Raw genomic sequence first — 50744 nt, 5'->3', positions numbered from 1 at the left:
TACCGGGTCCCCCTGGAAGCGCTACGAGCTGGCGCCCCCCGGCAGCGCCTCCACCAACGGTGGCATCGCCGCCGTCTCCCGCATCCCCGGCAGCATGGAACTCTGGTTCACCGGCGCCAACGGCACCGTCCAGGCCGCGTACTGGTACGACGGGTCCCCCTGGAAGCGCTACGAGCTCGCGCCCCCCGGCAGCGCCTCCACCAACGGTGGCATCGCCGCCGTCTCCCGCATCCCCGGCAGCATGGAGGTCTGGTTCACCGGCGCCAACGGCTCCATCCAGGACCGGTTCTGGTACGAGGGCAACGCCTGGCAGGGCTTCGAGCTCGCGCCCTCCGGCAGCGCCTCCACCAGCGGCGGGATCGCCGCCGTGTCGCGCATCCCCGGCAGCATGGAGGTCTGGTTCACCGGCGGCGACGGCTCCGTCCAGGACCGGTTCTGGTACGACACGTCGAGCAAGAACTTCGACCAGAATGTCACCACCGACATCGCCATCGGGGGCTCCGCGCACGTCGTGATGCGGCAGGACGGCTTCTTCTCGTTCAGCACGCACGCCCACGACAGCGGTTTCGACAACATCGACTACACGATCACCGCCGCCGTGATGACGCCGGACGGAACCGTGTTCACCTTCCAGCACTCCGGCCACACCGAGGGGACCGTCGCCGGTCTGCCCTTCGGCACCCCGGACCGCAACGACGACTTCACGTTCACCGGCAACAACCCGAAGATCACCGAGAAGTGGGACGGCATCCTCAACGGCACCTTCAAGGCCGACCTGGACGCGACGGACACCCTCGCGGCCGGCGTCACGGGAGCGCTCGGCGACCTCGTGAAGGCGATCGTGTCCGCGGCGGGGAAGGCCGCGGCGGAGGCGGTCATCAAGCTGGTCTCCTGACCCGGTCGTGACCCCGGCGGCCCGGCTCCTCCCCAGGAGCCGGGCCGCCGGGCCGCGGCGGGTTCGGTGGAGGCGGCGCCCCTACCCGCTCGCAAAAACCGTTTGGCGGACCACCGCGGCCGCTGCTACCTTTCCGGAGGCCGTGCGAGAGAACGAGGAGGTGGTACCCGTGAACGAATTCACGTTGGTGCTCTCCTCCGGGATCACGGTCGGGCGATAGGTCGTCCGGGAGCGCCGTTCAGCAGCACTCCCGAAAGGCACGACCATGCAGTTCACTTCCGAGCAGCGCCTCGACGACGGCATCATCGAGCGCGAGTTCACCCTCGGCGAGATCCCCGGCACCCTCTGGACGCCCGCAGCCGCCGGGTCCGCCGACTCCGCCGCACCGACCCCGCTGATCCTGATGTCCCACAACGGCGGTCTGCACCGGCGGGAGCCGCGGCTGATCGCCCGGGCCCGTCAGTCCGCCGCGTGCGGCTACGCGGTGGCCGCCATCGACGCCCCCGGGCACGGCGACCGGCCCCGTTCCGCCGCCGACGACCAGGCCCGCGCCGAACTCCGCCGGGCCATGACGGCGGGCGAGCCGGTCGACGAGATCTTCGAGTCCTTCATCGGCCCGCTGGTCGAGAAGACCGTCCCGGAGTGGCAGACCACCCTGGACGCCCTCCTCACCCTGCCCGGGATCACCGGCCCGGTCGGGTACGGCGGGTGGACCGCCGTCGGCATCCGGCTGGCAGCGGTCGACCCGCGCATCACGGCCGCCGGCTTCTTCGCCGGGGGCTACGTGCCCCGCGCCCAGCGCGAGGAGGCCCGACAGGTCACCATCCCGCTGCTGTTCCTGCTCCAGTGGGACGACGAGGGCAACCCCCGCCAGCGGGCCCTGGACCTCTTCGACGCCTTCGGCAGCAGGGAGAAGACCCTGCACGCCAACCTGGGCGGCCACACCGGCACCCCGTGGTTCGAGGTCGAGGACGGAAACCGCTTCTTCGACCGCCACCTGAAGTAACCCCAGCCCGGCAGGCAGGCGGCACCCAACCGCCTGCCTGCTTCCCGGCCGGTCCTGTCGGCCCCAAAGCGGAACCAGCCGGTCGCCGTCGAGCAGCTGCCGCAGCACCTGGGCCTGACGTACTCGTCCTACCAGGCGTAGTCCTCCGGGGCCGGCTGGTGGCCGGGGAAGATCTCGTCGAGGCGGTCGAGGGTCTTCTGGTCGAGCGTCACCTCGAGGGCGCGCAGGGCGCCCTCGAGGTGGGCGAGGGTGCGCGGGCCGACGATCGGGGCGGTGACGGCGGGGCGGGTGAGCAGCCAGGCGAGGGCGATGTCCGCCGGGTCCTCGCCGAGTTCGGCGGCGAAGTCCTCGTAGGCCTGGATGCGTTCGCGGTTGGCGGCCAGGATCTCGCTGGCGTGGCCCATCGCGCCGCGGACGCCGGTGCCCTCGCGTTCCTTGCGCAGGACGCCGCCGAGGAGGCCGCTGCGGAGCGGGGACCACGGGAGCAGGCCGAGCCCGTAGTGCTGGAGGGCGGGGATGACCTCCAGCTCGATGGCGCGGTCCAGCAGGTTGTAGAGCGACTGCTCGCTCACCAGGCCGAGGAAGTGCCGGGCCCGGGCGGCCTCCTGGGCCTGCGCGATGTGCCAGCCGGCGAAGTTGCTGGAGCCGACGTAGACGATCTTGCCCTGGGCGACCAGGACCTCCATCGCCTGCCACGCCTCCTCCCACGGCGTGTCCCGGTCGATGTGGTGCATCTGGTAGAGGTCGATGTAGTCCGTGCCCAGGCGGCGCAGGCTGGCGTCCACCGCGCGCCGGATGGCGAGCGCCGAGAGCCGGCCCTCGTTGGGCCAGTCGCCCATCGGGGCGTAGGCCTTGGTGGCCAGCACGGTGCGCTCACGGCGCCCGCCGCCCTGGGCGAACCATCTGCCGATGATCTCCTCGGTACGGCCCTTGAGGTTGCCCTCGGGGTCGCGGCCGTACGCGTTGGCGGTGTCGAAGAAGTTGATACCCCGCTCGTGGGCGGTGTCCATGATCAGATGGGCGTCGGACTCCTCGGTGTGCGGACCGAAGTTCATGGTGCCCAGGCAGAGTCGGGAGACGGTCAGGCCGGTACGGCCGAGATGGGTGAACTCCATGCCGCTCACCCTCTGCCGCACCGGCCCCGGTGTCCAGCACATTTCGCCTGCGGCGCAAGGACTCGGCGCAAGGACTCGGCGAACCGCCGGGCACCAGTCAGACCATCACCGCCCGTGCGTGGCGAACTTCCGTACCGCCAGCGGGCCGAACACCGCCGCCAGCACCGCGCACCAGAGCAGCGCAGCGGGCACCGCGTGCTGCAGCGGCCACGCCGGTCCGACCGCCGCCGGGTTGCCGAAGAGCTCACGGCAGGCCTGCACCACGGCGCTCACCGGGTTCCAGTCGGCGATCAGCCGCAGCCAGCCCGGCATCCCGCCGGTCGGCGTGTACGCGTTGGTGACCATGGCCAAGGGGAAGACCATGACGGCGAGTTGGCCGGCCGTCTCCTCCTTGCCGACGATCAGGCCGAGGCAGGTGCCGACCCAGGTCATCACGAAGCGGAAGAGCAGCAGCAGCGCGAACGCGCCTGCCGCGTCGGCGAGTCCGCCCCTGATCCGCCAGCCGGCCGCCAGCCCGACCCCGACCATCAGAGCGAGGACGCAGACGCTGACCAGGAGGTCCGCCAGGGTCTGGCCGAGCAGAAGTCCGGTCCGGGACACCGGCATCGAGCGCAGCCGGTCGGTGACGCCGCGCCCGATGTCCCGGGCGGCGCCGACCATGGTCGGCATGATGCCGTTGACGGCCACCATCGCGAACAGTCCCGGCATCAGGAACTCGCGGTAGTTTCCGCCGGGCACCTGCATGGCGCTGCCGAGGACGTATCCGAAGACCACCACCAGCACCACCGGGACCGCCAGCGAGGCGACCACCAGTCCGGGTGAGTGGCGGTAGGCGAGCAGCACCCGAAGCGCCGAGGAGCCGGTGTCCGCGGCCAGTCGGCCGATCCCGCCGGCGGCACCGGTACGGGCATCCGGGGTCACGCCGGGGGTGAAGCCAGGGGCGGACCCAGCGCCGGACCCAGCGCCGGACCCGGCAGGCGGAGCGGTGTAGGCGGCCATCAGGCGGCCCTCCTCGGGGAGTTGTCGGCGGTGAGAGCGAGGAAGACGTCGTCGAGCGACGGCGGGCGCAGCGCGACGTCCTGCGCGACCACCCCGACCGCGTCCAGCTCCCTGACCAGCGCGGGGAGCAGGATGGTCGACCCGGGCTGCGAGACCACCGAGACGGTCCGCTCGAACGGGTCCACGGTCGCGTCCCCGCCCGCCAGCCGCGACAACACCACGACGGCGGTGGCGAGTTGCTCCGGGTCCGCGAGCGTGACCGAGAGCCGGGTGCCGATCGCCGCCTTGAGTCGGTGCGGCGGTCCGGTGGCGATGGCGGCGCCCTGGTCGACCACGACGATGTCGTCGGCCAGCCGGTCCGCCTCCTCCAGGTACTGGGTGGTGAGCAGCACGGTCGTCCCGCTCTCGGCCAACTCCCTTACGGTGGACCAGATCTCCTGGCGGCTGCGCGGGTCGAGCCCGGTGGTCGGCTCGTCCAGGAAGAGCACGGGCGGGCTGGTGACCAGGCTGGCGACCAGGTCGAGCCTGCGCCGCATGCCGCCGGAGTAGGTGCGCACCAGGCGTCCGCCGGCCTCGACGAGGTCGAAGCGCTCCAGTAGTTCGTCGGCCCGTGAGCGGGCACCCCGGGCTCCGAGGCGGTGCAGCCGCCCGAACAGCCGGAGGTTGTCCCGGCCGGTGAGGCCTTCGTCGACGGCGGCGTGCTGTCCGGCGAGTCCGATCCGGCGGCGGACGGCCTCGGCCTCGCGCACCACGTCGTACCCGGCGACCCGGGCGGTGCCCCGGTCGGGGGCGGCGAGCGTGGCGAGCACCCGGACGGCGGTGGTCTTGCCGGCGCCGTTGGGGCCGAGCAGGCCGCAGACGGTGCCTGCGGGGACGGCGAGGTCGAGGCCGCGCAGCGCCTCGGTGGCGCCGAACCGCTTCACCACGCCCACCATCTCGATGGCGGGCCGACTGCCGTCGGGTGCGGGCACGGCGCCGGAGACAGCTCCGGACATGGTGCCGGACATGGGCGTGTCGGACATGGGCGTTCCCTTCTCTAGGTACAGCGTACGTAGAAGTTCGCACGGCCGCATCGTACTACGTACGCCGTACGTATCTAAGATGGGGGCGAGGTGATCGTTCCGTGCCGTCCAAGAAGCCCCCAGCACCCGAGCCCGCCGCCGCCCCCGAGTCGGCGGCGCCCGCTCCGGTTACGCCCGGTCCAGCCATGCCCGAGTCGGCGCCCAGACCCGCCGCCCCCGAGGCTCCCGAGCTGATCTGGCTGCGCCCGGAGCGCACCGGCCGCGGCCCCAAGCCGGCCCACAGCCGCGCGTCGATCGCCGCGGCCGCCATCGCCATCGCGGACGCCGAGGGCCTGGAGGCGGTCTCCATGCGACGGGTGGCCGCCGCGCTCGGAGCGGGCACGATGTCGCTCTACAACTACGTCCCGAAGAAGGAGCACCTGCTCGACCTGATGCTCGACGCGGCCGCCGCCGAGTACGAGTTCCCCGCCGAGCCCACCGGCGACTGCCGCGAGGACCTGCGCCGGCTCGCGCACCAGCAGTTGACCGTGCTGCGCCGTCACCCCTGGCTGCCCGCCCTGGTGGTCGCCCGGCCGGGCATCGGCCCGAACGGCCTGCGCTACACCGAGCACTTCCTCGCCGTCACCGCACCCAGCGGTCTGGACGGCACCTCCCGGATGGAGGCGATGTCGCTGCTCAACGGATTCGTCTGCCAGTACGCGCAGTACGAGCAGACCGCCGCCGCCGGGGCCAAGTGGCAGGCGGAGCTGGTGGGTTACCTGCACAAGGCGGCCATGAGCGGCGACTACCCCCACCTCGCCGAGGCGTTCGCCACCTCCGTCCCCTCGGGCGATCCGGACGCGACCTTCGACCGCGCAGTGGACCGCGTCATCACGGCGGCCCTGGCCCCCTGAGGCCTCCGGGCACCGCGCCGCAGGTCGCCGCGAGGCCGACCGTCCCGGGGCCAACCATCTTGGGGCCGACCACCCCGGGCCCGACCCCCATCCCGGCCCGGCGATCGCGAGTCGGCGTGGTCGAAAAATCGTTCGTGCCGGGAGGCACGCCACCGTACCGTGATCCGGTCGACCGGTACGGGCCTCGCGCCGCGCCTCCGCACACCAGGAAGAGAACGAGCCAGCCATGCAGCAGCACAGCGGATGGGCCGACGAACGCTTCGGGGCCGTCGCCGACGCGTTCGCGCAGAACTTCGCCGACTTCCCCGAACTCGGCTCCGCCGTCACCGTGTTCGCCGACGGGCGCAAGGTCGTGGACCTGTGGGGCGGAGTCGCGGACGAGCGCACCGGTCGGCTCTGGGAGCAGGACACCGTCGTCCCGGTCTTCTCCTGCGCCAAGGGCATCGTCAGCCTCTGCGTCCTCCTGCTCGCCCAGCAGGGCCGACTCGACCTCGACGCCCCGGTGAGCCGCTACTGGCCGGAGTTCGGACAGCACGGCAAGGAGGCCATCACCTCCCGCATGGTCCTCGGCCACCGCGCGGGCGTCCCCGCCCTCGACCGGGTGCTCACCTTCGAGGAGATCGCCGCCTGGACCCCGGTGGTCCGCGCCATCGAGGAGCAGAAGCCGATCTGGGAGCCCGGCGCCACGCACGAGTACCACGGCCACGTGTTCGGCTTCCTGCTCGGCGAGGTCGTCCGCCGGATCACCGGCCTCACCCCGGGCGCGTACTTCCGCCAGGCCGTCGGCGACCCGCTGGACCTGCGGGCCTGGCTCGGCCTGCCCGCCGGCGAACTCGGCCGACTGGCCCGCCTGGTCGAGGCCGAGGGCCGCCGTCCGATGCCGGGCCCCGAGCACCTGCTGACCCGCATCGTCACGATGAACGGCGCGCTGGTCTTCCCGGGCCTGGACGAGCCGCACGGCTGGAACGACCCGGCGCTGCACATGATCGAGCTGCCCGGCGCCGGCGCGGTCGCCTCCGCGAGCGGACTGGCGGGCCTGTACGCGGCGGCCGTCACCGGCATCGACGGCCGGGAGCGGCTGCTGAGCCCGGACACCGTGACGGACGCCGTCCGCGAACTGTCCTCCGGCCCGGGCTGGCTCGGCTTCGACCTGGGCGCCCGCTGGGGTTCGGGCGTGCTGCTCGACTCGGCCGCGTTCCGCCCGCTGCTGGGCGCCCGCAGCTTCGGAAACGACGGCGCGGGCGGCCAGTTCGCCTTCGGCGACGACGAGTTCGGCATCGGCTTCGGGTACGTCGCCAACCGGATGATCGGCCATGGTGACGCGCGCGCCAACCGCCTCGTCGCGGCGGTCCGCGACTGCCTGGGCGACTGACGCCCGCTCCACGGGTCGGCGTGACTCCTGCGCCACGCGGGTGTGACGCCTGCGCGACGCCGACCCGCGGGTGCCGACCCGCGGACGCCGGCCGTGCCGGGGCCGGGACCTTTGCCCCATTGTTCGATGGCATGGACATGCCTAGGCTGGCCGCCAACAGCCGTCGAACCGAAGGGCAGTAGCACAGCCATGGACAGAAGACCCGACTCCTCCCCCGTCGCGTTCCGCTCCCTCACCTCCCCCGACCCCGCAGGGGCGCCGCGCGCCACCGGCGCCGACTGAGCACCGCGCCGACGCGCCACCCGCCCCGCCGCCGACTCCTCGGAGCGACCCCGGCAGCCGGCGCGGGAAGTCGGCCGGTCCGACTTCCCGCGCTGCACCGGGCCTGCGCGGACCACCCACACAGGCCCACGCAACCCCCAACGGGGCGCGGACCACCAGATCCACGCCCCCATTTCCCGTCCACGCCCCCTCGCACTCCACAACACCCCCCACCCCAAGAGCACCGACCACCCCACCAGCCCGTCACCCTGCGTCACCGCCCCGACCGGGCAACCCCCATCAACAAGACCGTCCGATCATCGGACGAACACCTCTGTAGGCTCACCCGCATGTCAAGAGTGACCCGTGACGACGTGGCCAGGCTGGCCGGCACCTCCACCGCCGTGGTGAGTTATGTGATCAACAACGGCCCGCGCCCCGTCGCCGCCGCGACCCGGGCGAAGGTCCTGGCCGCCGTCGAGGAGCTGGGCTACCGGCCCAACGGCGTCGCCCAGGCGATGGCCCGGCGCCGAAGCAACCTGATCGGCATGGTCGTCCCGGACGCCCGGCAGCCCTTCTTCGCCGGGCTCGCGCACATGGTGGAGCAGGCCGCCACCGAGCGCGGACGACTCCTGCTGATCGGCAACTCCGACTACGCCAACGAACGCGAGGCGCACTACATCCGCGCCTTCCTCGGCATGCAGGTCGACGGCCTGATCCTGGTCACCCAGGACCCGTCCGCCCCCGGCATCACCGGCTTCGACGCGACCGACGGCACCCGCGTCGTCCTGCTCCACCACCGCGCGGAGAGCCCCGACGGCGTCGCGGTGGTCGCCGACGACGAGGGCGGCGCCCAACAGGCCGTCCGCCACCTGCTCGACCACGGGCACGCCGAGGTGCACTGCTTCGGCGGCACCTTCGCGCTCAGCCCGAGCGACCCGGTCACCTCCCGCACCGCGGGCTGGGCCGCCGCCCTGGCCGACGCCGGCCTGCCCGCCGGCGGCCGACCCATCGAGGAGCAGCTGACCACCGCGCCGTTCGACCGGGTCCGCGCCCACGCCGTGGCACGCACCCTGCTCGCCCGCCCCGACCGGCCCACCGCCGTCTTCTGCGCGACCGACGACCAGGCGATCGGCCTGCTCCGGGCCGCCGACGACCTGGGCATCCGCGTTCCGGAGGATCTCGCGGTCGCCGCGTTCGACGACATCGCCGAGGCCGTCATCGCCGGGCCCGCGCTCACCACGGTGGGCTCCCCGCAGGACGCCATGGCGCGCACCGCGGTCGACCTGGTCCTGGGCATCGAGCCCGAGGCCGGCGCCGGCGCCCGGACCTTCCCCGCGCACCTGGTCGTCCGCCGCTCCTGCGGCTGCGGGAAGCCACGCGCGGCCGCCGCCAAGAGCTGACCCCCTCCCGTCCGCCCGGCCGTCCGCACCAGAGCACCCGAGCAGCCGAAGGCCCGGTGCCGCCGCCTCCCGAGGTGGCCGCACCGGGCCTTGCCGCAGCCACGCCTTCGCACAGCCACGCCCTCGGCCATCCGCCCGGCCGAGATCCCTCCGCCCGAAGAAACAGATGGTGCTATGTTCACTAGCACCATGTTGCTGAAGCTGGACACCACCGACACCCGCCCCCTGCACGAGCAGGTGGCGGGAGCGATCCGGCGCGCGATCGCCGAGGGCGAATGCGCTCCGGGCGACCGGCTGCCCCCGGCCCGGGACCTCTCCCGGGCACTGGGCGTCAACGCCAACACCGTCCTGCGCGGTCTGCGCACACTGCGCGACGAAGGGGTGCTGGAGTTCCGCCGCGGCCGCGGCGTGACCGTCGCCGAGGGGGCCGACCAGCGGTCCGACCTCCTCGCCCGGGTCCGCCTGCTGGTCGGCGACGCGGCACTCCAGGGCTACAGCAGGGCCGATCTCATCGAAATGATCAGGGGGATAGCGTGAACGACCGACCGGTTCCCAAGACCCGCGCCCGATGGGGCGCCGCCGCCTGGGCGGTCGGGGTGACGGTCATCCTGGCCGTGCTGCCCTGGATCGCCGCCGACCGGCTGCCCGACCCGGTCGCCACCCACTGGAGCGGCAGCTCCCCCGACGGCTCGATGCCGCTCTGGGCGGCCTCGCTCGGGCCCGCCGCGATCTGGGCGGTCCTCGTTCTCACGGTCGAGGTCATCGGCCGACGCGCGACCCAAAGCCCGGGCACCGGCACCGGCACCGCCACCCCCCTCTGGACCGCGCCCGCCCTGTTCTCCGCCGGCGCCCTCCTGACGGCCGCTCAGGTGTCCATCGTCCGCGCCAACCTGGACCGCGCCACCTGGCAGGACGCCCGACCGGTCGGCCTGGCCGTCGTGATCGGCGTGGCCGCCTCGGCCATCGCGGGCCTGCTCGCCTGGCTGATCGCCCGCCGCAGCGCCCAACCGGCGCCCGCCCCCGCCCCGGCTGCCCCGCCGGCCGACGGCCCGCACCTCGACATCCCCGAAGGCGCGCGCTTCGCCTGGCTCTCCCGCACCACGAACCCCTGGCTCGCCCTGATCGCCGCCCTCACCGGCCTCACCACCGTGGCCGCCCTCCTCGCCACCCTCGGCGGCCTGACCGGCCTCCCCTGGGGGCTGGTCCTCCCCACCGCGTTCGCGTCCGTGGCGGTGCTCTGCTGCTCCACGGTCCAGGCCGTCGTCACACCCGCCGGACTCTCCGTCGCCTTCGGACCGCTCGGCTGGCCGGTCCGCCGCTGGTCCGCCGAGGACATCGCCTCCGCCCGCGCCGAACACCGCACGCCCGCCCAGGCCGGCGGCTGGGGCTACCGGCTGAACGGCCTGGGCACGACGGTGATGCTCCGGAGCGGCGAGTGCCTGGTGATCCGCCCCCGCAAGGGCGCCGAGTTCGCCGTGAGCGTCGGCGACGCCGAACGCGGCGCGGCCCTGCTGAACTCCCTGGCCGCCCGCCGACCGAGCTGAGCCGGACGGGACCTCGAACCGACCCCTACCCCTCCCGCCCGAGCACCCACGGCAGGGTGACGCTCACCCACTGCTCCGGCTGCGAGAGGTGCGGAGCGTGACCGGCGCCGGTGTACAGGTGACGCTCCGCCTTCGGCAGCGCCAGGTCGATCAGGTCCAGCACCTCCCCGTACATCGGCGCGCTGTCGTCGCTCTGCGTCAACAGGGCCGGTTCGCCGTACTGGGTGAGCAGGTTGAGGTCGAGGTCCAGCGCGTCCGGGTCGCGCAGCTCGTCCAGGTACGTCGGCGCGTTCCGGACGTAGGTGTGCCGGATCGGCGCGGGCAGCTGCGCCCACGCCCCCGGGCCGAAGGCGAGCGACTCCACGAACAGCTCGGCGGCCGCCGCCGACTCCGCGTCCTCCAGCAGCTCCCGGACGGCGGCGATCCGGCCGGCGAAGGCGGTGCCGATCGGCCGCAGGTCCGGGTCCGCGAGCAGCATCGCCGTCCCGGGCGGCTCGTGGACGGCCAGGCCCCGGAAGAGGTCGGGGCGGGCGGCGGCGAGACGGAGCGTGACCAGCGAGCCGTAGGAGTCCCCGCAGACGAACGCCGGGGCCAGGCCCAGCCCCTCGATCAGGCCGGCCAGGTCGGCGGCGTCCTCGTACACCGAACCCTGGGTGAGCAGGTCCTCGCTGCGGCTGTGCCCGCGCCGGTCGTACGCGACCACGGTGGCCTCCTCGGCCAGTCCGGGCATCACGCGTGACCAGCTGTCGGCGTCGCTCCACGAGCCGTGCACCAGCACCACGCCTGGCCCGGCGCCCTGGGCCTCGTAGTACAGCGACACCCCGTTCACCCTGATCTCGGCCATCTCGGGGCCTCCCGACCTCGGTCGCTCCCCCGCTCTCTGCTCCCCACCGCCTTCCCATCCAGACTGACACATCCGGGCGCCCTCGGGCCTGCCGCGCCGGGCCCGCCGGACTGCCCTCGCTGGTGACTCTCCCGGGCGGCTCTCCCGGACGGGACGGTTCAGACCAGCGGCCCGAACACCCCGCGCTCCCAGTGGCCGAGCCAGGAGGCCGTGTCGGACGGTTCGGCCTGGCCCTCGGTCGACTCGTCGTAGGGCAGGACGGCCGTCGGCGCGAGGAATCCCTCCCCGGGCTCGATCCGCAGCCGCAGGACCCGCAGCGGGCGGCGCAGGATGACGAAGTACCGCAGGTCCTCGGTGTCCGGGTGGCGGTTGTCGTACCGCTCGTGGATGGTGCGGCAGACGGACTTGATGTCGGTGTCGGCGAGCAGCAGGTAGCGGGTGCCGGGGCCGAGGTTGACACAGAGTCGTCGGCGGGCGGTCTCCCGGGCGGCGTAGGGCAGTTTCTGGTGGTTGTCGACGTGCAGGCCGAGCCTGCGGCCGGTGTCGGGGGCGGTGTGGGTGGTGAGCGCCTCGGCGGGGTCGCTGGTCTCACCGAGGGTGACGGGGTACGGGTCGCCGAGGCCCGCGACGAACCCGGCCAGCGCGGCCCGGCTGTCGATGGCGACGGGCAGCCGGAACAGTTCGACCAGGCCGCTGTCCCGGTTGAAGATGCCGGGCGTGAACCGCTCGACGTAGCCGTCGGGGGCGGGCTGCCAGCGGCCGTCGGGGATCACGGCGGTGTTCTCGTACTGGGGGTCGAGGTCGGTCGTCCAGCGGACGCCCGTGACCTCGCAGCGCGCCTGGAGCGCGGTGGCGTCGCGGTGGGCGATGGCGGCGGGGTGCATGTCGGGTTCCTTCCGGGTGGAGCCTGTGCTGTCACTACTCGTTACTCGTTCTCGTCGGTGGAATCTCGACGGCGGTGCCAGCGGTCGACGGCGCGGTCCGACCAGCCGACGCCCCGCATCAGGGCGGCGGCGAGGGTCGTCCACCAGACCACCCGGGCGGCGGCCGGCTCCCCGGGGGCGACCAGGGCCGCGGCGACGAAGGCGAGCGCGAGGCTCACCGCGAACACGATCGCCGCGGCGACCAGCTCGGCGACGGTGGGGCGGTTGGTGGGCCGGCTGGGCCTCTGGACCGGATGACCTTCGCGCGCGGCGTGATCACGTCCGGCTGGACGGCGGCAGACCATGTCTCTCAACTCCTCAGGGGTACGGGCTGGTTGTCCTCGGCGAGCAGGACGCGCACCCAGACGCGTTTGCCCGCACCTCGCCGTATGACCACACCGAAGTCGAACGCCAACTCCCGGACCAGCTCGATCCCTCGCCCACCCTCGCCGAACCGGCGGGGCCGGCGCTCCTGCAACGGCAGGTCGAAACGCGGGTCCCACACCTCCAGACGGCAGTCACCACCGAACTCCTGGAGGTAGAGCCGCACTTCGCCATCGCCCCGACAGGCGTGGACGACGGCGTTGGTGACGAGCTCGGAGGTGATCAGGACGAGGTCGTCGACACGCTCGCCCTGCCACCCCCACTCGGTGAGTCGCTGGCGGACCTGGTGACGGGCGGTACGCACAGAGCGGTCGTGCTCGGTGAGGATCGCCTCCCAAGAATGGAGGACAGGCCTGCTCACAGTGGACATGGTTCGCCCCTCTTCGCATCTCGACGCCCCGTCAGGAGCGTGTCTGTGCGGTCACGTTGAGTGTGGGGCATCCAAAATCGAAACCGCAATCGCAATGGCTCAAGAAATTAATTGATCTTGAATCTGACTTGAGTCCAGGGCCCTCGTCTGGCGAGACTGGTCGTCCACACCCGAAGGGAGGGGCGCAACTTGAGCAAGGACCTGTCAGCGATCAGGCAGATCCGCCTCGGCGACGAGCTGCGAGCCTGGCGGCTGGAAAACAACAAGACGCTCATCGACATGACGGCCGGCCTGAAGGGCTGGAGCGCCGGGCGGCTCAGCAGAATCGAACGGGCCCAACAGCCGATCAACGCAGCCGACCTCGCCATGCTGCTGAACCACGCGGGCGTCACCGGCCAGGAGCGGGAGGACCTGGAGAGCCTGCTCGGGACCGGTCCCACCAAGCAGTGGTGGCGTGACCTCGACTACGCCGAGGCGATCACTCCGGCCTTCGCGGAGTACCTGGCCCTCGAAGCCGACGCCTCGCACATGCTGAACTACTTCCCCTCCGCGTTCCCTGGGTTGGCGCAGACGGAGGGCTATGCCAAGGAAATGATCGCCGCAGGCCTCGATTCCCCCAACGAGGAGCGCGTCGAGGCGGGAACGGAGGTCCGAGTCCTGCGCCAGCGTCGACTGACGCAGGACCCTGTGCTCACGTTCGAGGCCTATTTCGGCGAGGTCGCGCTGCTCGTGGCGGGCGACGAGACTGTGCTCGCGGACCAGATCAGGCACGCGATCAAGGTTGCCCAGTACCCCAACGTCACGTTGCGCATAGTGCCACTGAGTGCCGGACGGCCAGGCATTCTCTCGTCGGGAATCACCGTGATGCGGTTCCCCGACGATGCCGAAAACGGCTTCGCCTTCATCGAAGCCGTCGGCGGTATGCTCCCGCGTAGAACGGGACGCGACGTACGGCGAGCCGAGCGGGCCATCGCCCGTGTCAAGCGGTGCGCGTTGTCCCCGGAGGACACCATCGCCGCCCTTGAACGCAAGCTGGAAGAGCTGACGTGAGCCAGAAGCACGATCCGTACGACCACGACCCCACCGACGCCGACTGGACCAAGTCCCCCTTCTCCGGCGACGGCAACGGCGACTGCGTGATCATCGCCCGCTTCCCCAACGGCGACGTCTGGCTCGGCGACGACAAGAGCCCCACCCGCCCCCACCTCGCCTTCGACCAGGCCGAATGGACCGCCTTCGTCCAAGCCATCGAAGCCCGCGACCCCCGCTTCACCGCCTGACGCCGAACGGCCCTGCCCCGACAATCCCCCGGGCAGGGCCGCTTCACCACCGCGGCGCCGGGTGCGAGACGATCACCGCATGCGAATCACCGCCCAGGAGCTCAACCGCTCCACACTCGCCCGGCAGTTGCTCCTCAATCGGGAGAACCTCGACGTCGCCGAAGCAGTCCGGCGCGTGGTCGCACTGCAGGCCCAGCAGGCCGCCTCCCCCTACATCGCACTCTGGAACCGGGTCACCGACTTCGACCCGGCCGACCTCGACGACGCCTTCACCACCCGGACCGTCGTCAAGTCGACCCTGATGCGGATCACCCTGCACGCCGTCCACGCCGACGACTACCGGGCCTTCCACGAAGCCGTGCAACCATCCGTCCGCGCCTCCAGACTCGGCGACCGCTTCACCGCCTCAGGGCTGACCGCCGAGGACGCCGACGCGCTGGTCCCGGAGATCCTGGCGTTCGCCGACCAGCCCCGCACGAACGCGGAGTACGAGGCCTGGCTCGAACAACGGCTGGGCGCGCCCCCGCAACCCGGAGCATGGTGGGGGCTGCGGCAGATCGCGCCACTCCTCCACGCCCCGACCACCCCACCCTGGTCCTTCGGCCACCGCCCCGCGTACATCGCACCCCGGACCCGCCCGACCCTCGCCGACGCGGCCACCTCCGACGCGTCCCTCCAAACCCTGGCCCGGCGCTACCTCGAAGGCTTCGGACCGGCCTCGGTGGCGGACGTCGCCCAGTTCGCCCTGGTCCAACGCACGAGGGCCCGCAAGGCACTCGCCGCCCTGGCCGACGACCTCGAACACCTCGAAGGCCCGAACAGCGAGGAACTCTTCGACATCCCAGGAGCCCCCCGCCCGGCCGAGGACACCCCGGCCCCACCCCGCCTGATGGCCATGTGGGACAGCGTCCTCCTCGCCTACGCCGACCGCAGCCGCCTCATCCCACCCGAGTACCGCCCCCTCGTCATCCGCAAGAACGGCGACGTCCTCCCCACCCTCCTGGTCGACGGCCACGTCGCCGGCGTCTGGCGCCCCACCGAACAAGGCATCGAGGCAGCCGCCTTCCACGACCTCCCCGACGGCACCTGGACCCAACTCGCCACCGAGGCCCACTCCCTGACCACCCTCCTCGCCGACCGTGACCCCACCCCCTACCGCCGCTACGACCACTGGTGGACCAAACTCCCCACCACCACAACCCGCTTGCTCCCCGGGAACTGAGCGCGCGTCCCGCCGGGGGGCGCAAAACGACCGTCGGGGCGGTGCGGATCCGGCCGTTCGAGGCCGCAACAAGAGCTGTTCACGTGCGTTCCGTGACGACGGTTAGTCGTGTGAACGGTCAAAATCTGTCATCGGCCCAGCCCTTCGAAGGTGCGGGCACGCCACTGTCACATGCCATCAGCTGCCTTGCAGCATCGGACGCCGACGATGGTTGGTGTCCGCTCGAGTGCCGTCCGGAACCCCGCCGCGCGCCGCCGGGGCACCGGTGGCGGAATGTACTGCGGCGCGCGTGCGCCCCCGTTGGCCGGTGCGCGGCCGCGCTGGTTGGATGACGCCCGGTCGGCCAAGAAAATTGCATGTCCCCGTCAAGCGAGAGGAACTGCCATGAGTGACATCTACGAGCCCCCGATGCTGATCGAGCTGGGCGACTTCGCCGAGCTGACCCGAGGCTTCATCATCGGCGACGTCTTCGACGGCCACGGCTTCTACCTCATCTGAGCAGGTCGGACGATGAGTGGTCACCCGAGGACCTGGTTCGTGGTCCTGCCGGACACCGAAGCACCCTCGGCCGTGGCCGCGGTGCAGGACACGGGCGCCGCCCGTGTCCTGCACCACCCGTCGGGCCGGCCCTGGATCATCGGGGACTGGCCGACGGCGGAGCTCGTCTCCGCCCGCGCCGGCGAGGTGCACCTGGCCGTTCTCGGCCACAGCAGCGCCGACACCGCCGCCCTGCGCCGCCACGCCGAACGGCCGGACGGCGCCGACCTCACCGCGCTGGCCGACCGGTTGGACGGCAGCTTCCACCTGCTGGTCAGCGCGCACGGCACGGTCCGCGCCCAGGGCACCCTGTCCGGACTGCGCCGGCTGCATCACGCACGGGTGAACGGCCTGCCGGTCCTCGCCGACCGGGCGGACGTCCTCGCCGAGTTGACCGGGCAGACCGTGGCAACCGAGCGGCTCGCCCTGCGCCTGCTGCACCCGCTGCCCCACCCGCTGGGCCTGCTCTCCCTGTGGACCGGCGTCGAGTCCGTCCCCTACGACCACAGCGCGCTGCTCGCACCGGACGGACCCGTTCGCACCGTGCGCCGCTGGCGTCCGCCCGCACCCCGGCGTCCACCCGCCGAGGCCGCCGAGGCGGTCAGGGAGGCGCTTCGACTCGCCGTTGCGGCCCGCACCGCCCCCGGCGGACTGATCGCCAGCGACCTGTCCGGCGGCCTGGACTCCACGCCGCTGAGCTTCCTGGCGGCGCGCGGTCCGGGCGACCTCCTGACCGTGACCTTCGGCTCGGTCGACCAACTGCACGGCGACGCCCCGTGGGCGGCGGCCGCCGCCGCCGAACTGCCCGGCGCCCGACTCCTGGTGGGAGCCGAGACGCTCCCCGCGATGTTCGCCGGACTGGAGCATCCGGGCGAACAGGGCGACGAACCGTTCGCCTGGACCAGGACGCGGGCCCGCGACGAGCACGTGGCCCGCGAACTGGGCGCCCGCGGCGCCCGGCTCCGGATCAGCGGCGAGGGCGGTGACGAGGTGCTGCAGCTCATGCCCGCCTACCTGCGCGCGATCGCCCGCCGCCACCCGGTGACGGCGGCGCGGCATCTGCACGGCCACCGGGCGCGGCTGCGCTGGCGGCTGGGGCCATCGCTGCGGGCACTGGCCGACCGGCGCAGCTACCGGGAGTGGCTGGCCGACGCGGCCGAGCACCTCGCGGCCACCACCCCTCCGCACGGGACGACGCTGCTGGGCTGGGGCGTGCCGCCGCGCCTCCCCCCGTGGGCGGACTCCGAGGCGGTCCACACCGTCCGGGCCCAGCTGCTCGCCGCGGCCACCGGGGCCGAGCCGCTGGCTCCCGTGCACGCGCAGCACCAACTGCTGCACATGGTGCACCACAGCGCCGGCGCGATGCGGCAGGCCGTCGAGCTCACCGCCCGGGTCGGTACGCCCTACACCGTGCCGTTCCTGGACGACCACGTCATCGAGGCCTGCCTGGCCGCCGACCCCGCGCTGCTCGGCACCCCCTTCGCCTACAAGCCGCTGCTGACCCTGGCGATGGCCGGCGTGGTGCCCGCGCACCTGCTGCGCCGACCGGGCAAGGGCGACTTCAGCCCCGACGCGTACGAGGGCCTGGCCCGCCACCGCCGCCAACTGGCCGACCTCACCGAACAGAGCGCGCTGGCCGCGGCCGGACTGATCGACGCCGCCGCGCTGCGCCGGGCCTGCGTCGGCCTCTACCCGCCCGGCACCTCCTACGCCGCGCTGGACGCCACCCTCGGCTGCGAGCAGTGGCTCCGCGCGCGGACCACCCACCGCACGGCCCCCGCTCCCGCCCCCGCCCCCGCCGCCGCGGACGGCGGACACCGCAACACCGGCACCTCACCGACCCCTGGAGGGCACTGATGGCAGCGAAGCTGCGCGCGGACGTGACGCTGACCGAGACCGAGGCGGGGGGCGTCCTGCTCGACGAACGGGCGGGCCGCTACTTCCAGTTGAACCGCACGGGCGTCCTGATCCTGCGCACGCTCATCGACGGCCGCTCGGTGGAACAGGCCGCCGATGTCCTGGCCGAGCGCTACCCGGTCACCGCCGACCAGGCCCGCACCGACGTGGAGAGCCTGCACCGGAGCCTCACCGCCGCCGGGTTGATCACCGAATGAGCCTGCCGCACGCGGAACCCGTCGCCCGGCCGCCCTGGCGCAACCGCCCTGCCGCGCTCACCGCGATCGCACTGGCCCGGCTCCTCGAAACGCTGCCGCCGCACCGGATCCGCCGCCTCCTCCTGCACCTGCGGCGCGGCGCACGGCCCGCCACCCCGGCACAGGCCGCCGTGGCCCGGCAGACCGTGGTCGCGCTCAGCGTGCGCTGCGCCGGCCAGGGATGCCTGCAACGCTCACTGGCCGCCGCCCTGCTCTGCCGACTGCACGGCAGCTGGCCGACCTGGCGCACCGGCGTACGACTCGCCCCCTTCCGGGCACACGCCTGGATCGAAGCCGACGGCGCCCCGGTGGGCGAGCCTGCCGAGCTCGCCCACTTCCAACCCATGATCACCGTCGCACCGGTGAGCCACGCTCCCCACCGACAACCGGCCCGGTAGCCTCCCGGTCCAGAGGCGTCCGCCACATCCCTCCAAACCCGGACCGAACTCCCCACCGCCACAGCCCACTTGATTACGGCCAGCGAGCCAGCACCCCGCCCGGCCTCCGGAACACCCGGACATCCGGCACGCCGTCGCGGTAGGGCGGCTGACAGCCGACGTGCACTGGCGAACAAAGCCGGTTGGCCCGCACGCACTAGGGAACTGGCTTTGGCTGACCGGACGTTACCCGGGCATGCTGAGTATGGTGAGCGTCGCGGGAAGCCTGCTGTTTCCCGCCGCCCTGGTCGCGGGGTTCTTCCTCCTGGCCGCCGCGAGGCAACTCGTGCTGCGGGCCCAGCGGCCCGCATGGGTACTTCAGCACCTGCACCGGCGCAACGAATCGGGCGAACGCGGGGTCGGAGCCACCGCGACCGAGGAGCTTCACGCCCTCCTCTACCCCAGCAAACGGGTGCAACTGGAGCAGCGCCGCATCGAGCTGGTCCTCCGCGATGACGAGAACGATGGTGCACCCCCCAAGACCGGGATCGATCTCAAAGCCGGCACCGCTACCATCCTCCGATCTCCGACCGCCGGCCCCAGCACGCCAAGCCGCAGCAACCAGCCGAACCGCTCCAGCCAGGACTGACGCGCGGTAGCACAAGACCACCGCTGCCAGCGGTGGTGGCAGCTGGGTTGCCGCGGCACGGGCGGCCATGCCTGTTCGACTGCGAGGAACATGGATCTCGGGGTTGTGGTTGCCGTTGCGGCAACTCCTACCGTCGTGACCAGGGCCGGAGAGACCGGCCCGGCGACACACACGTGCAGGAGTCGTGATGGACTGGCCGATCTCAGAGGTGGCTCGGATGCCAGGCGTGACCGCCCGGACACTGCGCCACGACGACGAGACCGGCCTGCTCCCGCCGGCCCGGATCGGCGCCAACGGTTACCGCTACTACGAGGAGCAGCAGCTTCTGCTGTTGCAACAGATCCTCGTGCTGCGGCCGTTGGGCGTCGGGCTGCCGGAGATCGGCCGGATCCTTGCCGCGCAGGTCGACGAGGTGGCTGCCCTGCGGGACCACCACCGGCGGCTGCTCGCGGAACGGGACCGGCTCGATGCCCTGGCCGACACCGTCTCCCGCACGATCGCCGAACTGGAGCAGTCCAGGAAGAGGGCTGGCCGCCTACCAGCGCGACGCCATCGAGGCCTACGCCACCACCAGGCTCAACTGAGCCACCACGCAACCGCCATCGCGGGCCAGTCCCGCGATGGCGAGCGGCCGCTCGCGAGGTATCTCCGACAGCGCCGAGCCCGCGGCCCACCCGTACCCGATCGCTCGAAGCAGCATCTCCACCACGTCCAGCCGGGTCCGCTGCTGACTACGCGATGCGCTTCTCCAGCCGCTCCCGGCAGTTCGGCCACTCCTCAGCCGTGATCGAGAAGACCGCCAAGTCCCGCAGCCGGTCGACCTCCCCCGACACCCACGAACGGCACCAGTAGCGCAGCACGCCCTCGAACGGTGCACCCACCACACCGAGCGCGACCGTGGAACGGCTGTTGCGCGCATCCGTCCTCAAGTCCCGACGCGGCGCCACACCCCAGCACTCAAACGCGGGCCGGAACACAGCAGCTTGCACTCCGAGCTCACCCCCGTGCCCTGGGCCAATGCCACGAGCCAGGTGCAACCGACCTCGACCGCGAAGTGGTCCAGTTCGCCCTGGTCCAACGAGCCAGGGCCAAAAAGGCACTACAGGCCCTCGCCGACGACCTTGAACACCTCAAAGGCCCCAACGGCGAAAGAACTGTTCGACTTCCCAGGAACCCCGCGCCCAGCCGAGGACACCCCGGCACCACCCCGCCTGATGGCCATGTGGGACAGCACCGTCCTCGCCTGCTCCGACCGCAGCCGCATCATCCCGCCCGACTACCGCCCCTCGTCATCCGCCGAAACGGTGACGTCCTCCCCACCCTCCTGGTCGACGGCCCCGTCGAGAACTCCTCGCCGCCACCGTCCGGCACAACCGCGCCAACGAACGGCAGTTCAGGCACGAAGGCGAGGACTGCCCGTGATCCCACCCGCGTCGGCGGAACTGCTGACAGTCCCCCAGGTCATGGCCTGCCTCCAACTCGGCCGCTCTGCCGTCTACGACCTGCTCCGCACCCGGCAACTCGGCTCGATCACCCTCGGCCGCTCCCGCCGCATCCCGACTCACGCCCTCACCGCCTTCATCCGCACCCGACTCGAACAGGAGGCCGCCTGATGACCACACCCCGCGACACCCCCGCCTCCCGCCGCAGCCGCGCCAACGGGGACGGCACCGTCTACCAGCGCAAGGACGGACTTTGGGAAGCCGCCGGCCACGTCCTGGCCGTCGGCGATACCCGCAAGCGCGTCCGCGTCTACGGCAACACCTGCAAGGACGCCCTGGCCAAACTCACCGAGAAGATCGCCACCAGCAACCGCGGCGTCCCCACCCCACTCCGTGCAAGGCAGCGTCGCAGCGTTCCTCACCTACTGGCTGGAGACCGTCGCCATCCACCGGCTCCGCGAGAACACCCACACCCGCTACACCGCCTGCACCCGCCTCTACCTCATCCCCGGCCGGAAGAAGCTCGCCAAGCTCACCGCCAAGGACGTCCGCACCTGGCTCGACCAGCTCCGCACCCGCTGCCAGTGCTGCGCACGCAGCCTCGACACCACCCGCAACGTCCGCATGGGCACACCCCGACCCCGCCGCTTCGAACCCCTCACCGCCGACGAGGCACGTCAGCTCCTGGCCGCCACCCACGCCCACCGGCCTCAGGCGCTGTTCGAACTGGCCCTGCACACCGGGCTCCGCAAGGGCGAACTCCTTGGGCTGCGCTGGGAAGACCTCGACCTCGCAGGCGGCACTGCCAGCATCCGCCATACCCTCCAGCGCACCAACTCCTGCGGCCTCATCGCCCTCCCGACGAAGACCCAGAGCTCCGAGCGGCGCATCGCTCTGCCAACCCCGTGCCTGCGCTCACTCGTACGCCACCGCGACCAGCAGCGCCAGGAACGCGAGACGACGGGCGCGGGCTGGCTGGACAGCGGCTACGTCTTCACCCGGCCCAACGGTGCCCCGGTCGAAGGGGCCACGCCCACATCGGTGTAACCGCCACCGTCTACGCCCACGTCCGGCTCCGCCTCCAGCGCCAGGCCATCGACGCCCTGAGCAACGCCCTCCGCCACCCAGCAGACCCCACCACCCAGCCCGACGGCGACGATCCGCCACTTTACGCAGCGACCGTCCGCTGACGTTACCGTCAAGACGCCAAGATGCCCCGCCAGAACCCATTCTGGCGGGGCATCTTGCACGAAATGGTTAAGCCTCTAGCGAAGGGAAGAGATCACGGTCTTCCCAATTGTCATCAAATGCCTCAAGCATCAATTCGTAGGCCCTCATGGCCCGAAAATCCACCTTTTCGGCCTTGTCGAGAAGCATATCCTCGATCTCTTTCTTCAGCCATGGCCATCTGAATCTGAATCCATAGAATTGAACGATCTCGCAGGACGCATAAGCCTTACCCGAGTGGAGCGCCCAGAGAATGGCCGACTTCAGCTCCCCAAAGTCTCCGCGAGCTTCAGCATCGTTAGCTATCCGCGCCAGTATCGGGTCAATGATCAACGTCGACTGGCTCTCATCAAGAAGACGAGAGATCTCGGAGAACTGGCCAATTAGAGAACTGGCCATCCCCGACCGAGGTGCCTCTTCTGTGCCCATCTGCTTAGTTCACCTGTCTTCCGCGAGCTCCACGTCAACCTACCAACGTTCCTTGTAAGTATTCGCCCCCACGTCGAAGCCCGCGTTCCGGAACGCCTCCTCGGCCGCACTCCGAGCACTGTCACCGCCGGGTTGGTAGTGGCCCGACCGGTTATCTATCTCCTTTAGGCGGCCACTATACATCTTGAATTCACCAGCAGCCACTACATCGCCACCCTGCGCAAGATCGATATGACCATACTGACCACCGAGTCGCGTGACACGAAGCTCACCACCAGGCATTACCGCGTAGATGAACTTCCCAGTGGCACCTTGCAGCTTCTCCAGCGGCATTGGCGTCATGGGATGGACAGGGTCATTCGGCTCCAAATTGGAGAACCTGTCACACGAACTGTTGCGCACGAGAACCGGCGTGGTACCCGCGAGCACATAGTACGTGCGAGAGGCGACCCCTTCCTGACTGCGTTTTCGCAGGTGAGCGGCAATCTACCCGTCCGCCGAGGCCCCTGGAAGTGCACTGTTGTCCGCCTCTGTTGCCGTCAGCGTTGCTGTCAGTGGTCTACACCACGACGGGCCGTCAGATGCGATCGCCGGCGGTGGAGCGGTTTGGCCGGTGTCCTGTCTGGTCTGGGGCCGAGCATGATCGGGGGGCCGTAAGCTGCTGCGACTCGGTCAGGGCTTCTGGGCCTGACCGCAATTTGGCCGAGTGGCCCCCCGTTCTTGCTCGGCGCGGGTCCTGGTCCTGACAGGTGGGTAAAACCGTGGAGCCGCCGGCCCCAGCCATCGCGCTGCCCCGTCCTGGCGGTCGCGCCGGGACCGGGCGCCAGCCCGCACGCCCGGCGTCGGCCGCCGCGGGCGGGGCAGCAGCGCGCGCAGGGCGCGCGCCCTTGACCTAGTACAGCTGAATTCGGCAGTGACCCGGCAAGCGTTCCGAGCTGACGCGGCTACAGAGTGACGGAGGCAACGGCAGTGTCGTCGTGGGCCTTACCCCGGGGCCAACGCTTGCCGTCGGCATCGTCGTGTTCGGCAACACGAACCTGACGGATCAATTCGGCTGGCCCCTGTTCGCGAACGAGCATGAGGGCCTGAGACCAGTCGGCCAGCGCGAAGCGGTCGACCAAGCGGGACGCACCGTCGCTGAAGAGCGTGAAGCCCGCGAGTTCGGCGCGGGGGATGCTGCCGGCGAGGGCCTCGTGCGCGGCAGCCGGGTCGGCGGCGGCCACCCAGAACCCGCCGGTCCGGTTGCGGTGGGCGCGCATGGCTTCGACGTACGCGCGGTGGGCAGCCGTGTGCGCCGGGGTGCCGGTGGCCTCGGCGTCCATGGGCCCGCGCAGGCCCCGGCCGACCTGGGCCTCGCGGTCGTCGGTGACGGGTACCGGGGGGCGTCCGTCGGCGGGTTCGAGGACGAGGGTGGAGTCAGCCAGAACCAGGTACTCGACCTGGTCCTCGGTAAGCCGGGTGGCGATCATTGTTGCTGACGGCGTCCCGGGGTGGGTGACGTCACATGTGTCCGCGTGGAGTTCGGCAGTATTGGCGATCGCGTCGGCCAGGCACTCGACGAGGGGCCGGTCCGGTCGGTTGGTCGCCGCAGCCAGCAGGCTGACGCCAAGCCGGGAGACGTACCACGCCACCCCATGAGTGCAGCCGCTGTCCGACCCGGCAGGGGTGCCGGCGCCGTCGAGCAGGACGACGGCGTTCGGACTGGCGGCTACGAAGTCCTCGTTGGGGCGGTCGGCGTAGGCAGGCTCGGTAGCGACACAGCGGCACCCGCGGCAGCCTCACCCCGGGCACCGCCGCCCGCCGGGTCCGCTCCACCCGCCGCCGCCAGGACACACCGGACCTGCCCCGCCGCCCGATCGAGGCCCGCACGCTCGGCAGGGCGTACACCGCCGCGGACGGCAAGACGTTCCGTCCCTCGCTCTTCCTGACGCTCACGCTGCCCTCCTACGGCCGGGTCCGCGCCGACGGCACTCCGGTCGACCCGGCCGCCTACGACTACCTGCAAGCCGCCCGCGACGCCCTGCACTTCCCCAAGCTCATCGACCGCTTCATCCAGAACCTACGCCGCTTCGTCGGCTACGACGTCCAGTACTTCGCCGTGGTCGAACCGCAACGACGCCTCGCCCCGCACCTCCACCTCGCCCTGCGCGGAACCATCTCCCGCAACGACCTGCGCCGGGTCGTCGCGGCCACCTACCACCAGGTCTGGTGGCCCGCCTGCGACCGCCCTCGGTACACACCGGAGACTGCTCCCACCTGGTCGCCCGAGCACGAGAGCTACGTCGACCCCGCCACCGGCACGCCGCTGGCCACCTGGGACGAAGCCCTCGACCTCCTCGACGCCGACCCGCACACCCAACCCCTCCACGTCGCCCGCTTCGGCACCCAGCTCGACGCCCAGGGCGTGCTGATCGGTTCCCCCGAGGCCAACCGCTGCGTCCGCTACCTCACCAAGTACCTGACCAAGAGCGTCGCCGAGTGCCACACCCCCGCCAGCGACCCCGAGCAGACCCACGTCGACCGCCTCGCCGCCGTGCTCCAGCTCGAACCCTGCACGCCGGCCTGCGCCAACTGGCTCCTCTACGGCGTCCAACCGAAGAACGCCCACCCCGGCCTGCGCCCCGGCGCCTGCCGCGCCAGGGCCCACAAGCGCGAACACCTCGGCTACGGCGGCCGCCGAGTCCTCGTCTCCCGCAAGTGGTCCGGCAAGACCCTCACCGACCACCGCGCGGAGCGCCGCGCCTGGGTCCTCGACATCCTCGGCCGCAACGACACAGCCCCCGACCCGCACCGCTACCTCTGGGCCCTCGTACACCCCGGCGACCCCGACGTCGCACCCCTCGCCACCCGCCTCCTGCGCGCCGTCGCCGAACGCGTCCGCTGGCGCGCGGCCCTCGACCAAGCTCTCGAACGAGCAGGGGGCGACCGATGTCCGACGACGACCTGCTGACCATCCCCGAGGTGATGGCCCGACTGAAGCTCGGCCGCTCGGCGGTTTACGACCTGATCCGCACCAACCGGCTGCGCTCGATCACCATCGGTCGATCCCGCCGCATCCCGCACGGCTCGTACCGCGCCTTCGTGGCATCCCGACTGGAGGACGCGGCCTAATGGCCGACCAGAAGAAGAACCGCGCCAACGGCGAAGGAACCGTGTTCCAGCGCAAGGACGGCCGCTGGGAAGCCGCAGCCTTCGTGCTCGCCTCCGACGGCACCCGCCAGCGTCTCCACGTCTACGGCAAGACCCGCAACGAGGCGATGGACAAGCTCACCGCGGCCAAGGCTGCCAGCAACCGGGGCGTCCCCGTCGTCCATGCTCAAGGCACCGTCGGCAACTGGATCACCTACTGGCTCGACACGGTCGCGGTGCACCTCCTACGCGAAACCACGCACGTCCGCTACGCCGCCGTCGCCCGCCTGTACATCATCCCGGGCCTGGGTACCAAGAAGCTCTCCAAGCTCACTGCCAAGGACATCCGCACCTGGCTTGACGGCCTGCGCACCCGCTGCCAGTGCTGCGCCCGTCGCATCGACCACCAGCGGCACGAAGAGCAGCAGCGCTGCTGTGCCGCAGGCCGCTGCTGCCGCCGGCAGTTGAGCGCGCTCACCCTCACCTACATCCACACCGTCCTCAAGACCGCGTTGGAGCATGCCGTCCAGGAAGAGGAGGTCCCCCGCAACGCGGCCCGCAACGTCCGCCTCGGCACACCCCGCCCCCGACGCGTCGAACCCCTGACCGTCGACGAGGCCCGCCAGCTGCTCGACACCACCCGCAATCACCCGCTGTTCCCCGTGGTGCACCTCGCCCTCCACACCGGCCTGCGCAGGGGCGAACTCCTCGCCCTCACATGGGAAGACGTCGACCTCAACGCCGGCACGGCCGTGATCCGACGCTCACTGCAACGCACCAGTGAGAACGGGCTGGTGGTGTTCCCCACCAAGACCCACGCGTCCGAGCGTCGCATCGCCCTGCCCACCGCCTGCGTGCACGACCTGCGCGAGCACCGTGCCCGCCAGCGGGCCGAACACGGGGCGGCCGGGCTGGGCTGGAACCCACGCGGCTACATCTTCACCGCGCCGAGCAGCGCACTCCCGGTCGAGCCCAGCACCCTCAACCGGCGCTTCGCCACGATGCTTCACCAGGCCGGCGTCCGCCGGATCCGCTTCCATGACCTCCGGCACTCCACCGCGACCCTGCTCCTGGACCAAGGCGTCGAACTCGTCGTCATCAAGGAGCTGCTCGGCCACGCCCACATCGGCGTCACCGCCACCGTCTACGCCCACGTCAGACTCCGCATCCAACGCGACGCCATCGACCTCCTCGGCCACGCACTCCGCACTCCCGAGACCGAACCTGCCGACCGCGGCGATGACGACGATCCGCCCACAAGTGGGATCTTGGTCCCCACCAACTGACGTCAACTGGTGACGTCAACGCCGCCGGGCCCTCATCGACATCACTGTCGATGAGGGCCCGGCGGCGTTTCTACCCATTTAAGCGTGGGCGGGAAATCTATGCGTCCGCCCGAAGGCTTGCAATGATCGCTTCCACGCCCTCTTGCCAGGCATCCCCTCTTCCGCTATCGATCCACAGCTCATACAGCTCGGAGTTGTCTCCAAGAATCCTCCGCAGAGCAGAAATAGCCATATTCGGCATATCCTCCCCAATCTCCGGGATCACCTCATTGACGCCATTGAGCTCCAGGATCTCGGCATCGTGAGTCATTTTCGCGACAACGATGGCTGCCGCAGCAACTGCAGACTCAGCGTAGTCCTTCTCCAGGTATTCGTCGGCCGCTAGCTCCACAACGGTTTTCCAGGAAGACCTCAGAACATCAAGCGCGCTGTCGAGACCTGCTTGCCTCAAGTCGTAGCAGAGGTCCTGGGCTCCATCATTTTCAAACGCTCCGATACCGGTAGCACTCATCCCGTCCCACCACTCCACGTGTCCAAGAAATCCCTAGCCGCCTGCAAGTACTTTTCGCGCCTCGGGTTCTTCAAATTGATGGCCATCTGTCCGGCAAGTACCGGGGTGAACCATCGCTCCGACATTTCCTCCAGGCCCCTTCTGGCCGCCCGGTCGTCAGTACGATAGAGGACCACGCCGTTGAGTTCCGGATACGTCCTTGCGTGGGTGGCCAAGCGATCGGCCAAGTCCGTTGCCATGCCTGTTCGCTGCACCACTCCGCTTTCCGAAACCAGGGCGTAGATTCCACCCCTTGCATTCGGGTCGCCAATTGGCTGATGTTCTTTGCTAAGAAGCCCCGGCGTATCTTCGCCGCAATTGTGAACCAGGACCGGCGTGGCCCCTGCCAGCACATAGTACGTGTGATAGGCGGCCCCTTCCTGACTGCGTTTTCGCAGGTGAGCGGCAATCTACCGGTACGCCGAGGTGCGTGGAAGTGCGTTGTTGTCCGGCCCTGTTGCCGTCAGCGTTGCCGTCAGAGGTCTACACCACCGGGGGCTTTGGGACGGGTGGCAGTGAGGGCGGTGGAGCGGGCTTTGGCCGGTGTCCTGCCCGGGTTGGGGTCGGGCTTGGTCAGGGGGCCGTAAGCTTGCCCGCGATCTCGGGCAGGCTTTGGGCCTGCCCGCAATTTGGCCGAGTGGCCCCCTGGCCTTGCCCGACGCGGGCCCCGGCACGGGTAGGTGGGTAGAGCACGCTTCGCCGCCCGGCCCGCGCCCGAGCACCGAGGCCCGCCATGGTGCGTCAGTGCTGGGCCATCCTGCCCACGGCGAGCCCGTCGGCCCTCTCGGTCAGCACCAACCCGGAGACGCGGCTCGGATGCTGGCCGATCCGGCCTTCCCTGGCTGACCCCATCGTTGGCCTGCGGCCAGGCCATCACCGGGCCCTGCCCGGCCCTTTCTCCGCTTTTGCGCGCGCAGGTGGCCGGGCCGTCGCGCGGTGGGGCGTAGACAGGAAGCGCGGGGCGGCTCGGCCTGCGGGCGCGCGCGGCCCGCGTAGGCGGGCCGCCTTGAACTCGTAAGGAAAGTTTCGACGCACTCCACCACCGGGGCCGCGTGTTGCTGAACTGCTGAACCAGCCTGCCCGCCACCGCTGTTCACTGGACCGGCCATGTCCGCGCTGGACTGTGGCACAGCCGATGGTCGAGATGCCCGTTCCCTGCATCCCGAGGCGGCAGCCTTGCGCAAGGGCGGAGAAGCCGGGCTCAGCTACGGGCGCTCACTTCGCTGGCCACGATGATCCGGCCGCCGGCCTTGCGCACGGACCGGCTGACGCGGGCCTTCTCGTCGGGCAGGACGGAGAGCATCTCGCCGGTGGGGACGATGATGGTGTCGGCGTCGCCGTCGAGGAGCATCTGGAGCGCGTAGGTGAGTCCTCGGCGCTGGTCGGGTTCGGTGGCGCCTTCGTCGTCGTGGATCACGCCGGCGAGGTGCAGGCCCGACTCGCGGGCGATCCGTTCGCACATCGCCTGCCGGGTGACGACGGGCTCGTCCTTGGTGGTGCACAGGTAGACGACGGCGGTGGGCTGCGCGGGCTTGGTCATCTCTTCGTCCCATCTCAGTTCGGCTCGGCACGGGACCGTTGGTGACGCTGTGTCGGTCCGTTCCGTTCGTGCGGTTACTGAGATCGTCGGGCGTCGCCGTCGGGTGGCCCAGGAACGTGCGGGGTCAGTTCGCCCACCCTCCGGTGTGGATCTGATACGTGGTGTCTCTGCCGGGCTGGTCAGAGTTCGATGGCGAGGAAGTCGGCGAGTTCGACGAGCTGTGGGGAAAGGCCGCGCTTGCGTCGGGTGACGAGGGTGGTGGCGATGTCGCGGGCGTAGCGCTGGTAGCGCAGCCATTCGGGGGCAGCCTGCTTGATGCCCATCAGGATGTCGGTGGCCGGCGCGTAGTCGCGCTGTTCGGTGTGGGCGGCGGCGAGGTCGAGCAGGTGGCGGTTGCGGTTGTTGGAGGTCGAGCGGGTGGGTGCGGTGACCTGTCCGGAGAGCTGGAGGGCCTTGCCGTACTCGCGTAGGACCATGGCGTTCTCGACCTCCTTCATGGCCACCGTGTTGGGGCCGAAGGTCGTCCAGTACTCGTGGTAGTCGATCACATCCCGGCCGACCAGGACGGCGGCGGCCTTGGCCTGCCGGATCATCTCGTCCGCCTCCGGGGTGCGGTTGTTGCGCACGGCCGCTGCCGATCCCCGCAGCAGCAGCCACCCCCACGTTCCGAGGTGGCTGGCGGTGGAGTGCCGGAAGGACGGTTCGATGGCGTCCGCGGTGGCGACGGCCACGTCTTCGGCCTCGTCGAAGCGGCGCTGCCGCAGCAGCAGCCAGCACAGCGAGACCACCGCGGACGCCCCGAGGACTTGGTTGCCGCTGCGTTCGGCCAGCTCGATGGCCCGGTTCAGTGCCTGGTAGGCGAGATCGTCATGCCGAAGGTGGATCAGTGTGGAGCCCGCCAGCTGGTACGCCTGCGCCTGCACCTCCAGCGCCGCCAACCTGGCCTCGCCCTCTGCTAGTTCGGCGACCTGGGCGGCCTCGGTCAGCACGCTGGGCAGTGCTCCCAGCGTGGCCGCGTAGTCGTCGCCCTGGTAGAGGCGGTTGCCTTCGCGCACCGATGCGCGGACCCCGGTGATGGTCGGAGCGTCGTGACAGTCATCAGCGTGGGCCACCCGGCCCAGGCCCCTGGCGGGTGTGATCACCCGACGGATCGCCAGAATCCCAGCCGGGTCGACCTCCGGGGCAACCGGCGGCTCGATCGGCCCGGTCTGCATCAGATCCGTCGTCTTCACGCCCAACGCCTGGGCGAGCTGGCGCAAGGTGCCCATGCGGGCGCTCTCGCGGTCGTTGCGCTCCAGCTTCCGGATGGTCGCCACCGACACCCCGGACGCCTCCGCGAGCTGCTCCTGCGTCATGCCCCGGCGTCGGCGCAACCGCCCGATCCGGTCCCCGATGCTCTCCGCCATGGCCACCCCTGCACCTGCGTCTTCGTTCCTCGCCAACGGTACGCCGCCCGCCAGGACCTCGGCGTGAACAGCGGGCGACGGTAACCGACCGGGTGATCCCGCTTGTCGGGACCGCTGGGTTCAGCCGGGCTTCCGCGTGGTGCTCTTCTTCGGCTTGGCGCCGGTTTCCAGGGCTTCGATGCGCTCGCGCATCTCCTCGATCTGCTCCAGAGCGTCCTCCAGGACGTCGGCCAGGTGCTGGATGCGCTGGCGGGTCCTCAGCTCTTCCGGGGACGGGCCGCTGTAGGTCTCCAGCGCGCCCGGGACCGCCGGAAGCTGGCCGACGGCCACGGCCTCCACGACCGTCATGCCGCCCGTCTCGGTGGGGGCGCCGCGACGGATACGCGTGCCCTTGCCCTCGACCAACAGGAGGACGAGCGCGTGGTGGGCGGCTTGCTCGTCGATGCCGAGCATGTCGGCGACGTGCTGATCGGTGAGCTCGATCCCCTCCTGGAGCGTCCCGTCAGCGATCTTCTGCGCCAGCTGCTCGTAGGCGAGACGGGATGCCATCGTCGGGTCGTCCGCACGCTGCACGAAGACCTCCGGCGTGCCGCCGGACTCGTCGCGGGCGAGCCATCGCTCGTCGAGGAGTTTGCGGATGGCCGCGTCGACAGCAGTGATGGGTGCCCCGTAGTGCTCGGCGAGGCTTTCGCGTGAGGGCAGCGTCACCCCGGGTGCGAGGTCGCCGGCGCGGATCTGGCGCTCCAGGTCGGCGCTGATCGTCTGGTAGGCGCGCTCCAGGTCCACGGTCTGGCTGACGAAGGTGCCCTTGCCGGGCTTCGAGACCGCCCAACCCTGCTCCCGCAGCAGGGCCATGGCCTTCTGCACTGTCAGGCTCGACGCCTTGTAGGTCTTCATGAGCTGGCTCTGCGAGGGCAGCAGCTGTCCGGGCCGCAGTGCGTTGTCCCTGATCTGCTGCTTCAGGTCGTCGGCAATGCGCTCGAAGGTCAAGCGAAGGCCATCGGGCTGGGACACGGTCCACCTCGGTCGGTCGGCGGTTCGAAGGGCTGGAGCGGGGCCAACCGCGTCCGTGGCGGCCAGCCTAACGAGCCCATGGATGAGGTGGAAACTATTCGGATCGGGATGGACTTGGATGGGGTCGGATGGGGTGTGCTAACGTTCCGGCACGTGGTCGCACCAGCGGCCACAGGAACCCCACCCGTTCCGGGAGGAACACATGCGCAACATCCCCGTCGATACCTCGGCCGCGACCTCGATGCTCGGCGTCGTCCGCGACAAGGTGAAGGACTTCCAGACCGGCGAGATCGCCGTAGACAAGGAGACCGGCGCGAAGCTGCTCGTCGCGGACGTGATGTTCGTCCTTGACGGCCGCGCCGAGATGATCTCCGTCACCGTTCCGGAGGCCGGCCTGGCCAAGGGCACCAAGCCCGGCGCTCTCGTCGCCTTCACCGGCCTCGTCGCCACCCCGTGGGAGAACAACTTCAACGGCCAGGCCCGCCACGGCATCGCGTTCCGCGCCGCCGCCATCACCGCGAAGGCGGCCTGACCATGCTGACAACCACTCAGTACATATCGCCCGACATCCTGCTCTGGCTGCTCGCGCCAGCAACGGCCCTGGTGCTGGGACGGATGGTCTTCGTCACGGTTCGCTGGCTGCGGGCCGACACCGAGACCCGGATCAGCCTGGGCCAGGCCCGCCGCATCCGACGCACCTGGAAGCGCCTCGCTCCGATGGCCGAACTCGCCGCCAAGGACGCCACCCCAACCGGCCTGGAGCACCTGAGCACCGACGGCAAGGCGCCCAGGCCGAAGATCCGCATCCCCCGGATCACCACCAAGGCCGACGAGTTCGGCGTCACCGTCACCGCCGCCACCCTGCCCCGCGTCGGCCTCGAAGCCTGGCAGGACGCCGCCGACGACCTGCGCAACGGCTGGGGCATGACCCGCGTCAAGATCACCCAGTCCAAGCCCGGCCAGATCGCCGCGCGCGGGTTCCGCCGCGAAGCACTCGACACCCTGATGCCCTCGCCCCTGTTCCAGGCGGACGGCTCACTCGCGGTCGGACCCGGCTCGCTCACCACAGCCGACGACGTCCTGTTCGGTTGGGACGAGGACGGACAGCGCATCCGCCTCAACCTCGCCAAGAGCGCGCACGGCCTCATCGCCGGGGTCACACGGTCGGGCAAGTCGATCACCGTCAACACGCTCCTCGCCTACGCCTCGCTGATGCGGGACGTGCAGCTGATCGTGATCGACCCGAACCTCGCGGCAGCCGCCCCCTGGTGGCGCACGGCCCACAAGGTCTCCGCCTCCGTGCATCCGGACGAGGCGTCAGATGTCCTCGCCTGGGTCCGTGAGGAGATGAATCGCCGCGAGAAGCTGTTCTGGTCAGCAAGGACCGACCGGATCACCGCGTTCAGCGAGGAGCTGCCGCTCCTGATGGTGGTGATCGACGAGGTTGCCAACTACACCCGCCATTCGGACCGCAAGGCCCGGGAGCGGTTCGAGGCCCAGTTGCTGGCCATCGCCAGCCAGGGCGCCAAGTTCGGCGTCCGGTTGTGGCTGATCACGCAGAAGCCCTCGGCCGACGTGCTGTCCACCGCGATGCGGACCAACCTGTCAGCCCGTATCTGCCACCGGGTGGACACCGTCGAGGACTTCCTCCACCTCTTCCCGGACGGCCGGGAGCTGGAGGTCAACGCGGCGGACCGTGAGATGCCACAGGGCGTCTCGATCGCCTCCATCGGCGACATGCGCACTCCCGTGCGGATGCGCTCGGTCTATCTGCCCACCGAGTCGTGCTGGCAGATCAGCGAGGCCATGTGCCACGCCGGCCTCCAGGTCCGTGACCTGCCCACCGGCACCGAGTTCGTGAAGGTCGCCTGATGCGCGCTCACCTCCAGCTCCGTGCCAGATCCCGGCGGCCCTCCGCCGCCCGCAGACCCCATCCCGGCAGGGGCGTGACCTCCTACCTCCGCCCCTGCCGGGGCCCACCCCTCCACTACCTCCGGCGCCGCACGCCCGCGCCGTGACGCAGAAGGGTCATGCCCTCATGACGTTCCCCACCCCCGACGCCCCGACCACTCCTCTGCTCTCGCCGCAATACCTGGCTTCGCTCGGATCCCTCGGCAAGCTTCCCGGCCTCGTCCGCCAGCTGACCACCCTCGGCGGATGCTCCCGCCCGGTCCGCCTCGACGGCTACCGGACCGAGGTCGACACCGCCACCGGCCTGATCCTCCGCCACCTCGACTCCGCCAAGATGCCCGCCGGCTGCCTGCTCGTCCACTGCGGCAACCGCCGCACCACCCGATGCCCATCCTGCGCCGAGGTCTACCGCCAGGACACCTACCAGCTCATCACCGCTGGCCTGCGCGGCGGCAAGGACGTCCCCGAAACCGTCGGCCGCCATCCTCGCGTCTTCGCGACCTTCACCGCGCCGTCCTTCGGCCCGGTTCATAACCGGCCCACCGGCAGCGCGAAGCCCGCCCGCCGTTGCCGCTGCGGCCAGGCCCACGCCGAGGACGACCCCCGCCTCGGCTCCCCGCTCGCCCCGGACCGCTACGACTACCAGGGCGCGGTGCTCTGGAACGCCCACGCCCCGGCCCTGTGGTCCCGCTTCATGCTCAACCTACGACGGGAGGTCGCCCGCCTCGCCGGTCTCCCACAGCGGAAACTGTCCTCGGTCGTCAAGGTCTCGTACGCCAAGGTCGCCGAGTACCAGCGACGCGGACTCGTCCACTTCCACGCCGTCATCCGCCTCGATGGTCCGGAAGGCAACACGTCGCTCCCACCCACTTGGGCCACCGCCGATCTGCTGACCGACGCGATACGCGCTGCCGCTGCCCGGACTGCCGTCGTCGGGCCTGAACTCGGCGGTGTGACACCTACCTTCGAGTTCGGCAGCCAGCTCGACGTGCGCCCGATCCGGAGCGCCGACTTCGACGGGGGCACCCAGATCACCGAGCGGGCCGTCGCCGCGTACATCGCCAAGTACGCCACCAAGGGAGCCGAGGGAGCCACCGGAACGCTCGACCGCCGCCTCCGCTTGATCGGCGAACTCGCCCAGTGGGACATCCCCGTCCACGCCGAACGGATGATCCGCACCGCCTGGGCCCTCGGCACCCGCCCCGAACTCGCCGACCTCAAGCTCCGCGCCTGGGCGCACATGCTCGGCTTCCGAGGCCACTTCTCGACCAAGACCCGCGTCTACTCCACCACCCTCGCCGACCTGCGGCAGGCACGGGCCGACTGGCAGCGCTTGCAGGCGGGAGCCCCGGCCACCGGTCCTGACGACACCTCGACGCTCGTCCTTTCGCACTGGGCGTTCTCCGGCATCGGCCTCACCCCCGAACTCGCGCGGCTCGCCGCTGCCGTGGCAGCGCCGACCAAGCGGCCGGGGGTGGCTCCTGATGCGTGACGACGAACTCCTGACCATTCCCGAGGTCATGGCCCGGCTCAAGATCGGCCGCTCCACCGTCTACGACCTCGTCCGGACCCGGCGGCTCGCCTCCGTCACGATCGGCCGCGCCCGCCGCGTCCCCGCCCACGCCCTCGTCGACTACATCCACGCTCACCTGGAAGAAGCAGTCTGATGACCACACCCCGCCCTGCCCGCAAGAGCCGCGCCAACGGTGAAGGCACGCTCTACCAACGCCAGGACGGCCGCTGGGAAGCCGCCGGCTACGTCCTCGCCACCGACGGCAGCCGAAAGCGCGTCCGCGTCTACGGCACTACCCGCAAGGAGGCCGCCGACAAGCTCGCCGAGCGCATCGCAGCGAGTAACCAGGGACGACCCGTCGCGGCGGCCGACAGTACCGTGACCGCGTATCTCACGTACTGGCTGGACAGCGTCGCCGTCCACCGCCTCCGCGAGAACACCCACACGCGGTACCGGACCTGCGTCCGCCTCTACGTCATACCCGGCCTCGGCCGGAAGAAGATCGCCCATCTCACGGCCAGGGACATCCGCAGCTGGCTCGACCGGCTCCGCACCACCTGCCAGTGCTGCGCTCGCGGGCTCGACAAGCAGGAACGCTGCTGTACGGTCGGCCAGTGCTGTGACAAGCGGCTGTCTCCGCTCACCGTCACCTACGTCCACTCGGTGCTCAAGTCCGCGCTGGAGCACGCTGTCCGCGAGGACGAACTGCCGCGCAACGTTGCCCGCAACATCAAGGCCGGCACACCCCGACCCCGGCGCTTCGAGCCACTCACCGTCGCCGAGGCCAGGCGGTTCCTCGCGTCAGTCGACAGGCACCGACTGCAGGCTCTGTTCGACCTCGCGCTCCGCACCGGACTACGCAAGGGCGAACTCCTCGGCCTGCGCTGGGAGGATATCGACCTCGACGGCGGCACGGCCAGCATCCGCCGCACCCTCCAGCGCACCCCCACCGGCGGCCTGACCGCCCTGCCCACCAAGACCGTCAGCTCCGAACGCCGCATCGCCCTCCCCACCGAATGCGTCCACTCGCTCAAGCACCACCGCGAACGTCAGAACCGGGAACGCGAGGTCGCTGGCACGGGCTGGACGGACAGTGGATACGTCTTCACCGCGTCCGACGGCTCACCTACCGATCCGTCCACCCTGACCCGGCACTTCACCACGCTGTGCCAGGTGGCCAGGCTCCGCCGCATCCGGTTCCACGACCTGAGGCACACCGCCGCGACCCTGCTCCTCGAACAGGGCGTCGAGCTCGTCGTGATCAAGGAACTACTCGGACACGCCCACATCGGCGTCACCGCCACCGTGTATGCCCACGTCCGGCTCCGCCTACAGCGCCAAGCCATCGACACCCTCGGCAAGGCGCTCCGGGCACCCGAGACCCCTGACGACTCGCCAAGTGCAGAACCCGTCCGCTGACGTTGCCGTCAGCGTTGCCGTCAGACCGCCCAACAAACCCCAGGAAGCCCCACCGGAACTATGTCCGGTGGGGCTTCCTGGGCATCGCCAAAATCTCTCTAGCTCAGCGCCACAGAAATCGTACGAGGTCTACGGAAACGACGGTAGCTGCTGCTGGTGGATCGAGGAGATCGCACTCTCCTGAATCTCGATTACCCCGGCTTCCACTTGGGCCAGAAGCCACTCTCGCAGCTCACCGTACTCGACTGTTGGCGGAATATCGATGGCCAAGAGATTTCCGAAGGAGTGCGCCAATTCCCAGCTGCAGCCAGCACTGCGAAGCTTGAGCTCGACAATTTCCCTTTCGGTATCCCGAAGAAGGACAATCCGAACTGTCGAATGCCCCGACTCCGACGTGAAGCTCTCAAAAACCAGCTCGCGACGTTCATTGTCCGGGCGCACTCGAATGAGGTCGCCAAATGAGATTCCTCGGACAAAGAACGGCGTATTCACTACGCGGATCTCAAGCTTGACGGCCGTCTTCTCTCCCCAGAGCCGCTCGATCGAGACCGGAGGCCAGTTCGGGCGCTCCTCTTCAAGGTCAAACGCAACCTTGAAGAGCTTGGCACCACTCTCAGAAGTGGGCCGCTCGTTCGACTCGCTCACGCCTAATCCTCCAGGAATTCTCTGAGTTCGTTGTCCCACTCTTCAACCGTCTTTGCCGACTTGTCCCTATTGCAGGCCCTACAGGCTACACAGCCATTGTGGGCGGCCCCACATCCACCCTGCGCCTTCGGTATCTCATGGTCGATCTGTGCGTCATCCGGAAGACCCTTGACCGCCTTTCCGTCGGGCCCTCGTGAAGCCCTGCGCTCTACAGTCCGACCACAGTAGTCACATTTGTAAGTTCCGCCGTTCTTTGCCGCGTTGGCGTCATAAACCTGCTGTCGTCCGTTGTCCGTGAAGTCAAGACCAGCACGGTCGTCTGCGGATCCTCCACAATTGTGAACCAGGACTGGCGTCGTCCCGGCCAGCACATAGTACGTGTGGACGTCAGCGATGGTCAGGTTGTCGGCGCGCTGAGGCTGGGTGGTGTAGGTCCTGGCCCCGACAATGACGAGGTGACCCTGGTCCGGGATGCGCAGGCGGTGGCCAGGTTCGAGAGACGAGGCCTCGACCCAGCGGCTGGCTGTGCTGTCCCAGTAGGGGTGGTGAGAAGTGGAGACCAGCGTTGTCGCCGCACCGGGCTCTTTCTCCTGGCCGGGAGTGGCGAGAGTGAGCTCGGTGAAGCTGGCGTCGTCAGGAGTGACGATCTTCGCGGTCACCGCCTTGGCGCCGGTCTCGCCGGTTTGTGGGTCGGTCGCCGTGACAACGTCGCCGGGCTCGATCTCCCCGATTGGCTTCGTGCTGCCGTCGGACATCAGCACTCGGGTGCTGGGGAGGAAGCTGTCGCACTTCGTGGGAACGTTCGGCGTGCTCTTCGGCTGCGGGACATCCGGAGCCTTCCGGATGTCCCTGAGCACGACCTCGCCCAGGCCCTTGATCCACCTTGTCTTGAAGAGTGAGGTGGCAGCAAAACCACAGGCAACCCCGTCCCCGTCCCAGCAGTCCTTGAAGTCACCTGCCGAGGTGAACTCGTAGGCCCCAAAGAGCAGGGCCTGGCCGATCTTCTTGAGGGCGGCCAGCGTCGTCTTCGGACGACGGTCGACGACCTTGCCGTTCTTCAGGATCTGCGAGTAGACGTACTCACGGTCCGCGGAGTATCCGGAATCCTTCGTTTCGGCGTAGTAGCGCTGTTGGGCGCTGACGCTGACGTATTCGCTGGTCTCCTGGGTGTTGTTCTTGGTGATCGTTCCGCCGTGGCAGTCGTAGAGCTTTCCGCACTCCTCTGAAGCGAGGCCACTGGGGTCGCTGAGGTTGATCGGATCGTTCTCGCTGTAGGCGTAGCCGTTCCACTGTTGCGGAATTCCCGGATCAAGAAGCGGATCCGGACTGATGAACCGGCCGGTGGCCGGGTCGTACTGACGCGCCCCCAGGTTGGTGAGGCCTGTGTTGTCGTCCCTGCTGCCGCCGACGAAGCCCTTGGTGCCGGCCCATGCCGAGGCGCTGGGCTGGGCTCCGCGGGGATTGCCGAAGGGGTCGGTGGCCCGCCGCGTGACCGACTGGGCCGCGTCGGTGGTGATCTGGACGCCGTTGGTGCCGTGCGGGTCAGCGGTCTGGACGACGACGTTGCCGCCGCCGATCGGGGCGGTGACGCGGGTGTAGGTGAGGCCGCCGCCTGCGCCGATGGAGCGCACGTTGCTCATCGAGCCGCTGGCGGTGTCGAGGGTGAGCTCGTCGGTGGGCAGGTTGACGGTGGTCTTGCCGGGGCTGCGGCGGATGAGCTGGTTGCCGTCGGCGTCGTACAGGTAGGTGGTGGCCCCGGCCTGACCGGTCTTGGCGAGGGAGGTGAGCTTGTCCTCGCCGTTCCAGGTCAGGGTGGTGGTGCCGCCGGTGTCGGTGATGGCGGTCGTCCGGCCCTTGGCGTCGTACTGGTAGCCGACCGCCTTGGTGCCGCTCGACGAGGTGGTCGTCGAGGTCAGAAGGGCATGGGGCCCTCCGGTTCCGCCACCCGTGTTGGGCGCGCTGGTGGGAGTGTTGGTGCTCCCCTTCGGACGGAAGGTCTGCGTGGTGCTGCTGCTCGCGCCGCTGGCGGCGGCGATCGGGGACCAGGCGGACCAGTTCTTGGTGCCGTCGCGCGTGGTCTGGTTGATCCTGCCCGCGCCGGACACGAGCACCTTCAGATCGGCGCCCAGTCCGGCCGCACTGACCGAGGTGGGTGTGCCGACCTGACCGGCGGCGCCGGTGATGTCGCCCCACTGGGACCACGAGCCGGCGCTGTTGCGCACGACGTGCCACGGCTTGCCCTGGGCGATGGCGACGACCTGGAGTCCGTCATTGGTGTTGGCGAGGGCCAGCTGGCCCTGGCCGGTCTGGGCACCGGACAGGGCGCCGGTGACGCTGTAGACGTCGCCCCAGCCCTGCGCCTGCCACTGGCCGTTGGACATGCGAACGGTGTGCCAGAGCCTGCCGCCGGCACCGACCATGATCTCCAAGCCGGAGGCGGTGGCGGAAGCGGCGACCTGGGAGGCAGAGCCGAGAGCTCCGGTGACGGTGTAGACGTCACCCCAGCCCTGCTGCTGCCAATTGCCGCTGTCCATACGGACGGTGTGCCACAGCTTGCCCGCCGAGAAGGTGAGGACCTCAAGACCCGAGGCGGTGGCGGTCAGGGAGAGCTGGCTGGGCTGGGAGAGCGCTCCGACGACGTCGAAGACACTTCGCCACTTCTGCCAGCCGTCGCCGTCCTGGACCGTGTGCCAGATCTGGCCTCCGGCGATCGCCATGACCTGAAGCTTGCCGTTGCTCACCGCGGCCGAGACGGCCGTCACGGCGGGCAGGGTGCCGGCCTGCGCCATGAAGTCGGTGAACTGGGACCAGGCACCGTCCTGGGACTGCGAGCCGAGCCACAGCGCTCCACTTGCGAGTGCGACGGACCACGTCCGACCACCGTCCGCGGCGGTCGCCACCTGGGTGATCTGAGAGGGGTCGAGCGTCGTCGAGGACGCGGGCCCGTGCTGGACGAGGCTGGTGCGGTTGCCGGTGGCGTCGTAGGTGTAGTCCTGCCAGTACGGCGCCGGGCCGCCGACGCTGTTGGTACCGGGCCCGGTAGTGACCGGACCGTCTGCGTTGTTGCAGCCTCCGACGCCCGGCACGACAGACGAGCTGCCGGTGCCGTGCTTCAGACCGCTGGTGTCCGTCCAGTCGGCGGTCGTGTGAGTACCCGCGGTGTCGGTCCACGCCCGGGTGAGGCGCCCGAGGTAGTCGTAGGTGAAGCACTGGTTGTCGCGGGCGGTGGCGTTCTGCAGGTCGGTCACCGAGGTGATCCGGCCGGACGAGGTGTAGGTGTAGCCCGTCTCGTCGAGGGAGACGGTGCCGATCTGGCGGTCGACGAACGAGTTGATGACCCGCCCGGTGGCCCAGTCGTACTGCTGGGTGGAGACGACCTGCTTCCCGTACTCGCCGACCGTCGTCCGGGTGGGCCTGGCGAGCGCGTCGTAGGCCACCTGCGCGACCACGGGCTTGCCGAGGCTGGCCGACGAGGTGAGCAGCCCGGTGATGGTGTGTCCGTAGTTCACGGATTCGGCCGGCAGACCTCCCGCGGCGGGGATGTCGACCTGGTCCAGGACACCGAGGACGGGGGTGTAGGAGTTGGTGGTGGTGTAGGTGCCGCCCAGCGCGTCCTCGCCCGCGGGGAGCGTGCCGACCGGTACGTCCTTGGACTTGGGGAGCGTGACGGACGTGCCGAGCGGGCGGTAGGCGGTGTCGTAGCCGGTCACAGCCTTCTTGTAGGCGGCGCCGCCCGCTCCGCCGACGAAGCGGGTCGAGGAGGTCGGCTGACCCTTGAGAAGACTGTCGTAGGTCCACGCCGCCAGCTGGTTCGCCGGGGCGACGCTCCCGCTGTACGTCCCGGTCTTCCGGCCGAGCAGGTCGTAGGTGTAGGCGAGCGTGTTGCCGGTCGCGTCGGTGGTGTGGTCGACCTGCGAGTCGACGTTGTAGAACGTCCGGGTCAGGCCGGTGTCCGGGTCGGACGCGGAAGTCTGCCGACCCCGCAGGTCGTACTCGTAGGTCCAGCTGTTGCCGCTGCTGTCGGTGTGACCGGCAGACTGGCCTGCGGGAGTGAAGCTGTACGTGGTGACGTCCGCGTCAGCCGGGTTGCCCGTCGCGGTCGGCGTGCGGTACTGCCAGCCTGCGACGGCCCGTCCGAGGGCGTCGGTCACGGTCGAGGTCGGGGTCGCACCGGACGGGGGCGTGACGTCGGTCCGGTCCGCACCCGGGTAGGCCGTCGTGGTGGCCCACTGGACGTTTCCGTAGGAGAGGAACTCCGAACGGATGACCCGGCCGTTGCCGTCGTAGGTGTTCGCGGTCTGCCCGGGTACCTGACCGTCCTGCGGGGCGAAGATCGACTCCCTCGGGAACGAACTCGCCTCGTAGTACGGGTTGGACGTACTGATCACCCAGCCGTGCGTGTCGTACTTGGTGTCGGTGATCAGACGACCGATCGGCTTGGCGTCGCTGGTGCGCTGGCTCTGCCGCGGTCGGCCCAGGCCGTCGAGGATGTCGACGGTGGCGGAGAAGGTGGCCTTGTCGTCGTTGAGCGATTCGGTGGTGACGGCGGAGGGCCCGGCCGAGCCCTTCAGGGAGTACTTGAACTTCCGGCTCGGGAGGGCCGTGGTCGGCCGGTCCGGCGCCCACACGGCTGTCGTACGGCCCAGGGCGTCGTACTGCGACGTCGTGACACGGCCGTTGATGTCCTCGCTGGTCAGAGGTGAGCCGCGGGCCGGATCCAGCTTGGCCGTGGTGGTCCAGCCGGCCCCCATCGGGCCGGTGGTCCGCACCTCGGTGGGCAGCTCTCCGGAGGCCGGTGTCAGCGCGGTCGTCGTGACGGCGGGCGTGACCGACGGGCCGCTCAGCTGCGCACCGGCACGGTTGTAGGTGGATCCGTCAGTGGTCGCGCTCGTCAGACTCCGGCCGTAGCCGTCGAAGGTCGCGCTGCCGTTGTGCACGTAGACGGCGTTGCCGCCCTGGTCGAAGCGGTCGAGGACCTGGCTTCTCGTCGGGTCACCGGTCGCCCTCGCCTGGCCGAAGGCCTTGTCGTCGTAGAGGACGCGGCTGCCGGAGATCGTGTTGGCGGCCGTGGGCTCGGGACCGCAGGACCCCTTGATGGTGGTCTGCTCGGAAACCAGGGTGACCCGCTGCGGGTTGTCGCTGGTCGCGTACCTGGTCGTGGTGCAGGTCTCGGGGGTGGCAGGGGTGCCGTCACCCTTGTCGTTGGTCTGGATGACGCGGTTGCCCTGGGCCGGATCGGTGGTCGTGATCGCGGTCGCGGTGCGCCAGCTGCCGTCCGAGAGCTTGACCTTGGAGATCGCGGTGACCTGCGACTCCGGGTAGCGGGCGTAGATCTTCGGAGCGCCACCCGTCTTCTGCTCGTGCGTGGCGGTGGGACCGGTCGCTCCGCTGTACGTGCTGCCGGAGACCGCCTTGACGGCGCCTCCGGCCCGGTCGTACACCTCGGTGGCGATGACCCGCCCGCTCAGCCAGTCGCTGTCGGCCGCTGTGCCGCCGAGAGGGTTGCCGACCTCGGTCTCCTGCTTCGTGCGCTGGGTCGTGCCGTCCGCGAGATAGTCACCCTCCATGCCTCGCAGGTAGGTGACCTTCTGCTGTGTCTTCGGCGCCTTCTCCGAGGCGTCGCCGCTGCCGGTGGTGGTGATCACCGACTGGTAGCCGCGGAACTGGTCCCAGGTACGGGTCTTGGGGTCGGCGAACTCGGCATCGTTGCGGTGCCAGGCGACACCACCGTCATCGTAGGCGAACTCGGTGATCTTGCTGACGGACGGGCTGCTGACCAGGTCCTGTTCGGTGACGGTCTTGACGATCGGCTTGTGGAACCAGTCGTTCACCGGGTTCGCCGAGGACTGGCCGGGCAGGTACCACTTGACCGGCATGCAGGCCATCGAGTTGTGGTCCTCGGAGGCCGGCATGTGGTGGTTGACCCGGGAGCACTCGGGGTCCTTGTAGATGACGTTGATGCGCCCACCGGTTTCGGTGGTGATCCCCTTCAGGCGAGGACGCATGAACATCGGGGACGCCGGGACGAGGCCGTCCACGCGGTTGGCCAGCATGTCGTACTCGAACAGCACCGCCGGCAGGTTCTCGATCGCCGTTTGGCCGTTGCTCGGGACGCGCTGGACCGAGTCGAGCTGGAGCGTCTTCTTGGTGCCGTCACCGGGATCGGCGAGCTTCTGGTTCAACTTCCAGGTGTCGACGGTCCGGTAGGCGGAGTTCACCAGGACCTGGGTGGTGACGGCGGTCAGGCGCTTGGTGGTGAAGAACGTCGGCGCCGAGTTGACACAGGAGTTGTCGGTGCAGATCTGGTCGATCGGAACGTCCGGCCAGAAGTCCTGGTTGGCGCTGGTGCGCTGGTTCTCGGCGCAGGTGACCGCACCGGAGGGCGTGCAGCGCTCCTCGACGTTGAAGAGGACCTTCGCCGCCGGGTTGAGGGCGCCCTTCGCCGCCTTCTGACCGTCCAGGCGCTGGCCGTAGCCGATCTCCTTGAGGTAGCCGGCCCGCTGGTAGTCGGTGAGGGCGCCGTTGCCACCGTTCTGGGCGCGGCCACGGCTGTACTTGTTGCCCTCGGTGGCGTACTTGTACGTCGTGAGGTTGCCGTGGGCGTCGACGACGTAGTCGAGCTGCCAGCGCCACGCCATCTGACACCACGAACCGGCGCCGGTCCCGGAGTTGTAGCAGGGACCGGAGGCGTCCGGCGAGTACACCGGTGAGGTCAGAACCGAGTTGGTGGCCGGGTCCGTACCGTCGCCGTCCGGGAGGTGGTTGCGGCCGAAGTAGTACTGGGTACCGTCGCCGGTGGTGATCCGCCAGTACTCCATGTCCCGGTAGTCGGCGTCACCGGCCGCCTTCGGCGCACCGGTGAGCTGCTCGACCTTCGAGCCGTCGTCACCCTGCAGGTGCCAGACACCGCTGGCGTCGTCCCGCACGATCGTGCCGGAACGGCCACCGAGGGAGAGCGTGGCGTTCTGGCCGCCCCAGCACTGGTCGGCCGAGCCGGTGATGCCCGCCTTGTCGCAGTTCTTGTAGGAACGCTCGATGTAGCCGGGCTCGTAGGTCCAGCCGTCGCCGATCCACGAGGACTGCGAGTTCGTCGCCGAGGTCTTGCCGTCGACCGCGGCCGAGTTGTAGCCGAGGGCCACGGGCGGGGCCTCGCCACCGAGCGACGGCGGGACCTGGATCGGGTAGTTGTAGGTGAAGTTCCCCGCGTTGGATCCCGAGCTCCATGCGCCCGAGGGGGAGAGCGGGGTCGCCGTGTAGGAGCCCAGGGAGCCGGACGGCGAAGGGTCCGCCGCGAGCACCAGAGGCGCGCTCGCACCACTGGCCGTCCGCGCCACGGCAGGGGTGTCCGCTGAGGCGAGCGAGGACTTCACCGGGCTGTCCTGGCCGTTGCCGGAGGCAGGCTGGCCGGCCCCGGCAGGGGGCAGGGTGATGTCGGCGGTGATCTTGCCCTGGCCGTCGGACCTGGACGGCACGGGGGTCTTGGTACGACACTCGGACCGCTCCGGAGTCGTCAGTGCGCACGCCGGAAGCGAGACGAGGACGGCGCGGTCGGACCAGCCCAGCGCCTGCAGACCCTTGAGGTCGAGTGTGACGGTCGCGGAGCGCCCGTCAGTGCCGGCCGCCGCTTCGGCGTCGGACAGGGCGATCAGCGGCGTGGTGACGCCCGCGGCCTTGCCCTTCTCCTGACCGACCACCTCGACGGTGACCGTGTGCGCACTCTCGCCCGCGCCGGCCCCCGGAGCAACCTTCACGGCGAGGGGCCCGGCCTTGGAACCGGTCGAGCCTCCTGACGCAGGTGAGGAACCACCAGTCGCGGAGCGCGCAGCCTTCGCCTCGGCGCTGTCGGCCCCGAGCGTGACCGTCGCGGTCCCGGTGACGACCGGCGCCGCGACCTCGGGCTTCCGGTCCGCCGGCTTGGCGGCCTGACTGGTTGCCGGCGGCTGAACGTCACGCCCCACGACCGGCACGGGTCCCGAGCCCAACGGCGTCGGGGGAGTCCAGACCTCACCCTGCGGTTCGGGAATCGTCCACGCCACCGCGGGCGGTACCGCGACTCCTGTCATCGCCAGGGCCACCATGGCCGCTATCGCGGGTGACCGCCAGCGGACACCTCCTGGTCTCCCGACCCGAGTACGGGCAGGCCAAAGCCTCACTGTGGCGTCTCCTCAGAAATTGTCGACACGACGTCATATGGACAGGGTCATCCCATGGTCGAGGTGACGATAGGTGACCTCCCGAATGCGCCGCCAGATTGTTCGGCCACTATGCATGTGATGTTTATGAATTCTTGATCTGCCCATCCAGCGCTATCCAGACATGTCCGCTCAATTCGTCAGCGGGTTTGACCTACTTGCAAGTCAGGCCGCATCGTTCCGACCCGAACGACGACCCCACGAGTGGCGTCGCACACCGGGAGGGAACCGCAAGACCGACATGTCCGACACATCTCGCTCCTATGCGAACACGTCACCGCCGCCGTCCCCACGCACGCGCGCCATCCGCCTCACCTCACTCGGCGCGAGCTGCATCCTCAGCCTGGGCCTGCTGACGACACCGGCGGCCTTCGCGGCCGACACCACGACCCCGTCCACCCACGGGCCGGTCGGCGGTGTGCCCCCGCTCGTTCCCTCCTCGCCCGCCCCTCCCCGCACGCCGGTACAGCAGGCGATGGTCGACGCCGTAGCCAAGGCCAAGTCGACCGGCAAGCAGGTCGTCGTGGAGGTGATGACCGACGAAGCGTCGAAGACGATCGCGAACCCGAACGGCACGCTGACGACCACCGACAACGCGCTGCCCGTCCGCACCAGGCGCGACGGGGCCTGGGCCGACATCGACGCCACTCTTCGGCCCAACGCGGACGGCAGCCTCAGCCCCGCCGTCGCCAGCACCGCCCTGAGGTTCTCCGGCGGGGGCAACGGCCCGATGGCCACCCTGTCCACCGCCGACGGCAAGAAGCTCTCCCTGGACGCTCCGTTCGCCCTCCCCAAGCCGGCGCTCAACGGGCCCACCGCCACCTACGCGGACGTCCTGCCCGGAGTCGACCTCCAGCTGACAGCACTTCCGGTCGGCGGATGGCGCGACGTGATCGTCGTTCGCACACCCCAGGCTGCCGCCAACCCCTCGCTCAAGTCCCTGCGCTTCCCGATCACCGCACAGGGCCTGACCGTCACCTCGGACGACCACGGACGGATCGACGTCAAGGACGACACGGGCGCCCTGCGGTTCCGGTCACCCGCGCCCCTGCAGTGGGACTCCTCCAGCTCTGCAGCGCAATCACCCACCGCTGCACCCCAATCGGCCAAGCTCGCCGCGTCCGCAGCAGCGGCCGAGACCGCTCCGCAACCGGCCAACGGCACCCCGTCCACCGCTGAGGCACCGGGCGACGGTGCGAATGTCGCCGCGATCGGCAGCAAGGTCACCGGTAACGCCGTCGAACTGACACCAGATCAGCACGCGCTCGGATCCGGCACCGGGCCCTGGTACCTGGACCCGACACTCACCGCCGTCACCAGCTACACCCAGAGCTCGGTCGAGGTCCAGGAGAACCACGAGACCGCTCCCAACTACAACAAGAAGTCCAACCTCGCCACCGGCTTCTGCGGCTACCACAGCTCCGACCCCAACCTGGACTGCGGCAAGGAGGGCCGCCAGCGCGCCTACTTCCAGTTCAACGTCAACCCGGCCATCTACACCGTCGCCGGCGGCGCGGAGTCCCCGCCGACACTCTTCAGCTCCACTCTGAACGGCCAGGTCACCGGCGCCTCCAGCCCCGGCACCCCGACCGACCTCGGCGTCTACTGGGCCCCGAGCGGCATCACTGAGGGCACCACCTGGATCAACCAGCCGTGTGGCAAGAACGGCAACACGGTCATGGAGGGTTGCTCCTTCGTCAACGGGCAGAAGATCACCGGCACCGGTCCCCTCGCGATCGACGTCACCGGCATCATGAAGCAGGCCGCTGCCGGACGGTGGCCCACCTGGACCATCGCGATCGCCCCGCAGGCCACCGAGTGGGAGAAGCTCTACCGCCACGCCATCGCCAACAACCCCAGCGTCACCACCACGTACGACATCACCCCCACCATCTGGAACCCGCGCACCAGTCCCAGTCCCGGGTTCGCGACCGACGGCCGTACGGCCGCGTGCAACAGCGGCGGCTCCTACGCCTGGGACAACCCGGGGTGGGTCGGCAACAACCTGAACCTCTACCTCACCGCCGACAGCTACTCTCCCGCCGGGCAGTCCCTCTATACCGGCTACATCATGTGGGACGACAACGACCCCAACTTCCGGATTGAAAACGGAAGCTGGGGCGGCTCCTACAACAGCCCGGGGCCGGCCCTGAGCGTCGGTTCGCTGTCCGACGGCCACCAGTACGGGTGGCTCGCCCGCTCCACCGACACCATCCTCACCTCGCCCAACAGCGCCTGGTGCTACTTCCGCGTCGACCGGACGAACCCCCGGCTGAGCATCAGCTCCAGCGAGTTCCCGCCCTCCGGTACCCCGAACGACCACCCGGCCAAGTACGCCGGTGACTGGGGCGCCTTCACCATCAACGCCGAGGACCCGGCTCCCGCCACCGGACTCCAGGCCTCCGGCATCGCCTGTGTCCGCGTCAGCACCGACCCCACTCCGGTCGTCGGCTGGCAGTGCAACCGGCCCGACACCCATGGGCCCAACGAGACCGTCCACGTCAGGCCCGCCAACTGGGGCACCAACTTCGTCTACGCCTGGGCGATGGACAATGCCGGCAACTACAGCCAGCCTGCTATCTACAGCTTCTACGCTCCCTGGAGGCCCGGTACCCAACCCCTGTTCGGCGACGTCGACAACGACCAGAAGCCCGACATCCTCACGGCCAACGCCAAGGGTGACCTCCGCATCATCGGCGGGACCTCCGACCCGATCAACTCGCAGGCCGCCCCAGCAGCAGCCGCCCCTGGCAGCGACAACTACGGCACGACCTGGTCGGACTTTCAGATCAGCCACCACGGCACCCTCGCCTCCGGTCAGGCCGTCGACCAGATCGTCGCCCACTACACCAAGGCCACGCCTGCCGCGCTCAACGAGGCCCTCTACCTGATAAACAACGACGGCACGGGCAACTACGCCAGCCTGACGTCGTCTCCCCTGCCCCGTCCCCTCACCTGCACGACCTACGGCACCGGTGCCTCGTGCCCCAACTACACACCAAACGTCTGGAGCAAGGTCTCCCAGGTCGCCGCGATCGGTACCCCCGAAGGCGAGGCCATCGGAGGAAGTGTGAAGGATCCGAACCGCACGATCATCATGAGCCAGACCTCCGTTCTCACCCTTGAGAAGGAGAACCCGAACAACCCGCCCAGCCTCTACCTCTTCCAAGCCGGAGGGCTCACCGACAAGCTCAGCTCGGCGACCCTGATCCCCACGGCCAGCGGCAGCTGGGCGGACTACGAGCTGCTCACCCCCGGTGCCGCCAACGGTGCCACCACCAAGCCCGGGACCACCACCCCCGTCAACCAGACCACCATCTGGGCCCGGCACCGCACCAACGGCAACATCTACTCCTACGCCCTGGGTTGGAAGGCCGACGGGACGGTCGACTACTCGTCCCTCACCAAGCCCGACCAGGGGTTCCTCATCCTCTCCGGCGCGGACTGGACCGCCGCCGCCCAGCCGAAGGTCGGCGCGGCGGACCTCAACAACGACGGCCTCCCGGACGTCTGGGCCATCGACAACAACAACGCCATCACCGTCTACCCTGGCATCAGCAAGACCGGCACGCCCAACAAGGTCGACGGCTTCAACCCGATCCAGTACCTCGGCTACGCCAACGCCGGTGTGTCCATCCGCTCCAACCTCACCGGACTCTGCGCCGACGCCGAGGGCGGGCCCCGCGACGGGGCGGACGTGGCCGTCTACGGCTGCTGGCAGACCGCCAACCAGCGCTTCAACTTCGTCACCGACGGCACCGTCCGGGCCGGCATCTACTGCCTCTCCACCAAGAACAACGCGCTCGGCAACGGCACCCCGGTCATCCTCTCGCTCTGCAGCGACGACAAGGCCGCCGGCCAGAAGTGGAGCATGCGCCCCGACGGCCGCATCTTCCTCCCGGCCACCGTCGACGCGGGCAGCCCCGCCGGGAAGTGCCTCGAACTGCCCGGCTGGGCCACCGCCCAGGGCACCCGCCTCGGCATCTACGACTGCCCGCAGCTCCAGGCCAACCAGCAGTGGACGTTGAAGCCCGAACTCACCCCGTGACGTCGGGGCGACCCGCTCACTGCCGGATCGGTTAGACCCCCGAGGTAGGCGGGGCCCGCAGCACGCGGGCCCCGCCTGCCGCTGTCGGGGGCGGGCCCTGTGTCGGTCGGCCGTCGGCGGCGTGGATATCGTGTCCGCCGGTGCCGCGCGGCCGACTTCTCGGCGCACGGCCTTTCGCAAATGTCAGGAGAGATCTGGGTGAAGTCCCCTATGACGCCGCTCCGGAGGGCCGCGTTCGTCGCGATGGCCGTGCTCGCGGCGGCTCCCGCCGTCGGCTCCGCCGAAGCCGCGCCCGCCGGAGGTCCGGACACCAAGGCGGTGACGTACCAGGGCCGCGTCTTCCGGGTGCCCGCGGCCTGGCCGGTGGTGGATCTGGCCGTGGACCCGCAGGCCTGTGTCCGCTTCGACCAGCACGCGGTGTACCTCGGGCACCCGGGCGAACAGCAGGTCTGCCCGCCGCGGTTGATCGGCCGCACGGAGGCGCTGCTGGTCGAGCCCGCCGCAGCGGCCGCACCGGACCGGGAGGGCTCCAACCCGGTCGCGCGCACGATCCGGGCGAGCGACGGTGTCGTCGCGGTGACCGGGACGTACGACACGGACGAGCCGCTGGTACGACGGATCGTCACCGGCGCCGGGCTCACCCCGGAGCCGGCGCACCAGCCGGTGCTCCAGAAGGCGGCGCCCGGGGCGGCCCTCGCACCGCGCTCCACCACTGCCACGACCACTGCCGCCGGCGCGCCGTCCCAGCAGGCCCTGGCCTCGCAGGCCGCCCCGGCTGCGGCACCGGCGCTGGTACCCGCGTCGGCGACGAACTACACCGGCAAGGGATTCGACGCCTGTACGGCGCCCTCCGGCGCCGCGATGAACGCGTGGATGGCCTCCTCCCCGTACCGGGCGGTCGGCATCTACATCGGCGGCGCCAAGCGGGCCTGCGCCCAGCCGAACCTGACGGCCTCGTGGGTCCAGCAGCAGCAGGCCGCCGGCTGGGCCTTCATGCCGCTGTACGTCGGCGTGCAGGCCGCGAAGATCTACTCCCCCGCCACCGAGGGCGCCAACGCCGCCGCCGACGCTATGAGCCAGGCCCAGGCCCTCGGCCTCGGCCCCGGCGCGATCCTCTACTACGACATGGAGGCCTACGCCCCGCAGTACTCGGGCGCGGTGCTCGGCTTCCTCACCGCCTGGACCAACGAGCTGCACGCCTGGGGCTACAACTCCGGTGTCTACAGCAGCTCTTCGTCCGGAGTGAAGGACCTGGCCAGCAACGTCGGCAACAGCGCCTACGCCATGCCCGACGCCGTCTTCAGCGCCAACTGGAACGGCAGGGAGGACACCGACGACCCGGCGATACCGGCCGGCTACTGGTCCAACCACCAGCGCGCCCACCAGTACGCCTCGCCGAAGGACGCGGAGACCTGGGGCGGCTTCACGATAGGGATCGACCAGGACTACCTCGACATCCAGCTCACCAGCGCCCCGCCGTCCCAGTCCTCCGGGTTCTTCCTCGGCGTGCGCCAGAGCTCGGGCAGCTGGCCCGGTTTCAGTCCGCTGTCGGGCGGAGCCGGCGTGTTCCGCGGCTCGGAGGCCGCGATCGCCGGGCTGCCCGGGGGCTCCTCGCAGGAGCTGGGCATCGGCCTCGACGGCATGCTCCACCACGGGGTCCGCGCCGCGAACGGCGGTTGGAGCGGATTCGCCCCGCTCCCGGGCGTCGGCACCCCGACCATGGCGGCCCGCCAGGCCGGCATCG

General features: G+C 70.2%; 40 protein-coding genes and 6 pseudogenes. 29 read left to right on the top strand and 17 right to left on the bottom strand.

The features are described 5' to 3' along the window. Together ACGFZP_RS19065 and ACGFZP_RS19060 are read left to right on the top strand one after the other, a co-directional pair. Positions 1-895: pseudogene (locus ACGFZP_RS19065) on the top strand (hypothetical protein); the annotation flags it as partial. Positions 896-1160: 265 nt separating this feature from the next. After that, positions 1161-1901: a dienelactone hydrolase family protein gene (locus tag ACGFZP_RS19060; RefSeq protein ID WP_392934114.1), complete on the top strand. Its 741-nt coding sequence runs from the start codon at positions 1161-1163 to the stop codon at positions 1899-1901. A gap of 128 nt (positions 1902-2029) precedes the next feature. On the opposite strand, the gene ACGFZP_RS19055 is transcribed toward ACGFZP_RS19060, so the two are convergent. The 3 genes from ACGFZP_RS19055 to ACGFZP_RS19045 form a co-directional block, all read right to left on the bottom strand. Then, positions 2030-3016 (bottom strand): aldo/keto reductase, encoded by a 987-nt coding sequence (locus ACGFZP_RS19055; protein WP_392934111.1) that lies wholly within the window; start codon positions 3014-3016, stop codon positions 2030-2032. Positions 3017-3121: 105 nt separating this feature from the next. Then, a complete protein-coding gene (locus ACGFZP_RS19050; protein WP_392934108.1) occupies positions 3122-3937 on the bottom strand; it encodes an ABC transporter permease in 816 nt (271 codons plus the stop codon). A gap of 77 nt (positions 3938-4014) precedes the next feature. After that, positions 4015-4950: an ATP-binding cassette domain-containing protein gene (locus tag ACGFZP_RS19045; RefSeq protein WP_392934683.1), complete on the bottom strand. Its 936-nt coding sequence runs from the start codon at positions 4948-4950 to the stop codon at positions 4015-4017. Positions 4951-5138: 188 nt separating this feature from the next. Between ACGFZP_RS19045 and ACGFZP_RS19040 the strand changes: the two genes are divergently transcribed. The 5 genes from ACGFZP_RS19040 (at position 5139) to ACGFZP_RS19020 (ending at position 10510) form a co-directional block, all read left to right on the top strand. Next, positions 5139-5930 carry a TetR/AcrR family transcriptional regulator gene (locus ACGFZP_RS19040; protein WP_392934105.1) on the top strand — a complete coding sequence of 264 codons (792 nt, stop codon included), beginning with the start codon at positions 5139-5141 and terminating at the stop codon, positions 5928-5930. A 226-nt stretch (positions 5931-6156) separates the two neighbouring features. After that, positions 6157-7302, top strand: a complete 1146-nt coding sequence (locus tag ACGFZP_RS19035; protein WP_392934102.1) for a serine hydrolase domain-containing protein — start codon at positions 6157-6159, stop codon at positions 7300-7302. Between the two features lie 611 nt (positions 7303-7913). Next, positions 7914-8966, top strand: coding sequence for a LacI family DNA-binding transcriptional regulator (locus ACGFZP_RS19030; protein ID WP_392934100.1), 1053 nt, complete (start codon positions 7914-7916; stop codon positions 8964-8966). A gap of 189 nt (positions 8967-9155) precedes the next feature. Further along, positions 9156-9503, top strand: coding sequence for a GntR family transcriptional regulator (locus ACGFZP_RS19025; RefSeq protein ID WP_392934097.1), 348 nt, complete (start codon positions 9156-9158; stop codon positions 9501-9503). Then, complete coding sequence (locus tag ACGFZP_RS19020) at positions 9500-10510, top strand: DUF1648 domain-containing protein (protein WP_392934095.1); 1011 nt, start codon at positions 9500-9502, stop codon at positions 10508-10510. The genes ACGFZP_RS19025 and ACGFZP_RS19020 overlap by 4 nt, the downstream gene beginning before the upstream one ends. A gap of 25 nt (positions 10511-10535) precedes the next feature. Here the strand turns inward: ACGFZP_RS19020 and ACGFZP_RS19015 are convergent, their stop codons facing one another. The 4 genes from ACGFZP_RS19015 to ACGFZP_RS19000 all read right to left on the bottom strand — a co-directional run bounded on the left by ACGFZP_RS19015 (position 10536) and on the right by ACGFZP_RS19000 (position 13022). Further along, the gene (locus ACGFZP_RS19015) at positions 10536-11354 is read right to left on the bottom strand and encodes an alpha/beta fold hydrolase (RefSeq protein WP_392934092.1); all 819 of its coding nucleotides are present in this window, start codon (positions 11352-11354) and stop codon (positions 10536-10538) included. A 158-nt stretch (positions 11355-11512) separates the two neighbouring features. Continuing rightward, positions 11513-12238, bottom strand: coding sequence for a hypothetical protein (locus ACGFZP_RS19010; protein WP_392934089.1), 726 nt, complete (start codon positions 12236-12238; stop codon positions 11513-11515). A gap of 41 nt (positions 12239-12279) precedes the next feature. Next, entirely contained in the window at positions 12280-12456 is a 177-nt protein-coding gene (locus tag ACGFZP_RS19005) for a hypothetical protein (protein WP_392934086.1), read from the bottom strand. Positions 12457-12587: 131 nt separating this feature from the next. After that, entirely contained in the window at positions 12588-13022 is a 435-nt protein-coding gene (locus tag ACGFZP_RS19000) for an ATP-binding protein (RefSeq protein WP_392934083.1), read from the bottom strand. Between the two features lie 198 nt (positions 13023-13220). Here ACGFZP_RS19000 and ACGFZP_RS18995 point away from each other — a divergent pair, with 198 nt between their 5' ends. The 9 genes and pseudogenes from ACGFZP_RS18995 to ACGFZP_RS18955 all read left to right on the top strand — a co-directional run. After that, complete coding sequence (locus ACGFZP_RS18995) at positions 13221-14081, top strand: helix-turn-helix domain-containing protein (protein WP_392934081.1); 861 nt, start codon at positions 13221-13223, stop codon at positions 14079-14081. Further along, positions 14078-14311 carry a DUF397 domain-containing protein gene (locus tag ACGFZP_RS18990; RefSeq protein WP_392934078.1) on the top strand — a complete coding sequence of 78 codons (234 nt, stop codon included), beginning with the start codon at positions 14078-14080 and terminating at the stop codon, positions 14309-14311. Before ACGFZP_RS18995 ends, ACGFZP_RS18990 begins: the two co-directional genes overlap by 4 nt. 79 nt (positions 14312-14390) lie before the next feature. Continuing rightward, on the top strand, positions 14391-15533 hold the full coding sequence (locus ACGFZP_RS18985) for a winged helix DNA-binding domain-containing protein (RefSeq protein WP_392934075.1): 1143 nt from the start codon (positions 14391-14393) through the stop codon (positions 15531-15533). Positions 15534-15917: 384 nt separating this feature from the next. Then, on the top strand, positions 15918-16031 hold the full coding sequence (locus tag ACGFZP_RS18980) for a lasso RiPP family leader peptide-containing protein (protein ID WP_380571953.1): 114 nt from the start codon (positions 15918-15920) through the stop codon (positions 16029-16031). A gap of 12 nt (positions 16032-16043) precedes the next feature. Beyond that, positions 16044-17927: an asparagine synthase-related protein gene (locus ACGFZP_RS18975; protein ID WP_392934071.1), complete on the top strand. Its 1884-nt coding sequence runs from the start codon at positions 16044-16046 to the stop codon at positions 17925-17927. Continuing rightward, positions 17927-18184: a lasso peptide biosynthesis PqqD family chaperone gene (locus tag ACGFZP_RS18970; protein WP_392934069.1), complete on the top strand. Its 258-nt coding sequence runs from the start codon at positions 17927-17929 to the stop codon at positions 18182-18184. Before ACGFZP_RS18975 ends, ACGFZP_RS18970 begins: the two co-directional genes overlap by 1 nt. Beyond that, the gene (locus ACGFZP_RS18965) at positions 18181-18621 is read left to right on the top strand and encodes a lasso peptide biosynthesis B2 protein (RefSeq protein ID WP_392934066.1); all 441 of its coding nucleotides are present in this window, start codon (positions 18181-18183) and stop codon (positions 18619-18621) included. Before ACGFZP_RS18970 ends, ACGFZP_RS18965 begins: the two co-directional genes overlap by 4 nt. Before the next feature lie 235 nt (positions 18622-18856). Beyond that, entirely contained in the window at positions 18857-19249 is a 393-nt protein-coding gene (locus tag ACGFZP_RS18960; protein ID WP_392934063.1) for a DUF6191 domain-containing protein, read from the top strand. A 187-nt stretch (positions 19250-19436) separates the two neighbouring features. After that, positions 19437-19772 (top strand): annotated as a pseudogene (locus ACGFZP_RS18955) (MerR family transcriptional regulator); the annotation flags it as partial. Between the two features lie 208 nt (positions 19773-19980). Here the strand turns inward: ACGFZP_RS18955 and ACGFZP_RS18950 are convergent. Next, positions 19981-20178, bottom strand: coding sequence for a hypothetical protein (locus ACGFZP_RS18950; protein WP_392934060.1), 198 nt, complete (start codon positions 20176-20178; stop codon positions 19981-19983). A gap of 75 nt (positions 20179-20253) precedes the next feature. On the opposite strand from ACGFZP_RS18950, the pseudogene ACGFZP_RS18945 reads away from it, so the two are divergent. The 3 genes and pseudogenes from ACGFZP_RS18945 to ACGFZP_RS18935 form a co-directional block, all read left to right on the top strand. Then, positions 20254-20475, top strand: a pseudogene (locus ACGFZP_RS18945) (hypothetical protein); the annotation flags it as partial. Between the two features lie 192 nt (positions 20476-20667). Then, entirely contained in the window at positions 20668-20862 is a 195-nt protein-coding gene (locus ACGFZP_RS18940) for a helix-turn-helix domain-containing protein (protein WP_392934680.1), read from the top strand. Next, a pseudogene (locus ACGFZP_RS18935) lies at positions 20862-21881 on the top strand (tyrosine-type recombinase/integrase). The gene ACGFZP_RS18940 and the pseudogene ACGFZP_RS18935 overlap by 1 nt, the downstream one beginning before the upstream one ends. 67 nt (positions 21882-21948) lie before the next feature. Here the strand turns inward: ACGFZP_RS18935 and ACGFZP_RS18930 are convergent. The 3 genes and pseudogenes from ACGFZP_RS18930 to ACGFZP_RS18920 all read right to left on the bottom strand — a co-directional run. Then, positions 21949-22347 carry a hypothetical protein gene (locus tag ACGFZP_RS18930; RefSeq protein WP_392934057.1) on the bottom strand — a complete coding sequence of 133 codons (399 nt, stop codon included), beginning with the start codon at positions 22345-22347 and terminating at the stop codon, positions 21949-21951. A gap of 39 nt (positions 22348-22386) precedes the next feature. Continuing rightward, a complete protein-coding gene (locus ACGFZP_RS18925) occupies positions 22387-22680 on the bottom strand; it encodes a hypothetical protein (RefSeq protein WP_392934055.1) in 294 nt (97 codons plus the stop codon). A gap of 611 nt (positions 22681-23291) precedes the next feature. Then, positions 23292-24068: pseudogene (locus ACGFZP_RS18920) on the bottom strand (protein phosphatase 2C domain-containing protein); the annotation flags it as partial. A gap of 80 nt (positions 24069-24148) precedes the next feature. Here ACGFZP_RS18920 and ACGFZP_RS18915 point away from each other — a divergent pair. From ACGFZP_RS18915 to ACGFZP_RS18905, 3 genes and pseudogenes are all read left to right on the top strand, one after another. Continuing rightward, positions 24149-25297, top strand: a pseudogene (locus ACGFZP_RS18915) (replication initiator); the annotation flags it as partial. Further along, a complete protein-coding gene (locus tag ACGFZP_RS18910) occupies positions 25276-25458 on the top strand; it encodes a helix-turn-helix domain-containing protein (RefSeq protein WP_392934052.1) in 183 nt (60 codons plus the stop codon). The pseudogene ACGFZP_RS18915 and the gene ACGFZP_RS18910, both read left to right, overlap by 22 nt. After that, entirely contained in the window at positions 25458-26762 is a 1305-nt protein-coding gene (locus ACGFZP_RS18905; RefSeq protein WP_392934049.1) for a tyrosine-type recombinase/integrase, read from the top strand. Before ACGFZP_RS18910 ends, ACGFZP_RS18905 begins: the two co-directional genes overlap by 1 nt. 97 nt (positions 26763-26859) lie before the next feature. Here the strand turns inward: ACGFZP_RS18905 and ACGFZP_RS18900 are convergent, their stop codons facing one another. The 4 genes from ACGFZP_RS18900 to ACGFZP_RS18885 form a co-directional block, all read right to left on the bottom strand. Then, positions 26860-27291, bottom strand: a complete 432-nt coding sequence (locus ACGFZP_RS18900; protein ID WP_392934047.1) for a DUF4259 domain-containing protein — start codon at positions 27289-27291, stop codon at positions 26860-26862. Positions 27292-28513: 1222 nt separating this feature from the next. Further along, the gene (locus tag ACGFZP_RS18895; protein WP_392934045.1) at positions 28514-28852 is read right to left on the bottom strand and encodes a hypothetical protein; all 339 of its coding nucleotides are present in this window, start codon (positions 28850-28852) and stop codon (positions 28514-28516) included. A gap of 179 nt (positions 28853-29031) precedes the next feature. Continuing rightward, complete coding sequence (locus ACGFZP_RS18890; protein ID WP_392934042.1) at positions 29032-30258, bottom strand: helix-turn-helix domain-containing protein; 1227 nt, start codon at positions 30256-30258, stop codon at positions 29032-29034. Between the two features lie 120 nt (positions 30259-30378). Beyond that, the gene (locus tag ACGFZP_RS18885; protein WP_392934040.1) at positions 30379-31248 is read right to left on the bottom strand and encodes a GntR family transcriptional regulator; all 870 of its coding nucleotides are present in this window, start codon (positions 31246-31248) and stop codon (positions 30379-30381) included. A 226-nt stretch (positions 31249-31474) separates the two neighbouring features. On the opposite strand from ACGFZP_RS18885, the gene ACGFZP_RS18880 reads away from it, so the two are divergent. The 5 genes from ACGFZP_RS18880 to ACGFZP_RS18860 all read left to right on the top strand — a co-directional run bounded on the left by ACGFZP_RS18880 (position 31475) and on the right by ACGFZP_RS18860 (position 36115). Further along, positions 31475-31804 carry a hypothetical protein gene (locus ACGFZP_RS18880; RefSeq protein ID WP_392934039.1) on the top strand — a complete coding sequence of 110 codons (330 nt, stop codon included), beginning with the start codon at positions 31475-31477 and terminating at the stop codon, positions 31802-31804. 2 nt (positions 31805-31806) lie between these two features. Continuing rightward, positions 31807-33144, top strand: a complete 1338-nt coding sequence (locus ACGFZP_RS18875; protein WP_392934036.1) for an FtsK/SpoIIIE domain-containing protein — start codon at positions 31807-31809, stop codon at positions 33142-33144. Positions 33145-33310: 166 nt separating this feature from the next. Continuing rightward, positions 33311-34675, top strand: coding sequence for a replication initiator (locus ACGFZP_RS18870; protein ID WP_392934033.1), 1365 nt, complete (start codon positions 33311-33313; stop codon positions 34673-34675). Beyond that, complete coding sequence (locus ACGFZP_RS18865; protein WP_392934032.1) at positions 34668-34850, top strand: helix-turn-helix domain-containing protein; 183 nt, start codon at positions 34668-34670, stop codon at positions 34848-34850. The genes ACGFZP_RS18870 and ACGFZP_RS18865 overlap by 8 nt, the downstream gene beginning before the upstream one ends. Beyond that, positions 34850-36115 (top strand): tyrosine-type recombinase/integrase, encoded by a 1266-nt coding sequence (locus ACGFZP_RS18860; RefSeq protein ID WP_392934029.1) that lies wholly within the window; start codon positions 34850-34852, stop codon positions 36113-36115. Before ACGFZP_RS18865 ends, ACGFZP_RS18860 begins: the two co-directional genes overlap by 1 nt. Before the next feature lie 129 nt (positions 36116-36244). Here ACGFZP_RS18860 and ACGFZP_RS18855 read toward each other — a convergent pair whose 3' ends face one another. Then, positions 36245-36760, bottom strand: a complete 516-nt coding sequence (locus tag ACGFZP_RS18855) for a DUF4265 domain-containing protein (RefSeq protein ID WP_329925545.1) — start codon at positions 36758-36760, stop codon at positions 36245-36247. Between the two features lie 2 nt (positions 36761-36762). Further along, positions 36763-44511 (bottom strand): RHS repeat-associated core domain-containing protein, encoded by a 7749-nt coding sequence (locus ACGFZP_RS18850; protein WP_392934025.1) that lies wholly within the window; start codon positions 44509-44511, stop codon positions 36763-36765. 682 nt (positions 44512-45193) lie between these two features. On the opposite strand from ACGFZP_RS18850, the gene ACGFZP_RS18845 reads away from it, so the two are divergent. Both ACGFZP_RS18845 and ACGFZP_RS18840 read left to right on the top strand, forming a co-directional pair. Then, positions 45194-49000, top strand: a complete 3807-nt coding sequence (locus ACGFZP_RS18845; protein WP_392934023.1) for a ricin-type beta-trefoil lectin domain protein — start codon at positions 45194-45196, stop codon at positions 48998-49000. A 198-nt stretch (positions 49001-49198) separates the two neighbouring features. Continuing rightward, positions 49199-50744, top strand: a 1546-nt coding sequence (locus ACGFZP_RS18840; RefSeq protein ID WP_392934021.1) for a glycoside hydrolase domain-containing protein, incomplete at its 3' end; no start/stop codon positions are given.

Origin of the sequence: Kitasatospora sp. NPDC048239 (assembly GCF_043202015.1) — a bacterium.
In the GTDB taxonomy this organism is placed as follows: domain Bacteria; phylum Actinomycetota; class Actinomycetes; order Streptomycetales; family Streptomycetaceae; genus Kitasatospora.
Note: the sequence above shows the minus strand (reverse complement) of the source record. Positions and strands in the feature narration are given on the sequence as shown.

Coding starts and splice junctions, on each gene's coding strand:
- ACGFZP_RS19060 (WP_392934114.1), top strand. CDS start 1,161: ATGCAGTTCACTTCCGAGCAGCGCCTCGACGACGGCATCATCGAGCGC.
- ACGFZP_RS19055 (WP_392934111.1), bottom strand. CDS start 3,016: ATGGAGTTCACCCATCTCGGCCGTACCGGCCTGACCGTCTCCCGACTC.
- ACGFZP_RS19045 (WP_392934683.1), bottom strand. CDS start 4,950: ATGGTGGGCGTGGTGAAGCGGTTCGGCGCCACCGAGGCGCTGCGCGGC.
- ACGFZP_RS19035 (WP_392934102.1), top strand. CDS start 6,157: ATGCAGCAGCACAGCGGATGGGCCGACGAACGCTTCGGGGCCGTCGCC.
- ACGFZP_RS19030 (WP_392934100.1), top strand. CDS start 7,914: ATGTCAAGAGTGACCCGTGACGACGTGGCCAGGCTGGCCGGCACCTCC.
- ACGFZP_RS19025 (WP_392934097.1), top strand. CDS start 9,156: ATGTTGCTGAAGCTGGACACCACCGACACCCGCCCCCTGCACGAGCAG.
- ACGFZP_RS19015 (WP_392934092.1), bottom strand. CDS start 11,354: ATGGCCGAGATCAGGGTGAACGGGGTGTCGCTGTACTACGAGGCCCAG.
- ACGFZP_RS19010 (WP_392934089.1), bottom strand. CDS start 12,238: ATGCACCCCGCCGCCATCGCCCACCGCGACGCCACCGCGCTCCAGGCG.
- ACGFZP_RS18985 (WP_392934075.1), top strand. CDS start 14,391: ATGCGAATCACCGCCCAGGAGCTCAACCGCTCCACACTCGCCCGGCAG.
- ACGFZP_RS18980 (WP_380571953.1), top strand. CDS start 15,918: ATGAGTGACATCTACGAGCCCCCGATGCTGATCGAGCTGGGCGACTTC.
- ACGFZP_RS18975 (WP_392934071.1), top strand. CDS start 16,044: ATGAGTGGTCACCCGAGGACCTGGTTCGTGGTCCTGCCGGACACCGAA.
- ACGFZP_RS18970 (WP_392934069.1), top strand. CDS start 17,927: ATGGCAGCGAAGCTGCGCGCGGACGTGACGCTGACCGAGACCGAGGCG.
- ACGFZP_RS18965 (WP_392934066.1), top strand. CDS start 18,181: ATGAGCCTGCCGCACGCGGAACCCGTCGCCCGGCCGCCCTGGCGCAAC.
- ACGFZP_RS18960 (WP_392934063.1), top strand. CDS start 18,857: ATGCTGAGTATGGTGAGCGTCGCGGGAAGCCTGCTGTTTCCCGCCGCC.
- ACGFZP_RS18930 (WP_392934057.1), bottom strand. CDS start 22,347: ATGGGCACAGAAGAGGCACCTCGGTCGGGGATGGCCAGTTCTCTAATT.
- ACGFZP_RS18925 (WP_392934055.1), bottom strand. CDS start 22,680: ATGCCGCTGGAGAAGCTGCAAGGTGCCACTGGGAAGTTCATCTACGCG.
- ACGFZP_RS18910 (WP_392934052.1), top strand. CDS start 25,276: ATGTCCGACGACGACCTGCTGACCATCCCCGAGGTGATGGCCCGACTG.
- ACGFZP_RS18905 (WP_392934049.1), top strand. CDS start 25,458: ATGGCCGACCAGAAGAAGAACCGCGCCAACGGCGAAGGAACCGTGTTC.
- ACGFZP_RS18895 (WP_392934045.1), bottom strand. CDS start 28,852: ATGACCAAGCCCGCGCAGCCCACCGCCGTCGTCTACCTGTGCACCACC.
- ACGFZP_RS18890 (WP_392934042.1), bottom strand. CDS start 30,258: ATGGCGGAGAGCATCGGGGACCGGATCGGGCGGTTGCGCCGACGCCGG.
- ACGFZP_RS18880 (WP_392934039.1), top strand. CDS start 31,475: ATGCGCAACATCCCCGTCGATACCTCGGCCGCGACCTCGATGCTCGGC.
- ACGFZP_RS18875 (WP_392934036.1), top strand. CDS start 31,807: ATGCTGACAACCACTCAGTACATATCGCCCGACATCCTGCTCTGGCTG.
- ACGFZP_RS18870 (WP_392934033.1), top strand. CDS start 33,311: ATGACGTTCCCCACCCCCGACGCCCCGACCACTCCTCTGCTCTCGCCG.
- ACGFZP_RS18865 (WP_392934032.1), top strand. CDS start 34,668: ATGCGTGACGACGAACTCCTGACCATTCCCGAGGTCATGGCCCGGCTC.
- ACGFZP_RS18860 (WP_392934029.1), top strand. CDS start 34,850: ATGACCACACCCCGCCCTGCCCGCAAGAGCCGCGCCAACGGTGAAGGC.
- ACGFZP_RS18845 (WP_392934023.1), top strand. CDS start 45,194: ATGTCCGACACATCTCGCTCCTATGCGAACACGTCACCGCCGCCGTCC.